Below are 51,984 nucleotides of genomic sequence, written 5' to 3'. Positions count from 1 at the left end.
GCGTTTCCAGGCGGCCACCGGCCAGCTTGAAAAGGCATCGCGCGTCAAGGAAGTGCGGCGCTCGATCGCCCGCATCAAGACGCAGCAGACCGAGCGCACGCGCTCGGCTGCGAAGTAAGGAGACTATCGATGCCGAAGCGCATTCTGACCGGCACCGTGGTGTCCGACAAGGGCGACAAGACCGTCGTGGTGAAAGTCGAGCGGAAGGTGAAGCACCCTCTGTACGGCAAGATCATCCGTCGTTCGAAGAAGTATCACGCCCATGATGAGGACAACAGCATCAAGGCTGGTGAAACCGTCCGCATCGAGGAAACGAAGCCGATTTCGAAGCTGAAGACGTGGAAGGTGCTCGACAAGGTCGACACCCACAGCAAGCCCAAAACGGCTGCCGACGCCTAAGCTGGTTTTCACGGAACCGCCGGGATTGCCCGGTAGGCCAAACAAGAAGGAAATGCATCGATGATCCAGATGCAGTCACAATTGGAAGTCGCCGACAACAGCGGCGCGAAGCGCGTCCAGTGCATCAAGGTGCTGGGCGGGTCGAAGCGCCGTGTCGCCGGCGTCGGCGATGTCATCGTCGTGTCGATCAAGGAAGCCCAGCCGCGCGGCAAGGTGAAGAAGGGCGACGTGCATCGCGCCGTCATCGTCCGCACCGCGAAGGATGTGCGCCGCGCCGACGGTTCGGTGATCCGCTTCGACAGCAACGCCGCCGTGCTCGTCAACAAGAACGAGGAGCCGATCGGCACCCGTATCTTCGGCCCCGTCGTCCGCGAACTGCGCGGCCGTGGCTATATGAAGATCATCAGCCTGGCGCCGGAGGTGCTCTGACCATGAGTATGGCGAAGATCAAGAAGGGCGACACGGTTGTCATCCTGTCCGGCAAGGACAAGGGCAAGACCGGTGAAGTGACGCAGAGCCTGCCGAAAGACGGCAAGCTGGTCGTCGCGGGCGTCAACATCATCACGCGGCACCGCAAGCCGAGCCAGACCAACCCGCAGGGTGGCCTGGAACGCAAGGAAGCGCCGCTGCACGCGAGCAAGGTCGCACTGGCCGACCCCAAGTCGGGCAAGCCGACCCGCGTGCGCTTTGAAACCAAGGACGGCAAGAAGGTCCGCGTGGCCGTGAAGTCCGGGGAGACGATCAGTGGCTGACAATTACACCCCGCGCATGCGCACCCGCTACGACGACGTGATCGTCAAGGCGATGACCGAGAAATTCGGTTACAAGAACGCGATGGAAGTGCCGAAGATCGAAAAGATCACGCTCAACATGGGTGTCGGCGAAGCCACGCAGGACAAGAAGAAGGTCGAATCGGCAGCTGCTGAAATGGAGCTGATCGCCGGCCAGAAGCCTGTCGTGACCAAGGCGAAGAAGTCGATCGCACAGTTTAAGCTGCGCGAAGGCATGCCGATCGGCTGCAAGGTGACCTTGCGCCGCGAACGCATGTACGAATTCCTCGACCGGCTGATCACCATCGCAATGCCGCGTATCCGCGATTTCCGCGGCGTGTCGGCGACCAGCTTCGACGGCCGTGGCAACTATGCCATGGGTCTGAAAGAGCAGATCATCTTCCCCGAGATCAACTATGACCGCATCGACCAGGTGCGCGGCATGGACGTGATCGTCACCACCACCGCCCGTACGGACGAAGAAGCCCGCGAACTGCTCAAGCTGTTCGGCTTCCCCTTCCCGATCGAAGCGCAGGAAAAGGAAGCCGCCTGATCCCTCTGGGACCAGGCAGGCTCTTTCAAGAAGGAAAGAGAACTTAAGTCATGGCGAAACTGAGTTCCGTGAACAAGAATGAGCGTCGCAAGCAGCTGGTGAAGAAGTACGCCGGCCGTTATGCGAAGCTGAAGGCGATTGCGGCGGACACGTCGCTTGACGATGGCGAGCGACTGATCGCGCGCCTCAAGATGGCGGAAGTTCCGCGCAACGGAAACCCGACCCGCATCCGCAACCGCTGCGAGATGACCGGTCGTCCGCGCGCATATTATCGCAAGTTCCGGCTTTGCCGTATCCAGCTCCGCGATCTGGCCAACAAGGGCCTGATCCCCGGCGTTGTGAAGTCGAGCTGGTAAGGAAGACGCAAGATGGCAATGACCGATCCTCTGGGTGATATGCTCACCCGCATCCGCAACGGCCAGCAGGCGAAGAAGGACAGCGTCCTGACGCCGGCCTCGACCCTGCGCGTCCGTGTTCTCGATGTTCTTCAGCGCGAAGGCTATATCCGCGGCTACAGCGAAGAAGCGCTGGGCGCCAAGGGCCAGCACAAGGGCATCCGCATCGAGCTGAAATATTTCGAAGGCCAGCCGGCGATCCGCCACGTGGCGCGCGTCTCGAAGCCGGGCCGCCGCATCTATTCGGGTTCGAAAGAACTGCCGATCGTGCGCAACGGCCTGGGCATCACCATCGTGTCGACCCCGCGCGGCGTCCTCTCGGATGCCGAGGCCCGCGAACATAATGTCGGCGGCGAAGTGCTGGCGGAGGTGTTCTGATGTCGCGTATTGGTAAAAAAGTGGTCGCCATCCCTTCGGGGGTCACGGCCAGCATCGACGGCGGCCAGCTGTCGGTCAAGGGCCCCAAGGGCACCCTGGCCCTCGCGCTCGCCGACGACATCGCCTATGAGGTCAAGGAAGGCGAGATTTCGGTCCAGCCCGCCAACGCCACCAAGCAGGCGCGCGCCTTCTGGGGCATGCAGCGCACGCTGGTCCAGAACCTCGTCACCGGCGTCACCGATGGCTTCACCAAGGTGCTCGAAATCACCGGTGTCGGCTATCGTGCCAACGCCCAGGGCAAGATGTTGAAGCTGCAGCTCGGTTACAGCCACGATGTCGATTTCACGATCCCCGAGGGGATCGAGATCAAGACGCCGGACAACACGACGATCGAGATCACCGGCATCGACAAGCAGCAGGTCGGTCAGGTCGCGGCGGAAATCCGCCGTTGGCGCAAGCCCGAACCCTATAAGGGCAAGGGCATCAAATATCGCGGCGAGTACATCTTCCGCAAAGAAGGCAAGAAGAAGTAAGCCATGGCACATCTTACCCAATTCGAAAAACGCCGCCAACGCGTTCGTACCGCCCTTCGCAAGCGCGCCGGTGGGCGCGCCCGCCTGTCGGTGCACCGTTCGGGCCGTCACATCTATGCGCAGCTCATCGACGACGCTGCCGGCGCAACGCTGGCTTCGGCTTCGACGCTCGACAAGGATGTCCGCGGCAAGACCGGCGCGACCACCGCGGCGGCTGCCGACGTCGGCAAGCGCCTCGCCGCTGCCGCGAAAAAGGCCGGCGTGACGCAGGTCGTGTTCGACCGCGGCGGTTTCCTGTTCCACGGGCGCATCAAGGCGCTGGCCGACGCGGCTCGCGAAGGCGGATTGGAGTTCTAATATGGCTGACGAAGTACAGAACGTCGAAGGCGCAGCGCCCGAAGCGGCGACCGAAACCACCACCCAGGCTCCGCGCCGCGGTCGTGGCGGCGGCGCCGGCGGACCGGGCGGCAATCGTGGCGGTCGTGATGGCGGCGGCCGTGGTCGCCGCGACGATCGTCGTCCGCGCGACGATGATGGCGGCGAAGAGCTGATCGAAAAGCTCGTCCACATCAACCGTGTCTCGAAGACCGTGAAGGGCGGCAAGCGCTTCGGTTTCGCCGCGCTCGTCGTCGTCGGCGACGGCAAGGGCCGCGCCGGTTTCGGTCATGGCAAGGCGCGCGAAGTGCCCGAAGCCATTTCGAAGGCGACCGCCGCTGCCAAGAAGGCGATGATTCGCGTTCCGCTGCGCGACGGCCGCACGCTGCACCATGATGGCCTCGGCCATTTCGGTGCCGGCATGGTCACGCTGCGCTCGGCGCCCGCGGGTACCGGCATCATCGCCGGTGGTCCGATGCGCGCCGTGTTCGAATCGCTCGGCGTCGCCGACGTGGTGACCAAGTCGAACGGCACCTCGAACCCCTACAACATGATCCGCGCCACCTTCGAAGCGCTCGGCGAGCAGACCAGCCCCAAGTCGGTCGCGCAGCGTCGCGGCAAGAAGGTGTCGGACCTCATCAAGCGCGGCGGTGCATCCGATCGCACTGCCGAGGCCGAAGCCGCGGCGGTGACGGAGTAAGACCATGGCTGACAAGAAGATCAAGATCCGCCAGATCGGCTCGCCGATCCGTCGCCCCAAGAGCCAGCGTGCGATCCTGACCGGCCTCGGCCTGGGCAAGATGCATCGCGAGGTCGAACTGATCGACACCCCGGAAGTGCGCGGCATGATCCGCAAACTTCCGCACATGGTGGAAGTGATCGAGGGCTAAAAGCCGGTGAAGCTGTACCGCCTGTTGACCGGTCCCGACGACAGCGCGTTCTGCGCTCGCGTCGAAGGTCTGCTCAACCGGGGGTGGCAGCTTCACGGCAGCCCGTCGATCACTAGTGTCGATGGCCGCGGCTATGTCGCCCAGGCCATCGTGATGGACAAGGCCGGGGCCTACCCCGGCTTTCAGCCATCGAGTGAAATCGAACCGGACTGATCCCGCCCCGGCGGCCAGTCCACAGCGCGAACAAAGCGAAAGCGAGTGCAATCATGACGATCAAGCTTAACGAACTCAGCGACAACGCCGGCGCCCGCAAGGGCCGGATGCGCGTCGGACGCGGCATTGGCTCGGGCAAGGGCAAGACCGCCGGCCGCGGCCAGAAGGGCCAGAAGGCGCGCAGCGGCGTCGCGATCAACGGGTTCGAAGGCGGCCAGATGCCGCTCCACATGCGCATCCCGAAGCGCGGCTTCAACAATATCTTCGGCAAGGACTTCGCGATCGTCAATCTGGGCATGATCCAGAAGCTGATCGACACGAAGAAGCTCGACGCCAAGGCCGTGGTGGATCACGCGGCGCTCAAGGCCGCCGGCGTTGCCCGCGGCGGCAAGGACGGCGTTCGCCTCCTCGCCAAGGGTGAACTGACGACCAAGCTGAACTTCGCGGTTGCCGGCGCGTCGAAGGGCGCGATCGAGGCGGTCGAAAAGGCCGGCGGCAAGGTCGACCTGCCCGAAGCCAAGCCCGAAGGCGACGGCAAGCGGGCCCAGCGCAAGGCTGCGGCGGCCGCCAAGAAGGCCTGATGATTTTCGGGGGCGGCGCGGCAACAGGCCACGCCGCCCCCGACGCATTTGAATCGGGCCTTTCCCCTTGCGCTTCACGACCACCGAACGCACATAGGCGCCGGGTCGCGGGGGGCGCGGTCCGGAAATCCGAGGAAAAATACCCATGGCCTCTCGCGCCGACCAGCTTGCTTCCAACCTGAACTTTTCGAAGTTCGGCCAGGCGACCGAACTCAAGAACCGCATCTGGTTCACGATCGGCGCGCTGATCGTCTTCCGCTTCCTGTCCTTCGTGCCGCTCCCCGGGGTCGACCCCGTCGCGCTGGCGCAGGCCTATAAGCAGGCGGCCTCGGGCGGCGTCCTCGACATCTTCAACACCTTCTCGGGCGGCAGCCTTGAGCGCCTCAGCATCATCGCGCTCGGCGTCATGCCCTATATCACGGCTTCGATCGTCGTTCAGCTCGCCTCGGCGCTGGCCCCCAGTCTCGCCGCGCTCAAGAAAGAGGGCGAAAGCGGGCGCAAGAAGCTCAACCAATATACCCGCTACGGCACCGTCGTGCTCACCGCGATTCAGGCCTATTTCCTCGCGCTGACCGCCGAGGCGTCGACCGGCGCGCAAGGCATCACCGTCGTCCTCGACCCCGGCATGCTGTTCCGCATCACCACGGTGATCAGCGTCGTCGGCGGAACCCTTTTCCTGATGTGGCTCGGTGAACAGATCACCAGCCGCGGCATCGGCAACGGCGTCTCGCTGATCATCATGGCGGGCATCCTTGCCCAGCTGCCGCGCAGCTTCGCCCAGATGTTCAGCCAGGTCCGCGAAGGCTCGATGGGCGGCGGCACCGTGCTCGCCGTGATCATCGGCGCGATCGCGATCATCGCCTTCATCAGCTTCATGGAACGGGCGCAGCGAAGGGTGCTCGTACAATATCCAAAGCGTGCGACCCAGCGCGGCGGGATGCAGGCCGACCGCAGCCATCTGCCGCTCAAGGTCAACACCGCCGGCGTGATCCCGCCGATCTTCGCCTCGTCGCTGCTGTTGATGCCGCTGACGATCACCCAGTTCATGGGCAATAATGTTCAGGGCGATACCGCGACCGGCGATTTCCTGATCACGATCAACCAGTATCTCGCGCACGGCCAGCCGCTGTACATGGCGCTCTATGCCGCGGGCATCGTCTTCTTCTGCTTCTTCTATGTCGCGGTTGTCTTCAATCCGGAAGAAACCGCCGACAATCTGAAGCGCCAGAACGGCTTCATCCCCGGCATCCGCCCGGGCAAGAACACCGCCGCCTATCTCGACCATGTGCTGACGCGCATCACCGTGATCGGGGCGGCGTATCTGGCGGCGATCTGCCTGATCCCCGAATATTTCATCGCGCGGTCGGGCCTGCCCTTCCAGCTCGGGGGCACCAGCCTGCTGATCATCGTCAACGTCACCATCGACACCATTACCCAGATCCAGAGCCACATGCTCGCGCATCAATATGGCGACCTGATCAAGAAGGCCAAATTGAAAGGCGGCGTTGCGCGGCGCTGATACGCCCGCTACGCGAGTTTCGAACAGGGCAGGGAAACAGGGGCCTTCATGACGCTCAATATCATTTTGCTGGGTCCGCCGGGAGCGGGCAAGGGAACGCAGGCCTCGCGGCTGGAGGACGAGCATGGCATGGTCCAGCTCTCGACCGGCGACATGCTGCGTGCGGCGGTCAAGGCGGGAACGCCGATCGGCGTCCAGGCCAAGGCGGTGATGGATGCGGGCGAGCTCGTCTCGGACGAAATCGTCTCGGGCCTGATCGGCGAACGCCTCGACCAGCTCGGCGGCGATGTGTCGGTGATATTCGATGGCTATCCGCGCACCGCGGCGCAGGCCGATGCGCTCGACGAAATCCTCGACGTGCGCGGGCGCAAGCTCGACCATGTCATCGAACTGCTGGTCGAAGAGGATGCGCTCGTCGATCGCATCACCGGCCGCTTCTCCTGCGCCACCTGCGGCGCCGGCTATCACGACCGCTACAAGCTGCCGAAGGTCGCGGACACCTGCGACCAGTGCGGCGGGCATGACTTCAAGCGTCGTCCCGACGATAACGAGGAAACGGTGCGCACGCGCATGGCCGAGTATCGCGCCAAGACCGCGCCGATCCTGCCGATCTACGAAGCGCGCGGCATCGTGGCCCACGTCGACGGCATGGCCGATATCGATGTCGTCAACGACGCGATCGAGTTGATTCTCAACTCCGCCACAGCGTCCTAGTCCGCGTCAACATCGTCATTGCGAGGGGCGCAGCCCCGTGGCAATCCAGAGCGGCAACAGGCCGCCCGGATTGCTTCGCTTCGCTCGCCATGACGAAGCCCGGTGGTGGCGGGGGATGGGCGATGAATCTGAAAATCATGCTGGCTGCGGCCTTTCTGCCGGTTGCCGTACTCGCCGGGGCTCCGGCACAGGCCAAGGTCATCGACCAGAGCGAGATCGGCTTCACCGTCGCGCACACCGCGCAGGTCGCCGCGACCCCCGAAGATGTTTGGAAAATGCTCCGCATGCCCCAGAAATGGTGGTCGAAGGACCATAGCTGGTCGGGCGATCCCGCTAATTTCTGGCTCGATTCGCAGGCCGGCGGCTGCTTCTGCGAAAAATTGCCCGACACCGGAAAGGGCCTCGGCAGCGTCCAGCACGCGCGCATCCTTTTCGCCAAGCCCGATGAAATGCTCCGCCTGTCGGGCGCCTTCGGCCCGCTGCAGGGCGAGGCGCTGACCGGCACGCTGACGATCCAGATCAAGGAAACCCCGACCGGCGCGGCGATCCGCTTCGACTATATTGTCGGCGGCTATATGCGCTTCAAGGTCCCCGAAATCGCCCCTGCGGTCGACAAGGTGATCGGCGAACAGCTGATCGGCCTCGCCAAGGCGCTCGGCGGCAGCCTGCCGCCGACCCGCGCCGAAAAGGCGGCGGCGGACGAAGCGGGCGAGGGTGACAAGCCCGCGCCGTCCGAAAAAACCGAATCGGGCCTCGACGACGCGATGGCGGACCTGCTCGCCGATCCGCCGAAGCCCGACGAGGCGGCGAAGGAAAACGAAGCCCCCGAGTGACGCCTCAGCTCTTGGGCTTGCCCTTGAGCGCCGCGAGCGCGGCGAACGGTCCGGCCTGCTCCTCGCTCAGCACGCCCTTTTCGGCGAGGATGCGGTCGGCGTCGGGATGGCGCGGAAACGGATCGAGCGCGAGCGACAGCGTCTGCACCGCGACTTCGCCCAGGTCGACGCGGTCATGTTCGAGCGGCAGCACGTCGATATCCTCGGCGCCCAGTTCGACCTCGACCTCTTCGTCGTCGTCCGGCCGCAGGTCGCGCAGAAATTTGAGGTCGAAGGGTTCCGCGATCGTCGCCGGTACCGGCAGATCGGTCGCGGCGCAGCTTTGCACCAGCGCCGCGCGCACTTCGCCGCGCAGCCCGATCCCGCCCGCGACCGCGCGCACCTCGACGGTCACCGCGAACCGGTCGAGTTCGACGAGGGCGAGCCGCTTGGCGATCGCCCCGCGCGCCGCGGTGTCGGCCTCGAACGTTACCGTCCTGCCGAGTCCGACCTCGGCGAGCGTTACGATATGCGAAAATTCGCTGCTCATGCCGCGTCCGGCAGGCGGTCGGCGACGATCAGTTCGGTGACCGGCATCGCGGCGAGCGCGGTCCGCAGCGCCGCGGTCCCAGCCATGACATGCGCGAGTTCGCTCGCGCCGGGCTCGTTGCCGCGCCACAGGTTGCGGACCAGCGCCGCGCGCAGGTCGTCCGACCCGTCGGGCGCACGATAGGCGCCGAGCCGGCCGCCGAGTGCGCCGACCATCCGCCCGATCTGCTTGCCGACGACCATGTCGCCGAAACCGATCTGGCGCATCTGGCCGTCCATGTCGGTCACGAACAATTCGGTAAGATGGACCCCCGCCAGCGCCTGAGCCGGATCTTCGTCGATGCGGTGGAGGACGAGCGCCATCACCAGCCCGATCATGTCGAACCGCCCGTCGAGCGTGTCGGGGACGCCGCCGGCCTGGTACCAGTGCGGCGCGCGCGCGGCCGCGACCACGGCGTTCCACAAGGGGCGGCGCGCCTCGCGCGGGTCGGGATCGGGCGTGAAGAGTTTGCGGAACGAGATCATGCGCTCCGCTTAGGCGCATTTGCGCCCGCCGAAAAGGCCCGCCGGTCAGGCTGCAGCAAGCTTTGCCGCGCCACAAGCGGCGCGCCATAGGCCTTGTATGCAGCACCCGCTTGCGCTTAAGAGGCGCGGGTAACAAGCGCGGTCGCGGGGGCGAGCGGCAGGCATGCGCAACGGAGATTTTTGATGCCGCACTTCACCACGATTTTTTCCGCGCCGCGGACGCGCCTGATCGTCGCCGGCCTCGCGCTGGCGCTGACGACCAGCGGTTGCGCGCAGCTCAAGGGCCGGCAGGGTTATGTCGTCGACCCCGTGCTGACCGATGCGATCACGCCCGGCGTCGACAACCGCGAATCGGTCGAAAAGACGCTCGGCCGCCCGACCTTCGTCGGCCAGTTCAGCAACAATGAATATTATTATGTGTCGCGTGAGACGCGCCAGCTCGCCTTCGCCAACCCGCGCCCGGTGGCGCAGCAGGTGCTGCGCGTGCGCTTCGACGCCACCGGCAACGTCGCCGCGGTCGATCGCACCGGAATCGAGCTGGTGAGCCGGATCAGCCCCGAAGGCGACAAGACCCCGACGCTGGGCCGCGAGCGCAGCTTCTTCCAGGATATCTTCGGCAATATCGGTGCGGTCGGCGCCCCGGGCATGGGCGGCAGCGGCGGCCCTTCGGGACCGTAACAGCGCGTTATCGCGAGGCGCGGAGCGAGGCGGCAATCCAGAGACGGCGCTAACCGCCCTGGATTGCTTCGTTTCGCGCGCAACGACGAACGTTCGATCGTTACTCGGCGATCCCGCCCGCCGCGAGCACCGCCAGCGTCACCAGGTCCGACGCGGTCGACGCCATCGTCGCGACCTGCACCGGCTTTTCCATGCCGACCAGCATCGGGCCGATCACCGCGCTGCCGCCAAGTTCGCGCAGCAGCTTGGCCGACAGATTGCCCGATTGCAGCCCCGGCATGACCAGCACGTTCGCGGGTCCCGACAGGCGGCAGAAGGGATAATTCGCCATCACCTTGGGGTTGAGCGCGACGTCGGGCGACATTTCGCCTTCATATTCGAATCCCGGCTTGCGTTCGTCGAGGATCGCCACCGCGTCGCGGATATTGTCGAGCCACGATCCCGGCGGGTTGCCGAAGGTCGAATAGGACAGGAAGGCGACGCGCGGCTCGTGCCCCATGCGCCGCGCGACCTGCGCGGTGCGTTCGGCGATGTCGGCGAGTTGCTGCGCGCTCGGGCGTTCGTTGACCGTGGTGTCGGCCATGAACACCGTATGGTGCTGGCCGACCAGGACGTGGATGCCGAAATTGGTCTGGCCTTCGGCGGGGTCGATCACGCGCCGCACTTCGCGCATCGACTGCGAATAGGTGCGGGTGGTACCGGTGATCATCGCATCGCCCAGCCCCAGCTGGAGCAGCAGCGAGCCGAAGATGTTGCGGTCGCGGTTGACCATGCGCTCGACGTCGCGGCGCAGGTAACCGCGCCGCTGCAGCCGTTCGTACAGCATGTCGACCATTTGCGGCACATGCGGCGAATTGACGCTGTTGTGGACCTCGAAGCTTTCGGGGTCTGCGACCCCCATGTCGCGCAGCTTGTCGTGCAACCCTTCGCGCCCGACGAGCACCGGGATGCCGTAACCGCCGTCGCGGAACTGGATCGCGGCGCGCAATACAACCTCTTCTTCACCCTCGGCGAACACGACCCGCTTCGGATTGGCGCGTGCGGCCTCATAGGCGAGCGTCAGCACCGACGTCGTCGGGTTGAGCCGCGCTTTCAGCGAGTTGCGATAGGCGGCCATATCCTCGATCGGCCGCTGCGCGACGCCGGTATCCATCGCCGCCTTGGCGACCGCGGCGGGCACGATTTCCATCAGCCGCGGGTCGAAGGGCGAGGGGATGATATATTCGGGGCCAAAGCTCGACGCGCGCCCGCCATAGGCCGCCGCCACTTCCTCGGGCACCTGCTGGCGCGCGAGGTCGGCGATGGCATAGGCGGCGGCGATCTTCATCTCCTCGTTGATCGCGGTCGCGCGCACGTCGAGCGCGCCGCGGAAGATGAAGGGGAAGCACAGGACATTGTTGACCTGGTTCGGATAGTCCGACCGCCCGGTGGCGATGATCGCGTCGGGGCGCGCGGCACGCGCGTCGGGCGGCGAGATTTCGGGATCGGGGTTCGCCATCGCGAAGATGATCGGGGCCGGCTTCATGTCCTTGACCATCTCGGGCTTCAGCGCGCCCGCCGCCGACAGGCCGAGAAAGACGTCGGCGCCGACCAGCGCCTCGGTCAGCGTGCGAGTCTCGGTCGGCACCGCATGCGCCGACTTCCACTGGTCCATGCCTTCGGCGCGGCCCTGATAGATGGTGCCCTTGCGGTCGCACATGATGACATTTTCATGCCGCACGCCCATCGCCTTGATCAGCGCGGTACAGGCGATCGCGGCGGCGCCGGCGCCATTGACGACGACCTTCACCGTGTCGAGGTCGCGCCCGGTCAGGTGGCAGGCGTTGATCAGCCCGGCGGCGGTGATGATCGCGGTGCCATGCTGGTCGTCATGGAACACCGGGATGTTCATCTTTTCCTTCAGCGCCTGCTCGATGATGAAGCAGTTCGGCGCCGCGATATCCTCGAGGTTGATGCCGCCAAAGCTCGGCTCGAGCAGCTCGACCGCCTCGATGAAGCGCTGGGGGTCTTCGGTGTCGACCTCGAGGTCGATCGAATCGACGTCGGCGAAGCGCTTGAACAGCACCGCCTTGCCTTCCATCACGGGCTTCGAGGCGAGCGCGCCAAGATTCCCGAGGCCGAGGATCGCGGTGCCGTTCGAGATCACCGCGACCAGATTGCCCTTGATCGTATAGTCATAGGCGGTGGCCGGATCCTCGGCGATCGCCTTCACCGGCACCGCGACACCGGGTGAATAGGCCAGGCTCAGGTCGCGCTGCGTCGCCATCGGTTTCGACGCGACGATCTCGATTTTTCCGGGCCGGCCGTAATTATGATAGAGCAGGGCCTCGCGATCCGAGAATTGTATCTTGCTGCCGCTGTCCATTAGTTTGTCCCCTCAGTTCGATTCCACAGACGCGCGCCCATTGCGCTGATCCCTAGCGTCACCCTGCGGCGATTGGTACCGCCAATATTGGGTCTCGGCGCAAAGCGTGTACCGGCTGGCGCGAGTGGGTCCGGTTTCGGGCGAAACCAGACGTCGCCCCCGCCTTCGCGGAGGCGACGGCTTAAAGAACGTCCGCTTCCCACCCCAAAGCAGACATAGCCGTTGGCAATCGAACGCTATTGATACTCCACCGTCACCGGAATCCGCCCGCGATAGTCGCCGTCGTCGAGGCCGGCGATCTGCAGCCGGCCGCCGAAGCGAAACTGCAGGCGGCCATCGGGGCCGAGGCGCGGAGCGGCCCTGAGGTCGGTGATAAGGCCCGACACGCGCGCGCTGCGGCCGCGATCGCTTTCGAGATCGACGCTGGTCGGCAGGATGACGCGGACCTCGGCGCCGGGTTCGCCGGTCACGGTGACCACCCCGGTGACCGCGAAACCGCCGAGATCGACGACGTCGCCGCGCAGGCGGCGCGCGCCCGAGAGCGGGTCGAGTTCGACCTCTCCGCCACCCGCGCCGACCGCGACGCGGCCCATGTCGAGCTGGGTTTCGACCTCGACCCGCAGCGGGGTTTCGGCCTTGCGACTCGCGCCGCCGCTCGCCGCGCCTTGCTCGCCGCACAGCATGCACTGCGCCGAAGCCGCGGAGGGCGCGGCGAACATCAGGCCGAGAAGGAAGAAAAGGCGCAATTTCACGCCTTTCCGATAGCCGATCCATGGTTAAGCCGCGGTAAAGCCGCGCCGGCGCTAATCCGCTGGCCTGCCCCCCGCTTTTGCTCCACATGAGCGCCATGACGATGAAGCCGCCGACCGCCTGGCTCAACGCGCTTTCCACCGCGACGCCTGACCATGACATCCATCAAGCCTTCATCGACTGGGCGACCCAGCGGCTGGCCGACGAGCGGGTGCGCGCCATCTTTTCGCGGATGGCGGGGCGGTCGGGGATCGATCATCGCTGGTCGGTGCTGCCGCCAACCGCCGACGGCGGATCGCCGGTGGCGCCGGGCGGATTTTACGATGTACCGGGATTGCCGCCGACCTCGGCACGGATGGCCGCTTATGCCAAGCATGCGCCCGAGCTGGCGCTGACCGCCATCGCGGGCTTGGGCGACGCCTTCGAACCGGCGCGGGTCACGCATCTGGTGGTCGCGAGCTGCACCGGTTTCGTCGCCCCGGGGATCGACCAGATCGTCGCGCGGCGGCTGGGGCTGGCGGCGACGGTCGAGCGGGTGCTGATCGGTTTCATGGGGTGCTACGCCGGAGTCACCGCGCTGCGGAGCGCTCGGCATATCGTGCGGTCGGAGCCGGATGCGGTGGTGCTGGTGGTGAGCGTCGAGCTTTCGACACTCCACCTCAGCCTCGCCGACCAGCCCGAGCCCCTGCTCGCGATGCTGCAGTTCAGCGACGGCGCCGCGGCGGGGATCGTGTCGAGCGAAGCCGAAGGATTGCAACTTGGCGAGGGCCGCAGCCTGGCGCTCGAGGACAGCGCCGAGTTGATCCGCTGGGACATCGGCGACAAGGGATTCGCGATGCAGCTGTCCGGCGAAGTCCCCGGGCGGCTGCGCGCCGCGCTCGGCGAACCCGGGGTGCAGGTGCAATTGTTCGGCGACGGCGCCCCGCCGCCGCTTCTCGCGGTCCATGCCGGCGGTCGCTCGGTGCTCGACGCGGTCGAGGCGGCGCTGCACGTCCCCGCCGATGCGCTAGCCGACAGCCGCGGGGTGCTCGGCGCGTGGGGCAATATGTCGTCGGCGACGATCTTGTTCGTGCTCGCGCGGATGATGGCGCGGCAGGCGAAGGGCGAGGGCATCGCGATCGCCTTCGGCCCCGGACTCGCCGCCGAAGCGATCCGCTTCACCGCATCATGAACCCCTTCGCCAGCCTCGCCGTGCCGATCGAGGCCGAGGAGGAGATGGACGCGGCCGAATTGCCGGCCGAGCGCTATGCGAAGGTGCTGCGCGACCTGTCGCGGATCAATGCGCTGACGCTGGCGGCGCGCCCGACGTTGGGGTTCCTCGATCGGGTACGGGCGCACGGCATTGGCGAAAAGCCATGGCGCATCCTCGACGTCGGCTTCGGCGCCGGCGACATGCTGGCGCGGATCGCGCGCTGGGGCGCGACGCGCGGGGTCGCGCTCGACCTCGTCGGGGTCGACCTCAATCCGAAGAGCATGGCCGTCGCCGAGGCGCGGCTCGGCGGCCGCGCGCGCTTCATCACCGGCGATTATCGCGATCTGGCGGGCCACGGGTGGGACATCATCCTGTCGAGCCTCGTCACCCATCATATGACGCCCGGGCAGCGCGCCGAATTTTTGCGCTTCATGGACGGCGGCGCGGCGCGCGGCTGGCTGGTCAATGACCTCCACCGCCAGCGGCTGCCCTTCGCCGGCTATCCGCTGCTCGCGGCGCTGGCGTGGGTCGATCCGATCGTGCGGCGCGACGGGCAGCTGTCGGTCGGGCGCAGTTTCCGCCGCGGTGAGTGGGCGGCGATGCTGGCCGAGGTGCTGCCCGATACCGCGGACCAATGCCGCATCTTCAGCAGCTTTCCCTATCGGCTGTGCGTCGAGCGGGTGCGGTGACCGCTCCCGACGCGCTGGTCATCGGCGCCGGGCCGGCGGGGGCGAGCGCGGCGATCGGGCTGGCGCGCGCGGGCGCGAAGACGGTTCTACTCGAACGAAGCCGCGAGACCGGCGATGCGCTGTGCGGCGGGTTTTTGAGCTGGCAGTCGCTGGCCCGGCTGGCGGCGCTGGGGATCGATGCCGCCATGCTCGGCGGACAGGTCGTGCGCCGGGTGCGGCTGTTCGCGGGCGCGCGGTCGAGCGAGACGATGTTGCCCGAGGCGGCGACGGGGGTATCGCGGTGGCGGCTCGATTCGGTCTTGCAGGCGGCGGCGGTGGCGGCGGGTGCCGGGCTGGAGCGCGGGGTGCATGCGACGGCGCTGGAGAGCGGCATGCTTCAGACGCGCGACGGCGCTGAACTGGCGGCACCGTCGATCTTCCTCGCGGCGGGCAAGCACGGGTTTCGCGGCTTGCCGCGCGAGCCGGCGGCGTGGCAGCGGGAGGACCCGGTGATCGGGCTGCGGCTGCGCATGCCGCAGGCCGCCGCGCTCGACCGGCTGGTCGGCGACGCGGTCGAACTGCACCTGTTCGACCGCGGCTATGCCGGGCTGGTGCGGCAGGAGGATGGCAGCGCCAACCTGTGCCTCGCGGTCCACAAGTCGCGGCTGGGCGGCGCCCCCGAAGCGCTGCTGCGCCGACTCGGCGACGAGCATCCGCGGCTCGGCGAAAGGCTCGCCTTTGCCGACTGGTCGCGCGGCATCGATGCGATCGGGCATGTGCCTTATGGCTGGCGCGACGGCGTCACCACGCCGGGACTGTTCCGCCTGGGCGATCAGGCGGGGGTGATCCCGAGCCTGGCGGGCGAGGGCATGGGGATCGCGCTGGCGAGCGCCGAGGCCGCGGTGACGGCATGGCGGCACGGCGCGGCCGGCGCGGCGCCGGGCTTCCAGCGCGCGCTCGCCGCCCGGATGACACGGCCCTTTGCGCTGGCGAACCTCATCTGGCGGCTCGGCGAAAATCCCCGGACGGCGAGCCCCCTTACGGCCTGTGCCGCGGCCGCCCCTTGGCTCGTTCGCCTCACGTCCCGGGCCACCCGGCTCGGCTGAGGGAAAAGATTCGCGCAGCCCACATTCGGCCCGAGGCCCTTGCAGCCGCCCGTATCCAGTCCGATATTGGCGGCAACGAAGGAGATCATCCGATGACCGATCCCAAGACGACCAAGCCGCTCGACCCGATGGCGCATCATGTGCTGCGCGAGGGCGGCACCGAGCGCGCCTTTACCGGCCGATATACCGACCATAAGGGCGACGGCGTCTATCGCTGCGCCGGGTGCGGCGAGCCCTTGTTCGACAGCAAGACCAAGTTCGACAGCGGATCGGGCTGGCCCAGCTATACCGCGCCCGCCGAGGGCGGTGCGGTGCAGGAACTGACCGATACCAGCCACGGCATGGTCCGCACCGAGGTGCGCTGCGCCAAATGCGAAGGCCATCTGGGTCATGTCTTCCCCGACGGCCCCGGACCGACGGGCCTGCGCTACTGCATCAACAGCGCGGCGCTTGACTTCGCCGACCGTGGGCAGGATGACGCCAAGACCGACGCGGGTTGACGGGCCAACCCTCGATGCGGACCATTATGGGCTGACGCGATCAGGGACGCGGCGAGGGAAGGAAATCGGCTTTGCGCCGCGAAAGACAGCAGGCTTCGTCAGGGAAATCGTCGGGTAGCGCCAAATCGGGCGGGTCGCCTTCGAAGGGCGAGCCGCCACGCTGGCGCGTCTGGCTGCGGCGCGCCTTCCGCTGGGGGCTCGGCCTCGCGCTCGTCGGCGCGGTCGCGCTCGCGGTAGCGGTCGGCATCGCGGTGCAGCGCATCCCGAGCTTTGAGGAGCTCAAGAAATCGCCCGCCGGCCAGACGATCCGTGTGCACGCCGCCGACGGCACCGTTTTCCTGTCGCTCGGTCCCAATTACGGCCGTTGGATGACGCTCAGCGAAACGCCGCGGGTGATGCAGGACGCGATGGTCGCGGTCGAGGACCGGCGCTTTCGCTATCATCCCGGGGTCGATCCGGTCGGCATGACCCGCGCCGCGGTCGTCGCGGTGCAGAACCGCGGCAGCGGCCGGCGCCTGCAGGGCGCGTCGACGATCACCCAGCAGCTCGCGCGTAATGTCTTTCTGTCGAACAGCTATACCTGGACGCGCAAGCTGCGCGAGATGGTCCTGTCGATGGCGCTCGAATGGAAATTCTCGAAGGACGAGATCCTCGAGCTTTACCTGAACAAGGTCTATTTCGGCGGCGGCAGTTACGGCATCGACGCTGCTTCGCGCCGCTTTTTCGGGCATAGCGCGACGCAGATGTCGCTGTCCGAGGCGGCGGTGGTCGCCGGGCTGGTCAAGGCACCGTCGCGCTATTCGCCGACCGCCGATGCCAGCGCCGCGCTCGGCCGCGCCGGGGTGGTGCTGGAGGTCATGGTCGACGCCGGGGTGATCACCCAGTCGCAGGCCGACAGCGCCAAACCCGCCGACGTCCAGATGGCGCAGGAGACCGGGCAGAACAGCGCGCGCTATTTCAGCGACTGGGCGCTGCCGCAGCTCGACATGCTGATCGACGAGGGCAGCGAGGCGATCGACGTCTATACCACCATCGACTTGGGCATGCAGCGCGCGGCGACCGCGGCGATCCAGGCCAATGTGCCAGGCGGGGCGCAGGGTGCGCTGGTGTCGATCGACCGCGACGGCGCGGTGCGCGCGATGGTCGGCGGCACCGATTATGTCGCGTCGAACTATAACCGCGCGACGCAGGCGGTGCGCCAGCCGGGGTCGGCGTGGAAAGTCTTCGTCTATATGGCCGCGCTCGAGGCGGGCTATAAGGTCAACGACGAGGTGGTCGACGAGCCGGTGACGATCCGCGGCTGGAGCCCACGCAACTCGTCGGGCCGCTTTTCGGGCGCGATGGACCTGCGCAGCGCCTTTGCCTATTCGGTCAACACCGTCGCCGCCAAGCTGGGCGACGAGGTCGGCACCTCGTCGGTCGCCAACATGGCGCGCCGGTTCGGCATTTCGACCCCGATCAACACCCAGCCGTCGATGGTGCTCGGCACCTCCGACGTGCGCGTGATCGACATGACCGCCGCCTTTGCCGCCATCTCGCGCAAGGGCGTGTCGGCGGCGCCCTATGGCATCACCAAGGTCACCACCGCCGACGGGCGATTGCTGTATCAGCGCGCCGCCGAGCGCGGCACGGTGCTGGTCGACAATTGGGTCGCGGCCGGAATCACCGACCTGATGCAGACCGCGGTCGCCACCGGCACCGGGCGCGCAGCGCAGATCGGCCGTCCGGTCGCGGGCAAGACCGGCACGACGTCGAGCAACAAGGACGGCTGGTTCCTCGGTTTCTCGAGCGGGCTGACCACCGGCGTGTGGATGGGACGCGACGATGCGAAAGCCGTCGGCGGGCTGCAGGGCGGGCGCGCGCCCGCCAAGGCCTTTGCCGATTTCATGCGCGTCGCGGTGGCCCGGCGTCCGGTCGAAGCCTTCGATACCGAGGTCAAATTGCCCGAATGGCAGCTTGAGGACGAGGAGGACGCCTATCTGGGCGAGCCAGGCGAAGGCGGACTGGTCGACGATAACGGCATGCCGATCGAACTGCCCTATGACAGCCGGCCTCCGGCGAATCCCGATAACAGCAACCCGCCGGCCCCGACGCCCGACGAGGCGCCGGTCCTCGACCAGCGCTGGCTCGACGAGCAGACGGGGCGCACCGACCCGGCACCCAGGACGCCGCCGCCACCCGCGAACAAGGCACTGCCGCCCGCGGTCAAAAGCTCGACGGTGCGCGTCCCGCCCCGCGAATCGCAGGGACAGAATGACTAGCCCTAATCCTCCCTGTCGCGAAGCGATGGGGAGGGGGACCGCTCGCGAAGCGAGGGGTGGAGGGGTCGCAACGGCGCGTCATCGTCCCTCCGTCAGCGCTGCGCCTTTGGCGCAGCTTATCCTGAGCGCCTGCAAGGCAGTCGAAGGGTGCTGCCACCTCCCCATGGCTTCGCCACAGGGAGGATATTCAACCGAAGCGGTAGCGGTGCAGCCCGCGGCCCTCGCGGCGTAGCCAGGCGCGCGCCGCGGCGACGTCGCCGTCGTGCAGTTCGTCGACGAGCGCGTGAAAGGCGCGGCCATGATCCATGTGGCGCAGATGCGCGACCTCATGCGCGACGGTCGCGCGGCGGACATGGTCGGGCGCCATCACCAGCCGCCAGCTGTAGCGCAGGTCGCCGGTCGCGGTGCAGCTGCCCCAGCGGCTGCGCGGGTCGCCGACCCCGATGCGCCCGATGTCGAGACCGGCGCGCGCTGCGATGGTGCGGCTTTCCGCCGCCATCAGGTCGAGCGCCTGCGCCTTCAGCCAGCGTTCGACGCGGCGGCCGACGCTGTCGGCGGGGCCGCCGAGCATCAGGACATCGCCGTCGAGCCGCACCGCGCGCGGCAGGGCGGCGTCCCACAGGATCCGCCGTTCGACACCGAAGAGCGGTACATGCGCGCCGGGGCCGATGTCGACCGGGATCACCGCCTTGCCGACCTGTTCGGCGAGCCAGTCCTGCTGCTCGCTCGCCCAGCGCAGCGCCTTGGCGGCGCTGCCGCGGCGCGGCAGGGTCAGCCGCAGTTCGGCGCGCGCGGCGTCGAAGACGAGGCGGTAGCGGCGCGAGCGGGCATGGTGGACGAGGCGCACCGGCCAGGCATCGTCGCCGACGACAATCTGCGGCGCCTCGGCCGCCGGCGGGGCCGCGCGCTTAAACAATGCGTTCGACAAGGTGATTTTCCAGCGGCCCGGCGACCTGTTCGCCGACCGTCCAGCCGACGATCGACTGGCCGGCGCGGTGCACCGCGTCGCGATCGCCGGAGACCAGATAGTGCCATTCGGGCAAGGGGCGGTCCTCCGCGCGCAGGCGATAGGCACAGCTTTGCGGCAGCCATTCAATGCTCTCGAGCTTAGCTTTGGTGAGTGTCAGGCAATCGGGCACATGGCGGCGGCGATGCTTGTAATCGCCGCAGCGCGCGGTTTGCAGGTCGAGCAGGCGGCACGCGACATTGGTCGGATAGATGCGGCCGGTGTCCTCATCCTCGACCTTGTGCAGGCAGCATTTGCCGCAGCCGTCGCACAGGGCTTCCCACTCGCCGGCGTCGAGGCTGGCGAGTGGGGCTTCCCAGAAATTCTCGCGCCCGGTCACTTCACCCATTTCGCAAGGTCGGCGGCGACCTTGTCGGGGGCGCCCTCGTCGCTGTCGGTCGAGGGGTCGTCAAGCGGCAGCAGCGCGAGCGGCTTGCCTGCGGGGTCCATCAGAAAGGCGAGCTGGGTGTGCGCCATCAGATAGCGGTCGGGGGCCGAGCCCTCGACCTTGTGATAGCTGACGACATAGGCCTTCGCGACGGCAGCAATCTGTTCGGGGGTACCGGTCAGCCCGATGAGGCGCGGGTGGTAGCGCGAGACGAACGGCTTCAGCGCCGCCGGCGTGTCGCGCGCCGGATCGATCGTGACGAACATCGGCACCACGCTGGCACCGCGCGCCGCGTCGGCCTTTTCGAACTGCGACAGGCCGAGCATCAGTTTCTGGACATCGACGGGGCAGATGTCGGGGCAGAAGCTGTAGCCGAAATAGACGAGGCGATATTTGCCGGCGAAATCGCTGTCGCTGACCGTCTTGCCATCCTGGTCGGTGAGGGTGAAAGGTCCGCCGATCCGGGCACCTTCGAGAGGGGGCCTGGCATCGGGCGCCGGCGCGGCGGGACCGTTGCACGCCGCGAGCGTCGCCGCCGTCAGCAGGAGCAGGCTTGCACGAAGCGCCTTTTGGCCCATATTCAATCTATTCATCATCGGGCCAGCCTTGCTGGGCTAGGCGCCGAAAATCAACCTTTGTCGTCGCCTGCCGGGAAACGGGCGCGACACCCGCTACCCGAGGTCATCAAATCATGGTTCGTCGCGCCGCTTTCCGTTTCGCCTCCCTGTCGCTGGCCGCCGCGCTCGTCGCGCTCGCCGTCGCCCCCACCGCGCAGGCGCAGTTCCGCGGCGGCTATGCCTTTCTGCAGGCGGTCGACAGCCGCGACGGGACCAAGGCGACCGACGCGCTGAAGGACGACGACACGCTGATCAACACGCGGCACCCCGACACCGGCGAGACGGCGCTGATCATCGTCACCAAGCGCCGCGACATCATCTGGGTGCGCTTCATGCTCGACAAAAAGGCGAATCCCGAGATCGGCGACAAGCAGGGCATGACCCCGCTGATGCACGCCGCGCTGATGAATTTCGTCGAAGCGGGCGAAGAGCTGCTCGACACCAAGGCGCCGGTCGACCAGACGAATCGGCGCGGCGAAACCGCGCTGATCCTGGCGGTTCAGGCCAAGAACGCCGCGATGATCCGCCTGCTCGTCAAGCGCGGCGCGAATCCCGACCGGGCCGATCATGTCGCGGGCATGTCGGCGCGCGACTATGCAAAGCGCGACGACCGCAGCGGCCAGCTGCTCGCGCTGCTCGACGCCAAGAGCGACAAGCCGTTGCGCGACACTGGCGCGGTGTTCGGCCCCAACTAGGTCCCGCCCGGCGCAATGTGATATTTGGATTTGCAATCACATCATGATGTGATATTTGCGCAGCATGTCTACGCAACTCATCGAGCGCATTCGCGCCATCGTCGATGACGGCGCCATGTCCCGTTCGGGCCTCGCACGCGCCGCCGGTCTCCATGCCAACAGCCTGCGCGACCTCGATTCTCCCGGCTGGAACCCCACCGCCGACACGCTGCGCAAGCTCGAGAACTGGCTCGCGCACGGCAGCGACCTGTCGCCGATGGCAACCCCCGAAGAGATTATCGCCGAGGCGCGCAACGGCCGGATGTTCATCCTGGTCGATGACGAGGACCGCGAAAATGAGGGCGACCTCGTCATTCCAGCGCAGATGGCGACCCCCGACGCGGTCAATTTCATGGCGACCCACGGCCGCGGCCTGATCTGCCTGACGCTGACGAAATCACGCGTCGACCAGCTCGGGCTCGAACTGATGAGCCGCCAGAACGGCACGCGACACGAAACCGCCTTCACCACCTCGATCGAGGCGCGCGAAGGCGTCACCACCGGCATTTCGGCCGCCGACCGCGCGCGCACCGTGTCGGTCGCGATCGACGCGGGCAAAAGTCGCGACGACATCGTCACCCCCGGCCATGTCTTTCCGCTGATCGCGCGCGACGGCGGGGTGCTCGTCCGTGCTGGCCACACCGAGGCGTCGGTCGATATCGCGCGGCTCGCGGGACTCAACCCGTCGGGGGTGATCTGCGAGATCATGAACGACGACGGGTCGATGGCGCGGCTCGACGACCTGGTGCCCTTCGCGCGGCGCCACGGGCTGAAGATCGGGACGATCGCCGACCTGATCGCGTACCGCCACCGCAACGACCGGCTGGTCGAATGCGTGTCCGACGACCCGTTCGAATCGGATTATGGCGGCGAGTGGCGCCTGAAATCCTATCGCAACAAGATCGACGGCAGCATCAACATGGTGCTGCAGAAGGGCGCGATCGACCCCGAGGGCGTGACCCTGGTTCGCATGCATCCGGTGTCGCTGCTCGACGACCTGATGGGCCGCCCCGGCGCGCGCAAGCGCCGCCTGCAGCGTTCGATGGATGCCATCGGCGAGGCCGGCGGCGGGGTGATCGTGATGTTGATGCGGCCGCTGCCCGGATCGGCCGAGGCCGATGCGACGCCGCCGCCGACGGGCGGAATGGACCTGCGCACTTACGGCATCGGCGCGCAGATCCTGGCGGACCTTGGCGTCCACGCGATGGAATTGCTGACGCCGTCGCACAATAATCTTGTCGGGCTGGAGGGCTATGGCCTGTCGGTCGTCGGCGAACGCTCGATCCCCGGGGAGGCCGCATAATGGCGCATGTCTTGATCGTCGAAGCCCGTTTCTACAGCCACCTCAACGACATGCTGCTCGACGGCGTGCGCAGCGCGCTCGCGGCCGAGGGGCATAGCCATGACACGGTGACCGTCCCGGGCGCGCTCGAGATTCCCGCGGCGATTTCGCTCGGCGCCGACAGCGGGCGCTATGACGCTTTTGTCGCGCTCGGCGTCGTGATCCGCGGCGAAACCTATCATTTCGAGGTGGTGTCGAACGAGAGCGCGCGCGGCGTGATGGCGCTGACCCTTGATGGCCTTGCAGTCGGCAATGGCATCCTCACCGTCGAAAATGAAGAACAGGCGCTTGCGCGCGCCGACAAGACGCGCAAGGATAAGGGCGGCGAGGCGGCGAAGGCCGCGATCGCTATGCTGGCCCTGAAGGAACAATTCGGCATTGGTTGATCGCCCACCCCCCAGCCGATATTCCGTCGTCGAACGCGGCGGGCGGCTGGTGGTGATCGACACGCAGACCGGCCAGACGCCGCCAACCGCCGCCGAGCGTATGGACAATCACGACCGCGCTTTGGGGGTCGAGCCGATTCGCCCCGCCCGCACCAGCACCGCCCCCGACCTGTCGGCCGCGGCGCGCGCCGAATCGGGGCTCAGCGCACGGCCCGCCCCGGTGCAGCAGACCCCGAAACCCGCGCCGGCGAAGCCCGCGGCCGATCCCGGCAAGGCGCGGATGGCGGCGAAGGCCGCCGAAAGGCAGAGCCGGCCGTGGACCCAAGGCTCCCACGACCGTCCGGCGCCAAAGACCGACGCCGCGCCCGCGCGCATTCCCCAACGCCCGGCACCACCCGCACGCGGGCGCAAGACGATCGTCACCGGCAAATGGTGGGACAGCAAGGGACCGCGCACGATCGAACTGGGACCCAAGGGTCAGCAGACGCTGAGCGGCGGTTTCGTGACGCTGTTTTTCGTCGTGCTGATCGCGGCGATGGTCGTGCTGTTCATCGAACCGATCATCCTGTTCGTCGCGGCGTTCCTGCTGTTCCGCTTCGGCGGCAGCGTGCTGGGGCCGATCGGCGCCGGGATCGTCGACAAGGCGCTGGCCGAGCGGAATTAGCCGCCCAAGGCAAATGTACATCGTCATTGCGAGGAGCCGCAGGCGGCGCGGCAATCCAGAGCTGTGCAAGACTGCTCTGGATTGCTTCGCTACGCTCGCAATGACGAGTCCGCCTACGCAGGCTGCAGCGCCGGATAGTCGATATAGCCCTCGGGCCCCGGCGCGTACCAGGTCTGCGGATTGTCGGCCGACCATTCGGCCCCGGCGCGGATGCGTTCGACGAGGTCGGGGTTGCCGATGAACGGACGCCCGAAGGCGATCGCGTCGGCGACTCCGCTGGCGAGCGCTGCTTCGGCGAGCGCGACATTGTAATCGCTGTTGAGGATCAGCGGCCCCTTGAACGCGGCGCGGATCGCGGGCGACTGCTTGGGCACATCGGTGTTGCCGAAGGTGCCGTCGGGGCCGGGTTCGCGCAGTTCGAGGAAGCCGATGCCGAGCGCGTCGAGCGCCGACGCGGCCGCGGTGAACAGCGGCGCGGGGTTGCTGTCGTCGACGCCCTGCGAATTGCCGTTCGGCGAGAGGCGGACCGACACGCGGTCGGCGCCCCAGACGCCGGCCAGCGCCTCGGTGACTTCGCGGAGCAGGCGGATGCGGTTTTCGACCGACCCGCCATAATCGTCGTCGCGCAAATTGCTGTTGTCGCGCAGGAACTGGTCGATCAGATAGCCGTTGGCGCCGTGGAGCTGGACCCCGTCGAAACCGGCCTTTTTGGCATTCTCCGCCGCCTTGGCATAATCGGCGATCAGGCGCGGAATCTCGCCGAGTTCGAGCGGCCGCGCGACCTCGAGGTCGCGGCGGCCGACCGGGGTATGCGCGCGGCCTTCGCCCTGCGTCGCCGAGGCCGAAACCGGCGGCTTGCCGTCGTTGAACACCGAATGGACGAGGCGGCCCATGTGCCAGAGCTGCGCGACGATGCGCCCGCCCGCGGCGTGGACGGCGTCGGTCACCGGCTTCCAGCCTTCGACCTGCGCGTCGGTCCACAGCCCGGGGGCGCTCGGCCAGCCGAGGCCTTCCTGCGAAATGCCCGTCGCTTCCGAAATGATCAGCCCCGCCGACGCACGCTGGCGATAATATTCGAGCGCGAGCTCGTTCGGCACAAAACCGGGGCCGGCGCGGCCGCGGGTGAGCGGCGCCATGATGATGCGGTTCGGCGCGTCGATGGCGCCCAGCTTGATCGGATCGAGCAGCGATGCGGACATGGAATTCTCCTGGATATCTTTGGGGACGTCTTTTTTCGAGCGACGCCCCCCGGGGCCGTCGCTATGGGCTGCGAAGCTATGGACGGATGCCCGCCCACGCAAGCATCGGTAGCAAAAGAAAATCTAAAGGCGGAACAAGCGGTGAGCGACGAGGGTGCAGCAACAGGGGCCGGACGCTGGGCCTTCGCCGCGCTTCTGGCGGGCAATATCGCGCTGTCGATCGGCGCGATGCTCGTCCGCCTCGCCGACACCGGACCCACCGCCTCGGCCTTCTGGCGGATGACGCTGGCCGCGCCGGTCCTGCTGTTTTTCGCCTGGCGCGAGACCGGCGGGCGGCTGCCGCCGCGCTCCGCGATCCTGATCGCCGCTGCCGCGGGCATCTTCTTCGCTTTCGACCTCGCCGCCTGGCACATCGGCATCCTGCAGACCAAGGTCGCCAACGCGACGCTGTTCGGCAATTGCGCCAGCCTGTTGCTGGTGATCTGGGGGATTTTCCTGACCCGCACCCTGCCGCGCGGGTGGCAGGCGCTGGCGATCGCCCTCGCCTTCGCGGGATCGGCGCTGCTGATGGGGCAAAGTTACGAACTGTCGCCCGACTATCTGGTCGGCGACCTGCTCAGCCTGCTCGCGGGCGTGCTCTACACGGGTTACGTCATCCTGATGCAGCGGGTGCGCGGCACCCTCGCGCCGTGGACCGCGCTGGCGATCGCGTCGGCGGTGTGCGTGCCGATCCTGCTGACGACCGCGTTCGCGCTCGGCGAGACGGTGATGCCGCAAAACTGGACCCCGCTGATCCTGCTCGCGCTGACCAGCCAGATCGTCGGTCAGGGGCTGATGATCTGGTCGCTGCCGCGCTTCACCCCGCTCGTCATCGGGCTGACCCTGCTGATCCAGCCGGCGATCGCCGCGCTTGCAGGCTGGCTGGCGTTCGGCGAGCTGCTGGGGCCCGTCGACCTGCTCGGCGGCGTGATGGTCGGGGCGGCGCTGGTGTTGATAAGGTTGCCGAGCCGCGGCGCGCGGCCTATCTGATGGCCATGGCCTCGATCCTGCCCGACGACCCCACCCTCGAAGAGATTCGCGCCGCGCTGGCGCCGCTGATTGCCGCCTCGGCCGCGTTCGACGGGTTTGGCGACGCGGCGCTCGTCGACGCCGCATCGCGCGTGCGCATCGATATCGATGTCGCGCGACTCGCCTTTCCGGGCGGCGGGCGCGACATGGTCGACGCCTGGTTCGCCGATATCGACGCGCGGATGGCGGCAAAATGGCCCGCCGAGACCCTTGCGGCGCTGAAGATTCGCGAGCGGATCACCACCCTGGTCGAGACGCGGATCGACCTGCTCGCGCCGAATCGCGAGGCGCTGCGCCGCGCGCTGGCGCTGCTCGCGCTGCCGACCAATGTGCCGTTCGCGACAAAGCTCGGCTGGCGCGCCGCCGACGGCATGTGGCGGCTCGCGGGCGACACCGCGACCGACTATAATCACTACAGCAAGCGCGCGATCCTCGGCAGCGTTTATGGCGCGACGATGGCCGTGTTCCTGAACGACGAGAGCGATGGCCACGCCGACACCCGCGCCTTCCTGTCGCGGCGGATCGACCAGGTGATGCGCTTCGAAGGCTGGAAACACCGCCGCGCCGCGAGCAAGATCGAACGCCCGAGCCTGGCGCGCTTTGTCGGGCGGTTGCGCTATCCGGGGCGATAAATAGCTGGCGCTTCGTTGTTGGTATTGATAATCGCTCGCAAATGAACGCTTTGCTCGATAGCGCGCCGCTGGGCGTCGCGGTGCGGATCGCCGGGATCGACTGGACCGCCATGTCCGAGGACGAAGGCCGCCGCCTGCGCGAATTCGGATTGATGGAAGGCGTCGAGGTCACCCCGCTCCACCGTGGCAGCCTCTTCTCGCGCGATCCGCTCGCGCTGTCGGTCGGACGCATGCGGGTGATCATCCGCGCGCGGCAGGCGGCGATGATCGTGGTCGAAGCGGTCGAGAGCGAGCCCAAAGTCGCATGACCGGCCCCATCCCCACCATCGCGCTGGTCGGCAATCCCAATGCCGGAAAATCGAGCCTGTTCAACGCGCTGACCGGCGCGCGGCAGAAGATCGCCAATTATCCAGGGGTTACCGTCGAGCGCAAGGCAGGCCATGCGAGCTTCGCCGACGGCCGGCCGCTGTCGCTGATCGACCTGCCCGGCAGTTACAGCCTGTCCCCCGCGAGCCCCGATGAAGCGGTGACGCGCGACGTGATCCTTGGGCGTCAGGATGGCGAGCGCCAGCCCGATGCGCTGATCGTCGTGCTCGACGCCGCGAACCTCGACAATCATCTCTGCTTCGCGCTCGAACTGATCGCGCTCGGCCTGCCGACGGTGGTCGCGCTCAACATGCTCGACCTTGCGACACGCGACGGCCTCACCCTCGACCCCGAACGATTGGCACGGGAACTGGGCGTGCCGGTGGTCCCGACGGTCGCGGTGCGCAAGCGCGGCATGGCCGAATTGCTGACCTCGGTGGACGAAACGATCCGGGCAGCGAGTCCGGTCGCGCCGATCTCTCGGGTCCCGACTCCAGGCGATGCCGCATTGCACAGTCGCGCGCGCGCGATTTCGCGCGCCGCGACCCTGTCCGAAACCCCGGTGCGCCGCTGGACCGCACGCGTCGATGCGGTGGTGCTGCATCCGGTCGCAGGCTTCGCCATCCTGCTCGCGCTGATGTTCATCATGTTCCAGGCAGTCTATGCCGCCGCCGAGGCACCCGCCGACTTCCTCGAAGGCGGGATCGGCGTGCTTCAGCAATGGGTGGTCGCGACCTTCCCCGAAAACTTCCTGCGCGACCTGGTCGTCGAGGGACTGCTTGCCGGCGTCGGCGCGGTCATCGTCTTCCTGCCGCAGATCCTGATCCTGTTCCTGTTCATCCTGCTGCTCGAAGCGTCGGGCTATATGACCCGCGCCGCCTTTCTGATGGACGGGTTGATGGCGAAGGTCGGATTGTCGGGGCGCGGCTTCATCCCGCTGTTGTCGAGCTTCGCCTGTGCGGTACCCGGCATCATGGCGACGCGCGCGATCCCCGACGAGAAGGACCGGCTGACGACGATATTGATCGCGCCGCTGATGACCTGTTCGGCGCGCCTTCCCGTCTATGCGTTGATCATCGCCGCCTTCATCCCCAACCGCACGATCGGCGGCTCGCCGGTGGGGCTTCAGGGGCTGGTGCTCTTCGGCCTCTATCTGTCGGGAATCCTCGGCGCCCTTGTCGTCGCCTATGTCTTGCGGCGTACTGTCGCAAAAGGTCGCCCGGCGGGTTTCATGATGGAAATGCCGCGGTACCAGATGCCGCAGTGGCGCGACGTCGCGCTCGGCCTGTGGCAGCGCGCGTGGATCTTCCTGCGCCGTGCCGGCACGATCATCGCGATGACCACCGTCATCCTGTGGCTGCTGCTGACCTTCCCCAAGGCGCCGGTCGGCGAGAGCCAGGTCGAATATAGCGTCGCCGGCCGCATCGCGAGCGGACTCGAGGTTGTCGTCGCACCGATCGGTTTCAACCACGACATCGCGCTGGCGCTGATCCCCGCGATGGCGGCGCGCGAGGTCGCGGTGTCGGCGATGGCGACCGCCAATGCGATCGACGCCAATGGCGACGAGGATGCAATGGCCGAGACGCTGGGCGAACGGTTGCAGGGCAAATGGAGCCTCGCCACCGCGCTCGCCTTCCTCGCCTGGTTCGTGTTCGCGCCGCAGTGTATTTCGACGATCGCGATCACCCGGCGCGAAACAAACGGGTGGAAATGGCCATTGTTCATGGTTGGCTATTTGTTCCTGCTGGCCTATGCCGCTGCCGGAATCACTTACTGGACAGCCGTCGCCTTTGGACTAGGCTGATCCTCCACATTTTCTAGCGGAGCGGAGCGGCAATGGCTGGCAGCGTCAACAAGGTTATTCTGATCGGCAATCTGGGTGCCGATCCCGAAATCAAGTCGTTCCAGAACGGCGGCAAGATCGCCAATATCCGCATCGCGACGTCGGAAAACTGGAAGGACCGGATGACCGGTGAGCGCAAGGAGCGCACCGAATGGCACAATGTCGTGATCAACGGCGAGGGGCTGGTCGGGGTGGTCGAGCGCTACCTGAAAAAGGGTTCGAAGGTTTATATCGAAGGGTCCTTGCGCACCCGCAAATGGCAGGACCGCGACGGTAACGACAAATATACGACCGAAGTCGTGATCGCCGGCATCGGCGGCGCGCTGACGATGCTCGACGGCGCGCCCGGTGGCGGCGGTGGCGGTGGCGGAGCCTCGCGCGGCGGCGGCGACTGGGGCGGCGATTCGGGTGGAAGCTCGGGTGGCGGCTGGAACCAGGGCGGCGGCGGTTCGTCGGGCGGTAGTTCCGGCGGCGGCGGCTTTGGCGGCGGTTCGGGCGGCGGTGGCGGCGGACGCCCGCCGTTCGACGACGACCTGGACGACGACGTCCCCTTCTGAGCGCCTGACCCATGGCGAGTGACCTGCTGATCGCCGCCGATGTCGCGCGCGGCGTATGCCGGTTGTTCGCGCAGCAAGGACTCGTCGCGATCCCCGAAGTGCCGCTGCCCAACGGGCGGCGCACCGACCTGACCGCGATCGACGCCAGGGGCCGGATCACCATCGTCGAGATCAAGGTCAGCCGCGCCGACCTGCATGGCGACGGCAAATGGCCCGATTATTGCGACTGGTGCGACCGCTTTTACTGGGCGCTCGCGGCGGGGCTCGACCCCGCGATCCTCGACACCCCCGATTATCGCCCCGAGACGTCGGGGCTGATCGTCGCCGACCGCTATGGCGCGGCGGTGGTGCGCGAGGCGGCCAGCTGCGACCTCGCCCCCGCGCGGCGCAAGGCCGAACTGCTGCGCATCGGACGGCTGGCGATGCGGCGGTCGATGATCGCCAGTGACCCCGAACTCGCGGCGGGGTGGAGCGAGCGCTAGAGCGGCTCGCTGCGTTCGTAATAGACGGCCCAGACGAGGCCGGCGGCCGAAAAGCCGCCCCACAGCATCAGACCGACGACGAGCCCCGATCCGATCGACAATGGCATGGCGACGAGGACGAGGGCGAGCGCCGCCGACACCAGCGCAGCGCGCAGATAGTTTCGGCGCGGGCGCACCGTGCGTGTTTCGACATATTGGACCGCAAAGCCGAAGGCGACGAGGGTCGCGATGAGCGCGAGGGAAAAGACGTCGAAGCCCTGATTGAGCAGATGAAGAAGGGCAGCCAATGCGACGCCGCCCCAAATCCCCTGGCGAACGCGTGTCAGCGGCCGGGACGACTCGCCGCCGCTCATCCGCGCGCCTGCATCCGCGCCAGATAGCGCGCGAGGATATCGATCTCGAGGTTCACCGGGCGCCCGGCCGCGGCCTCGTCGAGCGTCGTCATCGCGCGGGTGTGCGGGATGATGTTGAGGGTGAAATGGGCGCTGCCGTCGGGCTGGTCGGTGACGTCGTTGACGGTCAGCGACACGCCCTCGACGGTGATCGAACCCTTGGCGGCGATATGCGGCGCGAGGCTGGCGGGGGCCGAGATGACGAGGCCCCAGCTGTCGCCGACCGGGGTGACCGAGACGATCTGCCCGACGGCGTCGACATGGCCGGTTACGATATGGCCGCCGAGTTCGTCGCCGACCTTCAACGCGCGTTCGAGGTTGAGGCGGCGGCCCGGCTCCCACATGCCCGGCGCGGTGCAGGCGATGGTTTCGGCGCTCGCGTCGATCGCGAACCAGCCGCCGGGGCCGTTGCTGTCGCCGTCGACGCCTTTATCGACGACGGTCAGGCACGCCCCCGAACAGGCGATCGAGGCGCCGAGGGCGATGCTGTCGATGTCATAGACGGTGCCGATGATCAGCCGCGCGTCGCCGCGATCCTCGCGCGCGCGGACGGTGCCGATGTCGGTGATGATGCCGGTGAACATAAGGTCTAGGGTCCTTCTCTGACCCGCTCGTAGACGTCGAGCCGGTCGCTGCCAAGCAGGCGGCTGTCCACGAGGCGCCAGCGGCTATGCGCATCGGCGAGATCGGTGAGGCCGATGTCGCCAAGCGCCGCTTTGCCGCCGCCGATCAGGATCGGGGCGCGATAGAGCAGCAGCCGGTCGACGCGGTCGGCGGCGAGGAAGGCCGAAGCGGCGCCCGCGCCGCCCTCGACGAGCAGCGAATCGACCCCCGCGACCGATTCGGGCGAAGCGACCGCGATCCAGCCGGCGGGCGCGGCACCATGCGTGAGCAGAAAACGCTGCGGACTGCGATCTTCGAGACCCGGCAACCGGACGTCGAGTTTGGGCGAATCGGCATCGAAGGTGCCGCGCCCGACGAGAATGCCCGCGTGCCGCGCGCGTTCGAGATGGCCGTGGGCGCGGGCGCGCGCACCGGTGATCCAGCGGCTCGATCCGTCGGCGCGCGCGATGCAGCCGTCGAGCGAGGTCGCGAGCTTGAGGGTGACGAACGGCCGGTCCTGCGCCTGCCACGTCCACCACGGCGCCATGGCAAGGCGCGCCTCGGTCGCCATCACATCGAAGACGACCGCGATCCCGGCCGCCTGCAACCGCGCGATACCCTTGCCATTGGTGCGCGAATCGGGGTCCTGCGCCGCGATCACAACCCGCGCCACCCCGGCGGCGATCAGCGCATCGGCGCAGCAGGGCCCGCGCGGGCTGGCATGGGCGCAGGGTTCAAGGCTGACATAGGCGGTGGCGCCGCGCGCCGCGGCGCCCGCAGCGGCCAGCGCGATCGCCTCGGCATGCGGGCGGCCACCCGCCTGGGTCCAGCCGCGCCCGACGACGCGGCCGTCGTTGATCAGGATACAGCCGACGTTGGGATTGGGCGCCGAGGCGGGGCGCCCGCGCAGCGACAGCGCGATCGCCGCCGCCATCCAGTCGGCATCGGCGGGCGGGCGGCGCATGCCTAGCGGGCGGTCGGAGCGGAGGTTGCGGGGGGGACCGGTGCAGCCGGCACCGCCTTCGGCCCGCGCGCTGCGCGTTCGGCGAGGGTCGAATGTTTGGGCGGTTCGGGCGCCTTCACGACGGTGTCGGCTTCGGCGCCCAGCGTTTCGCGCGTTTCCTTGTCGGCCTCGCTCGAATCATAATCGACCCCCATCCGGTCGGCGAGCTTCTGATATTCGGCGCGGCGTATGGCGTTGGCGCGGTTCACTTCCTTGGCGCGTTCGATCCAGCCGGCATTGACTTCGTCCGTGCTGCGTCCCGCGGTCCAGTTTTCGAAATAGATGATCTGCGCCTTGGGTTCTTCGGTGCGGACGATATTGGTGGCGATGCCGTAAAAGACAGCCAGCGTCACCGCGATCGTCGCGGTCCAGAAGGCCCAGCGGTGCGGACGCGGGGCGCGGATATAGTGCCAGAAGTCGGAGACGCCGCCGCGCACGTCCCAATTGTTCATCATCACTCTCATCGCGCCAATTTAGGATAGGTGCGCGCATTTTGCGAGAGGATAGCGATTGCGGCGGTTTTTCAGCCCGTCCGGCGCCCACCGGTGTCACGATTGCAAAAAATGCAATAGCGGATGTGCATTTCGCAGTTGCAACATTTTTTGTGCGCTGCAATATGAGCATGCCTTTTAGGCATCCTCTCCCAAAACTTTTACGGGCCACCTTCGGGTGGCCCTTTTTTTTGGTTTGCGCCCGCAGCCGTCACGGCCACGCATTTGCGTCGTTGATAACGCTAACGAACCAATCAGGCCTGTACCGGTGTCCGTTTCTCGAACCGGCGGACTTCGGCGATAAAGCTGCCCGGCAGCGCGGTGGCGCCGCCGCTGTCGAGATCGATATGCGCATAGCTGATCTCGATATCGGTCAGCCGCTCCTCTCCGCGAAAGACACCGCAGTGCAGCGTGAAATTATCGCGCCCGAATCGGCTGATTCGCGCCGCGATGGTGATCAGCTCGTCGAGTCGCGCCGGCGCGTGATAATCGATCTCGCAATGCACCTCGCGGATGTCGGTGCCATATTGGTGGAAATAGGGGCCCGGCTGTCCTTCGCCGATGGCGCGGAAATATTCGGTCACCCCGATGTCGGCGTAGACGAGATAATGGGCGTTGAAGACGATATTCTGCCCGTCGATTTCATTGAAGCGCACGCGAACCGTTTCGTGGACGCGGAAATCGACGAGCGGAACCTGTTCGATGGCCATGGTCAGGCGGCAAGCGCGGCGGGCGCGCGGTCGAGCGGCGCGCACGCCGCTTCGAGCCAGGCCCGGTCGCCATCGTCCATCCCCGGCGCGAGCTTTTCGAACACCTCGGCATGATAGGCGTCGAGCCAGTCGGCCTCGGCGGGCGACAGCAGCGCGGTCTCGACGAGGCTCTGCGCGATCGGTGCAAAGGTGATCGTCTCGAACCCGAGCATATCCTCTTCGGCGCCGTCGATGCGCTGCGGCGTCACGATGACCAGATTTTCGATGCGGATGCCGAAATGCCCGGCCTTGTAATAGCCGGGTTCGTTCGAGAGGATCATGCCGGCGTGCAAGGGCTCCTCGGTGCCCGCCTGCCCGCCTGCGGGCTTGGCAATGCGCTGCGGCCCTTCGTGGACCGCGAGATAGGTGCCGACGCCGTGCCCGGTGCCATGCGCATAATCGACCCCGTCGGCCCACAGATATTGGCGCGCGAGGATGTCGAGCTGGCTGCCGCGCGTGCCCGTCGGGAAACGCGCCATGGCGAGCGCGATATGCCCCTTGAGCACCTGGGTGAAGCGACGGCGCATTTCGGCGGTCGGCGGGCCGATCGCGATCGTGCGCGTGATGTCGGTGGTGCCGTCGGCATATTGGCCGCCCGAATCGACGAGATAGAGCGTGCCGGTCTCGATTCGGCGATTGGTGGTTTCGTCGACCTTGTAGTGCGGCAGCGCGCCATTGGGTCCTGCGGCCGAGATGGTGTCGAAGCTCAGGTCGACCAGCCCCCCGCCGGCCTCGCGGAAGTCGCGCAGCTTCGCCGCAGCGCCGAGTTCGTCGAGGCCGCCCTGCGGCGCGACATCCTCCATCCATTGCAGGAAACGCGCGACCGCGACGCCGTCGCGGACATGCGCGGCGCGGGTGCCGTTCAATTCGACATCATTCTTGATCGCCTTGGGCAGCACCGCGGGGTCGCGGTGGCGCGCGATCTTTGCCCCCGCCTTTTCGAGCGCGGTGAAGATCGCCGCGACCGCGCTGCCGGGGTCGACCGCGACCTTCCTGTCCTTGAGCGCCGCAAGCGCCGCCTCGAACGCGTCGCGGTCGTGGATGCGCACGCTGTTGCCGAGATGCGCGCGCACCGCGTCGGTGATCTTTTCGGGCGCGATGAACAGGTCGGCGGTCGCGTCGGCATGAAGCAGCGCGAAGGCGAGGCCGACCGGGGTGTGGCTGACGTCCGACCCACGGATATTGAAGGTCCAGGCGATCGAATCGAGCGCGGTCATCACGCTGGTGTCGAGGCCCTTGTCCTTCAGCCAGTCGGCGATGCCGGCGCGCTTGTCGATCGCGCTCTGCCCCGCGAGCTTGACGTCGTGCACCGCGACGACGGCATCGCTCGGCGCCGGCTGGTCGTCCCACACCGCATCGATCGGGTTCGACGCGACCGCGACCAGTTCGGCGCCCTTGGCGGCCAGCGCCTTCGCCGTCGCATTGGCCCAGTCGATGCCGTGGAGCCACGGATCATAAGCGATCTTCTGCCCCGCGCTGACATGGGCGCCGAGCCATTCGGCGACGCTCGACGCCGGCACGCCGACATAGTCGAACAAGGCGCCGTCGACCTGATCGCGCACCTGCACGGTGTAGCGGCCGTCGATGAACACCGCGGCCCTGGCGGGCAGCACCGCCGCGGTCCCGGCCGAGCCGCCGAAGCCGGTGAGCCAGGCCATGCGCTGCGCATAGGCGCCGACATATTCGCTCATATGCTCGTCGCTGATCGGCACGACAAAGCCGTCGAGACCCCGCGCGGCAAGTTCGGCGCGGACGCGGGCGAGTCGCTCTGCATGGACGGGGCTGGACATGGCGGCTTCCTTGTTCCTACATCGCGGTCGATCCGGCCCATCGGGGGCGGCACCGCGGAGTTTCCTGATGCGCGCTATTTGGATGTTTATGGCGGCAATTGCCACCCCGCTTGTCGCGGCCCCGGGCGCTTTCGCCGAAGAGAAAGAGACAGCATTGACCGACCACACCCCTGCCCTGTCCGCCGCCCCCGTCGCGGACAAGCGGCCGCACGAGATGACGCTGCACGGCAAGACGCTGTCCGATCCGTACCACTGGCTGAAGGATGACAGCTATCCGGTCGTCGATGACAAGGATGTGCTCGATTATGTCAAAGCCGAAAATGCGTATTTCGACGCGGCGATGAAGCCGCATGCGGCGCTGGTCGAGACTTTGTTCCAGGAGATGAAGGGCCGGATCAAGGAGGCCGATTCCTCGGTGCCGCAAAAGGACGGCGACTGGACCTATTGGGTCGAATATGAGGAGGGCGCCGAGTATAAGAAATGGTACCGCAAGCCCGCGTCAGGCGCCGGCGAGGCCGCGCTGATCCTCGACGAGGTCGCGATGGCGAAGGACAAGGATTATTTCCGCCTCGCCGAACTGTCGATCAGCCCCAACGGCAAGCTGATGGCCTATTCATTCGACGACAATGGCTCCGAACGCTTCGAGGTGCGCATCCGCAACCTCGAAACCGGTGAGATGTTGCCCGACGTCATCCCCGGCACCCTGTCGTCGCTGGTCTGGACCTCGGGCAATGACGCGATCCTCTATGGCCTCGCCAACGAGAATTGGCGCACCGACAATGTCCGACTGCACAAGCTCGGCACGCCGATCGCGGACGATAAATTGCTCTACAAGGAGGCCGACATCGGTTTCGGGGTCGGCATCGGCAAGACCGCCGCCGACAATTATATCGTCATCGCGACGGGTGATAACGAAACCAGCGAGGTCTATCTGCTCCCGGCCGACAATCCCGAGGCGCCGATGCAGCTGGTGTCGGCGCGGAAAAAGGGCCGCGAGTACAGCGTCGATGAACGCGACGGCACCCTCTACATCCACACCAATGACGAGCATCCCAACTTCCGCGTCGCCACCGCCAGCGTGAAAACGCCCGGCGAGTGGAAGACTTTGATCCCCGGGTCGGATCACAGCTACATCACCGGTTTCTCGGTGTTCCGCGATTATTTCGTGCTCGAGGCGCGCGAGGACGGGCTCGACCAGGTCGATGTCCGCCAATATGACGCGCCGCTGACCCCGGGCCGGATCCAGTTCCCCGCCGCTACTTATGTGGCGGGGCTTGGCGACAATCCCGAATATCATCAGGACAAGCTCCGGCTCGACTATGAATCGATGGTCACCCCCGACACCGTCTATGATTACGACCTCGCGAGCGGAAAGCTCGAAACGCTGAAGGTCCAGGAAATTCCCTCAGGTTACGACGCGACGCAATATGTAACCGAACGGGTTAACCTGCCGAGCCGCGACGGCAAGACGATGATCCCCGCCTCGCTCGTCTACAAAAAGGGGACGAAGCTCGACGGCAGCGCGCCGATGCATCTCTACGCCTATGGCAGCTACGGCTATCGCGTCCCGCCGGGCTTTTCGACGACGCGCCTCAGCCTCGTCGATCGCGGCATAGTCTATGCGATCGCGCATGTCCGCGGCGGCGACGATCTGGGGCGTGAATGGTATCTGGAGGGCAAGACCGACCGCCGCAAAAACACCTTCAACGATTTCATCGACGTCGCGAAGGGGCTGATCGCCAAGAAATACACCAGCGCCGGCAAGATTTCCGTCGAGGGCCGTTCGGCGGGCGGGCAGGTGATGGGCGTGATTTACAATGAGTCCCCTGAGCTTTGGGGCGCGGTGCTCGCGGGGGTGCCCTTTGTCGACGTCATCAACACGATGGTCGACGAAACGCTGCCGCTGACCCCCGGCGAATGGCCCGAATGGGGCAATCCGATCACCGACAAGGCGGCGTTCGACTATATGCTGAGCTACAGCCCCTATGACAATGTCACCGCCAAATCCTATCCGCCGATGCTGGTGTCGGCGGGGCTCAACGACCCGCGCGTGACCTATTGGGAGCCCGCCAAATGGGTCGCCAAGCTGCGCGCGACGCGTACCAACGACGCGACTTTGCTGCTGCGCACCAACATAGGCGCGGGCCACGCCGGCAAGTCGGGCCGCTGGGGCGCCCTGCGCGAGGATGCCGAGGAATTCGCCTTCGTGCTGACCCAGCTGGGGGTGGAGAAGTAGGCGGCGGTCAGGGAAGCGCGATACCGCGCCGCAATAGCCGTTCTCGCGTTCCGGGACAAAGCCGCATTCCGGGTCGCATCTCATCGAACATCCGGCGGCGCTCGTTCGGCGTGTAACGCCATTTCAACCCGTACCAAAGCCGGATGAGCTTCCAGTTTCGCTGCAGCGCGCGTTGCTGGAACATCGCGGGCTGCCGGAGTTCGGCGACCAGGGTTTCGTCGATGATATGCTGAGGCAGCGCGCCCCTGTGTTCGAATATTGCGATACGCCCATCGTCACAGAGCGAGGCATCCGCCAGATCACCGCGCTCGATGGCTGCGCCGATTGTTAGAAAGCACGTCGCGACAAAGAAAAAGGCCACCAGCACCAGGGGCAATATGATCCATGCAATCAGGCGGCGCACGGTCAATCCAGATAAGCCCGTGCCACCAACTCGCGCTCCAGCGTCTCCGCGTCCACGAACTGGTGCCCCGCGATGCCCACCGATTCGGCCGCCTCAACATTGGCGGCAACATCGTCGATGAACAGCCCCCCCACCGGATCGATGCCGAATCGCCCGATCGCGAGGCGGTAGATCGCAGGGTCGGGCTTCATCAGCTTCTCGGTGCCCGAGACGATGATATCGCGAAAGCGGTCGAACACCGGCTGGGTCGGGCGGAAACCCTCCCAGAAATCATGCCCGAAATTGGTGATCGCGAACAGCGGCACCCCCGCCGCGTCGAGCCGCTCGACCAGCTCGAGGCTGCCGGTGACCGGGCCGGGGATCGTCTCGTTGAAGCGCGTGCCATAGGCATCGATCAACGCGGCGTGATCGGGATATTCAAGCTTTCGCTCGGCGACCATCTCGGCGGCAGGGCGGCCGGCGTCGTGCTGGAAATGCCACCCCGGCGTGATGATGTTGCCGACGAAATATTCGAGTTCCTGCTCGTCGGCAATCAACTTGCCGAACAGATGCCGCAAATCCCAGTCGAACAGGACCTTGCCGACGTCGAAGATAACGCAGCGATCGATCATGCGAACGCCAGACACGCGAAAGCGCCGCCGGAAGGGTCCGACGGCGTTACGCGGTTCAGCAAAAGCAAACGGGGCGGTTCAGCCCCGCGCAGGGGCATCAGCCCTGGCGCGCCTTGAAGCGGCGGTTGGTCTTGTTGATCACATAGGTCCGGCCGCGACGGCGGATCACGCGGTTGTCCCGGTGGCGGTCCTTCAGCGACTTCAGGCTATTGCGAATCTTCATGGCTCTATTCCGATGGTCTGGCGTTGTACGCGAAGCGGCGCAACTATGGGGATGGGCGATAAAAGTCAACCGCCCTTGGCGCGGAAATCAGGCCGCGAAGCGCCGTTCTTCCAGCGCGCGTTCCCACGCGAGCGCGTGGGCGACGATCGTGTCGAGCTCGGCGTGCTGCGGTTCCCATCCGAGGAGGCCACGAATCGCACCATTGTCGGCGATCAACGCATCGGGATCGCCGGCGCGGCGATCGCCCATGCGGCGGTCGATCTTGCGATTCGTCGCCTTGTCGACCGCATCGAGCACTTCGAGCACCGAGAAGCCGCGGCCATAGCCGCAGTTCAATTGGTGGCTGGCCTTGGGATCGGCGATCAGCGCATCGAGCGCGAGCAGATGCGCGGCGGCGAGGTCGCTGACATGGATATAGTCGCGTACCCCGGTGCCGTCGGGGGTGTCGAAGTCGGTGCCGAAAACGTCCACGTGAGGGCGGCGGCCGAGTGCGGCCTCGACCGCGACCTTGATCAGGTGCGTCGCGCCGGCGGTCGACTGGCCGCTGCGCGCCTTGGGATCGGCACCCGCGACGTTGAAGTAGCGCAGCGCAGCATAGTTGAAGTCGTGCGCGAAGGCGACATCGGCGAGCATCGCCTCGGTCATCAGTTTCGACATGCCATAGGGGTTGATCGGCCGCTGCGGCGCGTCTTCGCGCACCGGGATCATATCGGGGATCCCGTAAGTCGCGGCGGTCGAGGAGAAGATGAAATGGCGCACCCCGGCGTGGACCGCGGTGTCGATCAGCGACCGGCTGCGCGCGCTGTTGTTGTCATAATATTTGAGCGGGTTGGTCACCGATTCGGGAACCACGACCGACCCCGCGAAATGCATGATCGCGCCGACATCCTGTTCGGCGACGATCCGCGTAACGAGCGCCGCGTCGGCGATATCGCCTTCGTAAAAGGCCGCGCCCTTCGGCACCGCCCAGCGGAAGCCGGTGACCAGATTGTCGAGCACCGCAACGGACCAGCCGGCGTCGAGCAGCGCGAGCACCGCGTGGCTGCCGATATAGCCGGCGCCGCCGGTCACGAGGACGGTGAAGGGATGCGGCTGCGAGGTCACAGGATTTCGGCTCCTTTGGCCGGAAAGCTAGCCGCGGCGTGGTTAGGAATTGGTTAGCGACGCCCTGAAAGCAGCCCGTTTTCCGTTCGTATCGAGCGAAGTCAGGATACACGAAGGCTTGCGCTGCCGATAGGTGTCTCGACTTCGCCCGACACGAATGGAGTTTTCGCCCGACACGAATGGAGTTTAAGCCGGGTTCGCGGACGACTGGGCCTACCCCGCCAAAGCCTTTTGCCGCCGCCTCTGCACCGACGAGCCATAACCCATCGCCTCGCGATATTTCACCACGGTGCGCCGCGCGATGTCGTGGCCCTCGGCCGACAGCTTCTGCGCGATCGTCTCGTCGGACAGAATCGCCTTGCCGTCCTCGCCCTCGATCATCGCCTTGATCCGGCTCTTGATCGATTCGGACGACACCGCGCCATCGCCCTCGGTCGCCGAAATGCCGCTCGAAAAGAAATATTTGAGTTCGAACAGCCCGCGCGCGCAGCTCAGATATTTGTTGCTGGTCACTCGGCTGACGGTCGATTCGTGCATGCCGATTTCCTCGGCGACCTGGCGCAGGGTCAGCGGGCGCATATGCGCGACGCCGTGGAGGAAAAAGCCTTCCTGCTGCTTGACGATCGCGCTCGCGACCTTGACGATCGTGCGCTGGCGCTGGTCGAGCGCGCGGACGAGCCAGTTGGCGCCCGCGAGCTGCTCGGACAGCCACGCCTTGCTCTTCGCCGCAGCGCCGGTGGCGAGTTCGGTGTAATAGCGGCGGTTGACGAGCAGGCGCGGCAAGGTGCCGCCGTTGATCTCGACCGCCCAGCCCTTGCCGGTGTGACGGACGTAGATGTCGGGCACGACGGTCTGCGACACGCTGGCGCCGAAGCGCAGTCCGGGCTTGGGATCATAACCGCGCAGCTCGCGGATCATGTCGGCGAGATCTTCGTCGTCGACGCCGCAGATCCGCTTGAGCTGCGGGAAGGAGCCCTTGGCGACCAGATCGAGATGCGCGATCATCGTCGCCATCGCGGGGTCGTAACGATCGGCCTCACGCGCCTGGATCGCGATGCATTCGGCCAGGTCGCGGCCGCCGACGCCCGAAGGATCGAAGCACTGCACCCCCGCGAGCACGGTTTCGACGAGCGCGAGCGGGACGCCGAGCCGCTGCGCGAGGTCGGCGAGGTCGGCGCGAAGGTAACCCGCCTCGTCGATCATCGCGACAAGCTGTTCGGCGATCAGCGCCTCCAGCCCCGAGAAGCGCTCGCCGACCTGCGCGAGCAGATGCTCGTAAAGGCTGTCGGCCTCCCCGGCGAAACTGTCGAAATCGATGCCTTCGCTGTCGCCCGACAGGCCGACGCTGTCGCTCGCGCTGTCGTGGTGGAAACTTTCCGCGCCCAGATCGACGTCGAGATCGTCGGTCGCGCCGCTGTCGGACGCGAGCGCCTGATCGGCGTCGAGCGTCGCGGCCTCGGCAGGCGTCGCGTCGCCCTCGGGCGCTTCGTCCCCTGCGCCATCGCTGTCGGGCGAGGCGGTGTCGAGCAAAGGATTGCCCTCAAGCGCTTCAGCCAGATAGGCGTCGAGTTCGAGGTTCGACAACGCCAGCAGCTTGATCGCCTGCTGCAGCTGCGGCGTCATCACCAGCGATTGCGACTGGCGGAGATCGAGGCGCGGACCGAGCGCCACTGGGAATTAGCGGCCTTCTATCCCGTTTGTGTCGAGCGAAGTCGAGACACGTGAGGCCATGCACGAACTCGGCGTGTCTCGACTTCGCTCGACACAAACGGAAACCAGAACAGGCTTATTCGACACCGACACGGCCCCATTCCCTCACAGGGAGAAACCCTCGCCGAGGTAGAGGCGGCGCACCTCGGGGTCGGCGACGAGTTCGGCGGGCGACCCGGCGAGCAGCACCTTGCCGTCGTAGATGATGCAGGCGCGATCGACGAGGTCGAGCGTTTCGCGGACGTTGTGGTCCGTGATCAGCACCCCGATGCCGCGCGTCTTGAGGTCGGCGACAAGGTCGCGAATGTCCGAAATCGACAGCGGATCGATGCCCGCGAACGGTTCGTCGAGCAGCATGATCGACGGGTTCGCGGCCAGCGCCCGCGCGATTTCGGCGCGGCGGCGTTCGCCGCCCGACAGCGCCATCGCGGCGGCGCTGCGCAGCCGGGTCAGGCCGAATTCGTCGAGCAATTCCTCGAGCCGGCGTTCGCGCGACACGCGGTCGGGCTCGCTGAGCTCAAGCACCGCACTGATATTCTGTTCGACCGTCATGCCGCGAAAGATCGAGGTTTCCTGCGGAAGATAGCCGAGACCGAGGATCGCGCGGCGGTACATCGGCAGCGCGGTGATGTCGGCGCCGTCGAGCATGATGCGCCCCGCGTCGGGCTTCACCAGCCCCATGATCGAATAGAAGCAGGTCGTCTTGCCGGCGCCGTTCGGCCCGAGCAGACCGACGACCTCGCCCTTGCCGACCGAGAGCGAGACGTCGGAGAGCACGACGCGCTTGTCATAGCTTTTGGCGATCGAGACGACCGCGAGTCCGTTGCCCGCCGCTGCCTCTTCCTGGACATGCGCGGTGTGTTCGGAAACGCCGTGATCGCCGCTGGCCGGCGGGGTCGCGAGGGTGGAGTCGTCGGTCATATCGTCGTCGCTGTCCGTCCAAAGATTGGCACCGCACTACCCGAGGAGCGCCGTAAAGGTCAATCTGGCAAGATTTTTGCAGGGACTATTTGCAGGGGCTATCAGTGCGCGGCCTGCGGTCCGCGCACGACGCCCGACAACGCGAGTTGTTCGTCGATCGCGGCCATCAGCCGGTCGAGCGCCGCCTCGTCCTTCGCCTCGGCGCGCGCGACGAGCACGTCCTGCGTGTTCGACGCCCGGAGCAGCCACCAACCGTCGTCGGTGAGCACGCGCGCGCCGTCGGTGCGGTCTACCTCGGCCCCCGACGCCGCGAGGCGGGCGAGAACCTCATCCACAATGGCGAACTTGCGCACCTCATCGACCTGGAAGCGCAACTCCGGCGTGTTGACCATCGGCGCCATGAGCCCACGCAATTCGGTGACGCTCTGCCCGAGCTTGGTCGCGGCCTCGATCAGGCGGATCGCCGCGTAAGGCGCGTCGTCATAGCCATAATAGCGGTCGGCGAAGAAGATATGGCCGCTCATCTCACCCGCGAGCGGACTGCCGGTTTCCTTCATCTTCGCCTTGATCAGGCTGTGGCCGGTTTTCCACATCATCGGCTGACCGCCCAATTCGGCGACGCGGTCGAACAAGGCCTGGCTGGCCTTCACATCGGCGATCACCGTGGCGCCCGGAATATCCCGGAGCACCGCCGCGGCATAGATTTGCAGCAGCTGGTCGCCCCAGATCACCCGGCCCTGCCCGTCGATCGCGCCGATCCGATCGCCATCTCCATCGAAAGCGACGCCGAAATCGAGATTCCTCTCGGCGACGAGCTTGCGCAAGTCCGCCAGATTCTTTTCCTCAGTGGGATCGGGATGGTGGTTCGGGAAATGGCCGTCGATGTCGGTAAACAGCAGGAAATGCTCGCCGGGAAGCCGCGCCGTCAATTTCTCGATGACCGTGCCGGCGGCGCCGTTACCGGCGTCCCAGCCGATGCGGTAGGCGGCGCCGGCGAAGCCCTCGACCAGCCGATCGACATAGGCGTCGACGATATCGATGCTCTGCGACGATCCCTCGCCGCTGTCCCAGTCGCCCGTGGCCGCCATCGTCCCGATGCCCGCGATGTCGGCGCCGTAGAAGGGGCGACCCTGAAACACCATCTTGAAGCCGTTATAGTCGGGGGGGTTGTGGCTGCCGGTTATCTGTATGCCGCCGTCCACCTCTTCGGTTGACGCGGCATAATAGAGCATCGGCGTCGGGCCGAGCCCGACATTCAGCGCATCGATCCCGGCGGCGTTGATCCCTTCGATCAGCGCCTCGGCGAGCATTGGCGACGACAGGCGGCCGTCATAACCGACCGCGACCGACCTGCCGCCCGCGCGCCGGATCAACGTCGCGAAGCTGCGCCCGATAGCATAGGCGTCGGCGGCCGACAGCGTGTCGCCGACGACCCCGCGGATGTCATATTCGCGCAGCATCGTCGGGTGAAAAACATGCGTCTGGGTCATGGGTCGCTCGCTTTCGGGGGAGAAGGAGGTCAGGCGGCGGCGAACAGGTCGCCGTCGGGATGCAGCCGCTCGCGCGCCGGCAGGTTAAGCCCTGCCATCGCTTCGCGCAGCTCCTGCCGCGCGACGACATGGCCGATCCCCATGCCGCCTAGATGCGCCTTGTCGAGCAGGGTGAGGCCGGCGGGGAAAAGTTCGCGGTAGATGACGCGCTCGCCAAGGCCCGGGATGACGCGAAAGCCGACGCGGCGCGACAATTGGGTCAGCGCCTCGCCGACGCGGCGCATATTATGCGCGTCGACATGCTGGAGGCGGTTGCGCAAGATGATCCAGTCGATGGTCCGCCCGTCGCTCTTGGCGCGCGCCTTGCGGGTGTCCCAGATCAGCTCCGAATAGAAGCTCGGCCGGGTGACCTGAAAGCTTTCGGGATCGACCTGCCCGATCAGGTCGAAATCGATGAAGCTGTCGTTGATCGGGGTGACAAGGGTGTCGGCGCTGGTCGCGAGGTGGCGCGCGAAGATATCGTCACGGCCGGGCGTGTCGGCGACAAAATAATCGGCGCCTTCGCTGAGCCGCGCGACTTGCGCGTCGAGTTCCCCGATCGTCGATCCTTCGAACACTTCGAAATTGGGGGTCGGCAGCGCGATGTCGCGGCGCTTTTCGGTCGCGCGGCGATTCTCCAGATAGCGATGGAAGGTGCGCTGGCGCGGGTCGAGGTCGAGCCCCGCGACGCGCCAGCCCTGGCTCGCCAGCGCCACCGCGAAATGCACGGCGCAGGTCGATTTGCCCGTCCCGCCCTTTTCATTGGCAAAGATGATGCGGTGCGGCGCGGGGGTCGTCATGGGCGTTGCGAATTTCCTGTCGGCGGCGCATGGGGGCCGCATGGGGTGGCGTCTCAGCCGCCATTATCGGAGGCGAGGCAGCCGTGCAAATCATCCGTGACATCGCCACCTTGCACCGCGCGGTCGACGCCCTGAAACGGGACGGAAAAAGCGTCGCGCTGGTCCCTACCATGGGCGCGCTGCATGACGGCCATCTGTCGCTGGTGCGGATGGGAAAACGCGTCGCCGACCATGTCGTAGTGTCGATCTTCGTCAACCCGACCCAGTTCGGCCCGAACGAGGATTTCGCCGCTTACCCGCGCGACGAGGCCCGCGACGCCGCGCTGCTCGCCGACGAAGGCGTCGCGCTGCTGTGGGCGCCCGACGTCGCGGTCATGTATCCCGCCGGGCACAGCACCCATATCGAGGTCGCCGCACTGGGCGGCGACTATTGCGGCGCGGCGCGGCCCGGGCATTTCGACGGGGTTGCGACCGTCGTCGCCAAATTGTTCAACCAAGTGCGCGCCGACGTCGCGATCTTCGGCGAAAAGGACTGGCAGCAGCTCGCGATCATCCGCCGCATGGCGCGCGATCTCGATTTCAAGCTCGACATATTGGGCGCGCCGATCGCGCGCGATCGCGACGGGCTCGCGCTGTCGTCGCGCAACGCCTATCTCTCGCCCGAACAGCGCACGGCGGCGACGGCGTTTCCCGACGCGCTGAAAGCCGCGGCGGCGGCGATCGCCGGCGGCGGCGATGTCGGCGCGGCGCTCGCCGCGGCCGAAGCGGCGATCGTCGCGGGCGGGTTCGACAGCGTCGACTATGTCGCGCTCGCCGACGCCGACAGCCTTGAAAGATTGCCGGTTTTCCGCACCCCCGCGCGACTTCTGGCGGCGGCGCGAATCGGCAAGACGCGGCTGATCGACAATTATCCCGTCGGCTGATTAACGCCGGAAATGGCCGATTCCGGTTGGTTTCGGACCTTATCCCCGAAAAAGTCCGATCGTCGTTAACGCTTTGTTGACCATGATCCGCAAGGTTGGGACCCGAAGCTTCCTGTGGGGGGAAGCGACAGGGGGTTATCATGGCCAACAGTCTGAAGTCTGCGCAATATCTGATCGAAAGCCGCTTGCTCGATGCCGCCCGCGGCGACGCCAATGCCTATTTCGATCTCGGGATCGCCTTTTCGACCGGCAGCGGCGGGGTCGATGTCGACCTGATCCAGGCGCATAAATGGTTCAACCTCGCGGCGCTCGGCGGCAACAAGGAAGGCCAGCAATGCCGCGCCGACCTGTCCGACGAAATGAGCCGCGACGAAATCGCCGAAGCCCAGCGCCAGGCACGCGCCTGGCTCGACGAAACCGCACGCCGCCCGGCCGCGCGGCGGTTTGCGGCCTAGTCCTTTCGCCGCCTAGTTCTTCCGCCGAAAGGGCATATGCCCCTCGAGCCAGTCCATTTCGGCTTCCTCGGCGCGGCGTTCCGTTTCCAGATAGTCGGCGACCGCGCGCCGGAACCCCGGATCGGCGATATAATGCGCCGACCAGGTCGCGACCGGGCCATAGCCCCGCGCGAGCTTGTGCCCGCCCTGCGCACCCGCCTCGACCCGCCCCAGGCCGCGTTCGATCGCGATATCGATCGCGCGGTAATAGCATAGTTCGAAATGCAGATAGGGGATGTCGACGAGGCAGCCCCAGTAACGCCCGTAGAGCGTGTCGGCGCCGATGAAATGCATCGCGCCGGCCAGCGGCCGGTCGTTCGCGTCATAGGCAAGGACGAGAATGATATCGTCCGCCATCTGCGCCCCCATCAGGTCGAACGCTTCGCGCGTCAGATAGGGCTGGCCCCATTTGCGCGCGCCGGTATCCTGATAGAAAAGCCACATCGCGTCCCAATGCTCATGGCGGATCGCGGCGCCGGTGAACTCCTCGATCCGCAGACCCTCGACCGCCCGCGCGCGCTCCTTGCGCAGTTGCTTGCGTTTCGCCGAGGTCAGCGTGCCAAGGAAATCGTCGAAGCCGGCATAACCCGCATTGGCGAAATGGAACTGGATGTCGCGGCGGACGAGCCAGCCGGCCTCCTCGAACAACCGCATCTGGTCGGGCGCGACGAAGGTGGCGTGCGCCGACGACAGGCCGTTCTGGCGCACCACCGCCTCGGCGGCGCGAATCAGCAGCAGCGCGTCGTCGCGATTCTGCGACAACAGGCGCGGCCCCGGCACCGGGGTGAAGGGCGCCGCGATCTGCAACTTGGGATAATAATCGCCGCCGGCGCGTGCCCAGGCATCGGCCCACGCATGGTCGAAGACATATTCGCCCTGGCTGTGGGTCTTGAGATAGGCGGGCGCCGCGGCGAGCAGCGTCCCCGCCTCATCCTCGACGAGCAACGGCGCCACCTGCCAGCCGGTGCCCGGCCCGACGCTGCCCGATCGTTCGAGCAGCGACAGAAAGGCATGGCCGACGAAGGGGTTGCCGCCGTCGTGGAGCGCATCCCACGCCGCGGCCTCGATCGCCGCGACGCCGGTGCCGAGCGAGATGGTGTGCGCGGGCGGGTCGGCTTCGGCCATGCCAGCCCTTAGGCCGGCCGCACCGCGACGATCGCGTCGGCCTCGACCGCGGCACCCAGCGGCAGCACCGCGACGCCGACCGCCGCGCGGGCGTGACGCCCGGCATCGCCGAACAGCGTCTCGAACAGTTCGGACGCGCCGTTCGCGACCTTGGCCTGGTCGGTGAAATCGGGGGTGGAGTTGACGAACACGCCGAGCTTCACGACTTTCTCGATGCGCGACCAGTCGCCGCCCAAGGCATTGCCGATCTGCGCGAGCAGCATCAGCGCGCAGCGCCGCGCGGCGTCATAGCCGCCCGCCACATCGACATCGGCGCCGAGGCGGCCGGTGACGACCTTGCCGTCGTTGAACGGAAGCTGGCCGCTGACATAGAGCATGCCGCCTTGTTCGACGACGGGCACATAGGCAGCGACCGGCGCGGCGGCCTTGGGCAGTTCGAGGCCGAGATCGGCGAGCTTGGCGGCGATATCCATGACGTTGTCCTTATACGGCGAGCGGGGCGGGGGCGGGAGTGTTTTCGGCGAGGCGCGCCAATATCCAGTCTTGCGCCTCGGTCCAGTTGTCGATGCGGGCATGGGCGTGCCGCGCGGGCGCGATCTTGTCGGCGATCGCGGGTTCGCCGACAAGGTGGAGGCGCCAGACCTCGGGCGCTTCCTGCGCCACCGACGTGTGATGCCCGCCAAGGTCGTCGATGAACACCGCGACCGAGGGTTGATATTCCTCGATCAGCCGGCGCACCGGTTCGCCCTTGCCGCCGCGGCTGCCGATGACGGGGGCATGGAAATCATGGAGCGCGAGCTGGTCGATACGGCGCTGCTGATGTTCGGGGCCGACATTGGTGAGCACCACGATATCGGCGTGCCTGGCGATCTCCGCCATCGCGGCGAGCGCGCCGGGAATCGGATATTGGCGCGTCATTTCGGTGGTGAAGAAACCGTCGAGCAAGGGCCACACCTCGGCGGCCTCGAGCGGCGTGCCGCATTCCTTGCGCTTGAGCGCCCCCGCGAAGCTCGCGTCCTCGATGCGGAACAGCACGCCATGTTCCTGGTCGACCCACTGCGCGAAGGGGACGACCATGTGCATCAGCACCTCGTCGCAATCGGTGATGACGAGCGGGCGGTTCATATCTCGATCCTTTCGTCGCCGGACAGGCGATGGGCGGCGGCGGCGATGTCTTCGGGTTTCCGGTCGAGCCCCACCGCGCAGGCGACAAGGTCGGCCTCATGCGCGGTCAGGAACGACAGGATCGCCGCGAGCGTCGATCGTTCGCCGAGCGATTCGCGCAAGTCGTCGGGCGCCAGGCCGGTGAGCGCGAGCAGCCGTTCGGCGCGCGGTTCGTCGGTCAGGATCCAGCCCAGCGCGCTCAGCGCCAGCGCTTCGTCGGCATCGTGCAAGTCGGTTTTCCCTTTCGCGGGAGGCAATTGTATCGCCGCGCCGATTCGCCTAAACCGGCGCCGAACGCAAGGTGGGGACGTGAAATATCATGGGCAAGACCATATTGGTCGTCGAGGATAATGAACTCAACCTGCGCCTGTTCTGCGACCTGCTCAACGCCCATGGCTATAGCGCCCATCCGGTGCGCGACGGCCGCGACGCGCTGGCGAAGGCGCGCGAAGTGTCGCCCGACCTGATCATCATGGACATCCAGTTGCCGCATGTCAGCGGGCTGGAGCTGATCGGCCAGATGAAGGCCGACCTGACGCTGCGCGCGGTGCCGATCATGGCGGTGACCGCCTATGCGGGCAAAGGCGACGAGGACCAGATCCGCGCTGCGGGGGCCGAAGCCTATGTATCGAAGCCGATTTCGGTGATCAAGTTCATCGAGAGCGTCGGGGTTTTTGCCTGACGCGACGGGGTTTGGGGCGTGAGCAAATTTTCTGATCTGAAAGATGCTTACGCGGCGCTGGGGCCACTACGCTTCTGGACGATTATGGGAGCGACACTTGCGTTCATCCTCGCCTTTGTAGCGCTCGAGACCTGGCTCTCCGCCAAGCTCGGCTGGCCCGAGGCCTTCGGCTTCGAGTGTCGCCGACGCGGCTGCCTGCTCACAAAAATGGGACATAGCGAACGGTTGCTGGAAGCCGGCGGCGCCTATGCGTGGGGGCTATTCGCGCTTTACTGGGCGATGCCGATGATCGCCGCAGGCTATGTGGCAGTGGTCCGATTCAAGCGACGCCGTCGCAATCCGATCCTGCCGATGGAGTAGCGAGCCCGGCCACGGCCAGGCTCGCCATGAACGGACGACTAGTTGCGATCGGCGGGCTTGCCCTGCGGCCGATTCCACGGCGCGGCATAATGAACCGCCACGGCGGTCGCCGAGGTGTCGATCACGGCGGCGAAAAACCGGTTGATCCAGTTCGATTCGGTGGTGTGGTTAGCCATGGGATATCTCCTGTGCCCGGGCCTGCAAGGGAGGGGGAGAGCGGCCCGGACGCGATTCTTCTAATCCCGGGGCGGTGCCAATTGGCGCCGAAATTGATCATATGAACGACCAATTTTCGCATTATAATGGGAATCATGCGAAAAATACCCGATCTCGACCGTTTCGACCGCCGCCTGCTCGCGCTGGTGCGCGAGGATAATCTCCAGCCCGCCCGGATTCTCGCCGACAAGGTCGGGCTGTCGCTGTCGGCGGTGTTGCGCCGCCTGCGGCGACTGCGCGAGGAAAAGGTGATCGTCGCCGATATCGCGGTGGTCGATCCGGCGCTGACCGGTTCGGCGCTGACGATGCATGTGCTGGTGCAGATGCAGCAGGCGGGGCCGCAAACGATGGACAATTTCGCGCGCGAGATCGTCCACCACCCCGAAATCACCGGCGCGTGGGACGTGACCGGCGGCGACGACTTCCTGCTCAAGGTTCAGGTCGGCACGATGGAGGATTATGACCGCTTCACCCGCCGCGCGCTCGGCGAGGACAAGGGGGTGCATTCGTTCACGACGATGATCGCGATCCGCAACATCATCGAAAACGACATCGCACGGCGCCCTTTGCGCGAGGGGTGAGGCGTAGGTCGCTTTCGGGCAGGAGCGGACAAGCCGCCCTTCACCCGCGCACGAAAAAGGGCGGCGCAAAGGCCGCCCTCCGGATCCCGGCTTTCACCGGGAGACACATCATTCCGTTCAGCGTTGCCGAACGGGTCGATGCATCACTTGATCTTGGCTTCCTTGAACTCGACATGCTTGCGCACGACGGGATCATATTTGCGCTGCGCCATCTTGTCGGTCATCGTGCGCGGGTTCTTCTTGGTGACATAGAAGAAGCCGGTGTCGGCGGTGCTCACGAGCTTGATCTTGACGGTCGTCGGCTTGGCCATGGCCCTGTTCCTCGAATAGTGACGCAGAAACCGGCGGGCGGTCGCGGCGCGCGGGGCGAAGACCCCGACTGATGTGTGAAAAACGACAGGGCAGCGCGCAAGCACGCCGCCCCCGATAAGCGCGCGCCTCTGACGGGATTCGGCGCTTGTGTCAAGCGAAACGAACGAGCGACGGCCAGTGTCAGGAGGCCGGCCGCCGCCCGCCCGGGAGAGACGTCAGGCGTTGCGGATCTCGAAACGCACCGTCATCTCCTTCCAGCTTTCCTCGGCCACGCCGCCGCGCGTCGCGGGCTTGAAGCGCCATTTGGCGAGCGCACGGCGCTTCGTCGCATCGAAAAAGCCGGGGCTGTCGGTGCTGACCAGCTCGACCTGCTTCACCTTGCCGTCGCTGCCGATCAGCACCCGCACTTTGGCAACACCCTCGATCCCTTCGCGCTGTTCGCGCGCCGGATAATCGGGCTGGAAATTGGCGAGGTGGCGCTGGTCGAGCTGCGCGAGGACCAGCTTGGGCATGGGCGGCACGGGCGGATCATAGGGGATCGAAGGTCCCGTTCCCGTTCCCGCCGGCGGCACGTAAATCTGTTCCGGCACAAAGATCGGAGTCTGCGCGATCGGCGGCAGCGTCGTGGGCGCCGTGGTGATCGGCGTTTGCTGCTGCCTCTGCTGCGGCGCCGGATCGGGTGCCGGCGGCGGCGGGAGCGGCTTTTCGATCGGGATCGAGATGACGGTGGTGGGCCCGGGTTTTTCGGTGATCACCGAAATCATCGGGGTCAGCGCGACGGCGACGAGCAGCGCGATCGGCAGCCCGACCGCGAAGACCGCGGCGAATGGACGATGGCGGGCGCCGGGATTATAACTGCCGCGCTGCAGCAGCGAGCCACCGGCGGATGCGGCCGTCGCCGAGCGCGGCGACAGGGTGGCGGATATCAACGGTATCAGGGTCATGGCCTCTCTCCTTGCCGAACCGACCCGGGGCCGCCGCGCTTGTGCTTCTATCCGGCCTGGTCGCAATAATGTGATATTATAACATACCTGTGATTGTCAAGCGAAGAGGTCGGCAAGCGAGTTATCGCGGGATACCGGGGGGTTCAGGCGGCGGAGAGCCGCGCGATCGCTTCGTCCTTCGCGATCAGCGGCAGCAGTTCGCCCATGTCGGGGCCATGGTCGCGGCCGGTGAGCGCGCGGCGCAGCGGCAGGAACAGCGCGCGGCCCTTCGCCCCGGTCGCCGCCTTCACCGCATTGGTGAGCGCATGCCAGGGATCGGCGCCCCAGTCGATGTCGGGCGCTGCGGCGGCGGCGGCGGCGAGCACCGCGCGGTCGGCGTCGTCGGCGGACGGCGGGGCCAGCGGTCCGTCGAACACCGCCACCCAGTCGGCCGCCTCGGCGACGGTCATCAAATTCGGGCGAATCGCGTGCCAGCGCGCGGCGTCGATCGCCGCGGGCAGGCGGTCGGCAACCGCCTCATGGTCCAGCTGGTGGACGATCTTCTGGTTGACCAGCGCCAGCTCGGCCTCGTCGAAACGCGCCGGGGCGCGGCCGAAATGGGCGAAGTC

At 66.6% G+C, this 51,984-nt stretch carries 68 protein-coding genes (2 of these 68 running past the window's edge); 38 read left to right on the top strand and 30 right to left on the bottom strand.

The features are described from left to right. From rpmC to AC07U1_RS05560, 16 genes are all read left to right on the top strand, one after another. Window positions 1-118, top strand: the 3' portion of a protein-coding gene (rpmC, locus tag AC07U1_RS05635) for a 50S ribosomal protein L29 (protein ID WP_037515654.1). It extends 86 nt beyond the left edge of the window; the window shows 118 of its 204 coding nt (coding positions 87-204); its start codon lies beyond the left edge, outside the window; it ends in the stop codon at window positions 116-118. A gap of 11 nt (window positions 119-129) precedes the next feature. After that, window positions 130-399, top strand: coding sequence for a 30S ribosomal protein S17 (gene rpsQ, locus AC07U1_RS05630; RefSeq protein ID WP_056341832.1), 270 nt, complete (start codon window positions 130-132; stop codon window positions 397-399). A 60-nt stretch (window positions 400-459) separates the two neighbouring features. After that, window positions 460-828, top strand: coding sequence for a 50S ribosomal protein L14 (gene rplN, locus AC07U1_RS05625; protein ID WP_056341829.1), 369 nt, complete (start codon window positions 460-462; stop codon window positions 826-828). A 2-nt stretch (window positions 829-830) separates the two neighbouring features. Beyond that, entirely contained in the window at window positions 831-1,151 is a 321-nt protein-coding gene (rplX, locus tag AC07U1_RS05620; RefSeq protein WP_187139294.1) for a 50S ribosomal protein L24, read from the top strand. Next, a complete protein-coding gene (gene rplE / locus AC07U1_RS05615; RefSeq protein WP_431594108.1) occupies window positions 1,144-1,722 on the top strand; it encodes a 50S ribosomal protein L5 in 579 nt (192 codons plus the stop codon). Before rplX ends, rplE begins: the two co-directional genes overlap by 8 nt. Window positions 1,723-1,772: 50 nt before the next feature. Next, window positions 1,773-2,078, top strand: a complete 306-nt coding sequence (gene rpsN, locus AC07U1_RS05610) for a 30S ribosomal protein S14 (protein ID WP_056341822.1) — start codon at window positions 1,773-1,775, stop codon at window positions 2,076-2,078. A gap of 12 nt (window positions 2,079-2,090) precedes the next feature. Continuing rightward, complete coding sequence (gene rpsH / locus AC07U1_RS05605; protein ID WP_037556380.1) at window positions 2,091-2,495, top strand: 30S ribosomal protein S8; 405 nt, start codon at window positions 2,091-2,093, stop codon at window positions 2,493-2,495. After that, window positions 2,495-3,028 carry a 50S ribosomal protein L6 gene (rplF, locus tag AC07U1_RS05600; protein WP_056341818.1) on the top strand — a complete coding sequence of 178 codons (534 nt, stop codon included), beginning with the start codon at window positions 2,495-2,497 and terminating at the stop codon, window positions 3,026-3,028. Before rpsH ends, rplF begins: the two co-directional genes overlap by 1 nt. Window positions 3,029-3,031: 3 nt before the next feature. Next, complete coding sequence (gene rplR, locus AC07U1_RS05595) at window positions 3,032-3,385, top strand: 50S ribosomal protein L18 (protein WP_056341815.1); 354 nt, start codon at window positions 3,032-3,034, stop codon at window positions 3,383-3,385. A gap of 1 nt (window position 3,386) precedes the next feature. Continuing rightward, the gene (gene rpsE / locus AC07U1_RS05590; RefSeq protein ID WP_056341813.1) at window positions 3,387-4,103 is read left to right on the top strand and encodes a 30S ribosomal protein S5; all 717 of its coding nucleotides are present in this window, start codon (window positions 3,387-3,389) and stop codon (window positions 4,101-4,103) included. A gap of 4 nt (window positions 4,104-4,107) precedes the next feature. Next, on the top strand, window positions 4,108-4,293 hold the full coding sequence (gene rpmD / locus AC07U1_RS05585; RefSeq protein ID WP_056341809.1) for a 50S ribosomal protein L30: 186 nt from the start codon (window positions 4,108-4,110) through the stop codon (window positions 4,291-4,293). Between the two features lie 6 nt (window positions 4,294-4,299). Next, complete coding sequence (locus tag AC07U1_RS05580) at window positions 4,300-4,506, top strand: DUF1737 domain-containing protein (RefSeq protein ID WP_056341806.1); 207 nt, start codon at window positions 4,300-4,302, stop codon at window positions 4,504-4,506. A gap of 53 nt (window positions 4,507-4,559) precedes the next feature. Then, window positions 4,560-5,087: a 50S ribosomal protein L15 gene (gene rplO / locus AC07U1_RS05575; protein WP_082544747.1), complete on the top strand. Its 528-nt coding sequence runs from the start codon at window positions 4,560-4,562 to the stop codon at window positions 5,085-5,087. A gap of 145 nt (window positions 5,088-5,232) precedes the next feature. Further along, a complete protein-coding gene (secY, locus tag AC07U1_RS05570; RefSeq protein WP_187139296.1) occupies window positions 5,233-6,606 on the top strand; it encodes a preprotein translocase subunit SecY in 1,374 nt (457 codons plus the stop codon). Window positions 6,607-6,654: 48 nt separating this feature from the next. Next, window positions 6,655-7,320 carry an adenylate kinase gene (locus AC07U1_RS05565; protein WP_187139297.1) on the top strand — a complete coding sequence of 222 codons (666 nt, stop codon included), beginning with the start codon at window positions 6,655-6,657 and terminating at the stop codon, window positions 7,318-7,320. Between the two features lie 122 nt (window positions 7,321-7,442). Then, complete coding sequence (locus AC07U1_RS05560) at window positions 7,443-8,153, top strand: SRPBCC family protein (RefSeq protein WP_262408202.1); 711 nt, start codon at window positions 7,443-7,445, stop codon at window positions 8,151-8,153. Between the two features lie 4 nt (window positions 8,154-8,157). On the opposite strand, the gene AC07U1_RS05555 is transcribed toward AC07U1_RS05560, so the two are convergent. After that, window positions 8,158-8,682, bottom strand: coding sequence for a YceD family protein (locus AC07U1_RS05555; RefSeq protein ID WP_495177200.1), 525 nt, complete (start codon window positions 8,680-8,682; stop codon window positions 8,158-8,160). Continuing rightward, the gene (locus AC07U1_RS05550) at window positions 8,679-9,206 is read right to left on the bottom strand and encodes a ubiquinol-cytochrome C chaperone family protein (RefSeq protein WP_495177201.1); all 528 of its coding nucleotides are present in this window, start codon (window positions 9,204-9,206) and stop codon (window positions 8,679-8,681) included. Before AC07U1_RS05550 ends, AC07U1_RS05555 begins: the two co-directional genes overlap by 4 nt. Before the next feature lie 183 nt (window positions 9,207-9,389). Here AC07U1_RS05550 and AC07U1_RS05545 point away from each other — a divergent pair, with 183 nt between their 5' ends. Then, window positions 9,390-9,884 (top strand): outer membrane protein assembly factor BamE, encoded by a 495-nt coding sequence (locus tag AC07U1_RS05545; RefSeq protein WP_056341789.1) that lies wholly within the window; start codon window positions 9,390-9,392, stop codon window positions 9,882-9,884. Window positions 9,885-9,984: 100 nt separating this feature from the next. Here the strand turns inward: AC07U1_RS05545 and AC07U1_RS05540 are convergent, their stop codons facing one another. After that, window positions 9,985-12,249, bottom strand: coding sequence for an NADP-dependent malic enzyme (locus AC07U1_RS05540; RefSeq protein ID WP_056341786.1), 2,265 nt, complete (start codon window positions 12,247-12,249; stop codon window positions 9,985-9,987). Between the two features lie 236 nt (window positions 12,250-12,485). Then, on the bottom strand, window positions 12,486-13,001 hold the full coding sequence (locus AC07U1_RS05535; RefSeq protein ID WP_495177202.1) for a DUF4402 domain-containing protein: 516 nt from the start codon (window positions 12,999-13,001) through the stop codon (window positions 12,486-12,488). Between the two features lie 101 nt (window positions 13,002-13,102). On the opposite strand from AC07U1_RS05535, the gene AC07U1_RS05530 reads away from it, so the two are divergent. The 5 genes from AC07U1_RS05530 (at window position 13,103) to AC07U1_RS05510 (ending at window position 18,726) form a co-directional block, all read left to right on the top strand. Continuing rightward, the gene (locus tag AC07U1_RS05530; RefSeq protein ID WP_495177481.1) at window positions 13,103-14,170 is read left to right on the top strand and encodes a type III polyketide synthase; all 1,068 of its coding nucleotides are present in this window, start codon (window positions 13,103-13,105) and stop codon (window positions 14,168-14,170) included. Then, window positions 14,167-14,880 carry a methyltransferase domain-containing protein gene (locus AC07U1_RS05525; protein ID WP_495177203.1) on the top strand — a complete coding sequence of 238 codons (714 nt, stop codon included), beginning with the start codon at window positions 14,167-14,169 and terminating at the stop codon, window positions 14,878-14,880. The genes AC07U1_RS05530 and AC07U1_RS05525 overlap by 4 nt, the downstream gene beginning before the upstream one ends. Next, window positions 14,877-15,965 carry an NAD(P)/FAD-dependent oxidoreductase gene (locus tag AC07U1_RS05520; RefSeq protein WP_495177204.1) on the top strand — a complete coding sequence of 363 codons (1,089 nt, stop codon included), beginning with the start codon at window positions 14,877-14,879 and terminating at the stop codon, window positions 15,963-15,965. The genes AC07U1_RS05525 and AC07U1_RS05520 overlap by 4 nt, the downstream gene beginning before the upstream one ends. A 92-nt stretch (window positions 15,966-16,057) precedes the next feature. Then, entirely contained in the window at window positions 16,058-16,465 is a 408-nt protein-coding gene (msrB, locus tag AC07U1_RS05515; RefSeq protein WP_495177205.1) for a peptide-methionine (R)-S-oxide reductase MsrB, read from the top strand. A 71-nt stretch (window positions 16,466-16,536) separates the two neighbouring features. Then, window positions 16,537-18,726 carry a transglycosylase domain-containing protein gene (locus AC07U1_RS05510; RefSeq protein ID WP_495177206.1) on the top strand — a complete coding sequence of 730 codons (2,190 nt, stop codon included), beginning with the start codon at window positions 16,537-16,539 and terminating at the stop codon, window positions 18,724-18,726. 187 nt (window positions 18,727-18,913) lie between these two features. Here the strand turns inward: AC07U1_RS05510 and AC07U1_RS05505 are convergent, their stop codons facing one another. The 3 genes from AC07U1_RS05505 to AC07U1_RS05495 are packed head-to-tail and all read right to left on the bottom strand — an operon-like array spanning window position 18,914 to window position 20,716. Beyond that, window positions 18,914-19,642: a M48 family metallopeptidase gene (locus tag AC07U1_RS05505; protein ID WP_492742704.1), complete on the bottom strand. Its 729-nt coding sequence runs from the start codon at window positions 19,640-19,642 to the stop codon at window positions 18,914-18,916. Next, a complete protein-coding gene (locus tag AC07U1_RS05500; protein ID WP_492735103.1) occupies window positions 19,635-20,081 on the bottom strand; it encodes a YcgN family cysteine cluster protein in 447 nt (148 codons plus the stop codon). The genes AC07U1_RS05505 and AC07U1_RS05500 overlap by 8 nt, the downstream gene beginning before the upstream one ends. Then, entirely contained in the window at window positions 20,069-20,716 is a 648-nt protein-coding gene (locus AC07U1_RS05495) for an SCO family protein (RefSeq protein WP_492735105.1), read from the bottom strand. Before AC07U1_RS05495 ends, AC07U1_RS05500 begins: the two co-directional genes overlap by 13 nt. 95 nt (window positions 20,717-20,811) lie before the next feature. Here AC07U1_RS05495 and AC07U1_RS05490 point away from each other — a divergent pair, with 95 nt between their 5' ends. The 4 genes from AC07U1_RS05490 (at window position 20,812) to AC07U1_RS05475 (ending at window position 23,863) form a co-directional block, all read left to right on the top strand. Then, window positions 20,812-21,432 (top strand): ankyrin repeat domain-containing protein, encoded by a 621-nt coding sequence (locus AC07U1_RS05490; RefSeq protein WP_492735107.1) that lies wholly within the window; start codon window positions 20,812-20,814, stop codon window positions 21,430-21,432. Window positions 21,433-21,496: 64 nt separating this feature from the next. Beyond that, the gene (gene ribB, locus AC07U1_RS05485; RefSeq protein WP_492735109.1) at window positions 21,497-22,774 is read left to right on the top strand and encodes a 3,4-dihydroxy-2-butanone-4-phosphate synthase; all 1,278 of its coding nucleotides are present in this window, start codon (window positions 21,497-21,499) and stop codon (window positions 22,772-22,774) included. Then, window positions 22,774-23,199 (top strand): 6,7-dimethyl-8-ribityllumazine synthase, encoded by a 426-nt coding sequence (gene ribH, locus AC07U1_RS05480; RefSeq protein ID WP_492735111.1) that lies wholly within the window; start codon window positions 22,774-22,776, stop codon window positions 23,197-23,199. The genes ribB and ribH overlap by 1 nt, the downstream gene beginning before the upstream one ends. Continuing rightward, window positions 23,192-23,863, top strand: a complete 672-nt coding sequence (locus tag AC07U1_RS05475) for a hypothetical protein (RefSeq protein ID WP_492735113.1) — start codon at window positions 23,192-23,194, stop codon at window positions 23,861-23,863. Before ribH ends, AC07U1_RS05475 begins: the two co-directional genes overlap by 8 nt. A gap of 113 nt (window positions 23,864-23,976) precedes the next feature. On the opposite strand, the gene AC07U1_RS05470 is transcribed toward AC07U1_RS05475, so the two are convergent. Next, on the bottom strand, window positions 23,977-25,062 hold the full coding sequence (locus AC07U1_RS05470; protein ID WP_495177207.1) for an alkene reductase: 1,086 nt from the start codon (window positions 25,060-25,062) through the stop codon (window positions 23,977-23,979). A gap of 141 nt (window positions 25,063-25,203) precedes the next feature. Between AC07U1_RS05470 and AC07U1_RS05465 the strand changes: the two genes are divergently transcribed. Genes AC07U1_RS05465 through AC07U1_RS05440 form a run of 6 tightly spaced genes read left to right on the top strand, consistent with a single transcriptional unit; the run spans window position 25,204 to window position 30,010 of the window. Beyond that, window positions 25,204-26,091, top strand: a complete 888-nt coding sequence (locus AC07U1_RS05465) for a DMT family transporter (protein WP_492735117.1) — start codon at window positions 25,204-25,206, stop codon at window positions 26,089-26,091. Further along, complete coding sequence (locus tag AC07U1_RS05460; RefSeq protein WP_495177208.1) at window positions 26,091-26,762, top strand: COQ9 family protein; 672 nt, start codon at window positions 26,091-26,093, stop codon at window positions 26,760-26,762. Before AC07U1_RS05465 ends, AC07U1_RS05460 begins: the two co-directional genes overlap by 1 nt. Before the next feature lie 41 nt (window positions 26,763-26,803). After that, window positions 26,804-27,070, top strand: coding sequence for a FeoA family protein (locus AC07U1_RS05455; RefSeq protein WP_056341746.1), 267 nt, complete (start codon window positions 26,804-26,806; stop codon window positions 27,068-27,070). Continuing rightward, complete coding sequence (feoB, locus tag AC07U1_RS05450; protein ID WP_495177209.1) at window positions 27,067-28,932, top strand: ferrous iron transporter B; 1,866 nt, start codon at window positions 27,067-27,069, stop codon at window positions 28,930-28,932. The genes AC07U1_RS05455 and feoB overlap by 4 nt, the downstream gene beginning before the upstream one ends. A 32-nt stretch (window positions 28,933-28,964) precedes the next feature. Next, the gene (gene ssb / locus AC07U1_RS05445; RefSeq protein ID WP_056341740.1) at window positions 28,965-29,528 is read left to right on the top strand and encodes a single-stranded DNA-binding protein; all 564 of its coding nucleotides are present in this window, start codon (window positions 28,965-28,967) and stop codon (window positions 29,526-29,528) included. 11 nt (window positions 29,529-29,539) lie between these two features. After that, window positions 29,540-30,010 (top strand): MmcB family DNA repair protein, encoded by a 471-nt coding sequence (locus AC07U1_RS05440; protein WP_495177210.1) that lies wholly within the window; start codon window positions 29,540-29,542, stop codon window positions 30,008-30,010. Here AC07U1_RS05440 and AC07U1_RS05435 read toward each other — a convergent pair. From AC07U1_RS05435 to AC07U1_RS05410, 6 genes are all read right to left on the bottom strand, one after another. After that, complete coding sequence (locus AC07U1_RS05435) at window positions 30,007-30,297, bottom strand: hypothetical protein (protein WP_495177211.1); 291 nt, start codon at window positions 30,295-30,297, stop codon at window positions 30,007-30,009. The genes AC07U1_RS05440 and AC07U1_RS05435 overlap by 4 nt on opposite strands. A gap of 62 nt (window positions 30,298-30,359) precedes the next feature. After that, window positions 30,360-30,986: a riboflavin synthase gene (locus AC07U1_RS05430; protein ID WP_495177212.1), complete on the bottom strand. Its 627-nt coding sequence runs from the start codon at window positions 30,984-30,986 to the stop codon at window positions 30,360-30,362. 5 nt (window positions 30,987-30,991) lie between these two features. Then, the gene (ribD, locus tag AC07U1_RS05425; RefSeq protein ID WP_495177482.1) at window positions 30,992-31,939 is read right to left on the bottom strand and encodes a bifunctional diaminohydroxyphosphoribosylaminopyrimidine deaminase/5-amino-6-(5-phosphoribosylamino)uracil reductase RibD; all 948 of its coding nucleotides are present in this window, start codon (window positions 31,937-31,939) and stop codon (window positions 30,992-30,994) included. A gap of 32 nt (window positions 31,940-31,971) precedes the next feature. Further along, the gene (locus AC07U1_RS05420) at window positions 31,972-32,472 is read right to left on the bottom strand and encodes a hypothetical protein (RefSeq protein WP_495197662.1); all 501 of its coding nucleotides are present in this window, start codon (window positions 32,470-32,472) and stop codon (window positions 31,972-31,974) included. 281 nt (window positions 32,473-32,753) lie between these two features. After that, window positions 32,754-33,209, bottom strand: coding sequence for an acyl-CoA thioesterase (locus AC07U1_RS05415; RefSeq protein ID WP_495177214.1), 456 nt, complete (start codon window positions 33,207-33,209; stop codon window positions 32,754-32,756). A gap of 2 nt (window positions 33,210-33,211) precedes the next feature. Then, window positions 33,212-35,038, bottom strand: a complete 1,827-nt coding sequence (locus tag AC07U1_RS05410) for an aminopeptidase P family protein (protein ID WP_495177215.1) — start codon at window positions 35,036-35,038, stop codon at window positions 33,212-33,214. An 82-nt stretch (window positions 35,039-35,120) separates the two neighbouring features. Here AC07U1_RS05410 and AC07U1_RS05405 point away from each other — a divergent pair, with 82 nt between their 5' ends. Next, on the top strand, window positions 35,121-37,274 hold the full coding sequence (locus AC07U1_RS05405; protein ID WP_495177483.1) for a S9 family peptidase: 2,154 nt from the start codon (window positions 35,121-35,123) through the stop codon (window positions 37,272-37,274). A 7-nt stretch (window positions 37,275-37,281) separates the two neighbouring features. Here AC07U1_RS05405 and AC07U1_RS05400 read toward each other — a convergent pair whose 3' ends face one another. From AC07U1_RS05400 to AC07U1_RS05365, 8 genes are all read right to left on the bottom strand, one after another. After that, on the bottom strand, window positions 37,282-37,683 hold the full coding sequence (locus tag AC07U1_RS05400; RefSeq protein ID WP_495197661.1) for a hypothetical protein: 402 nt from the start codon (window positions 37,681-37,683) through the stop codon (window positions 37,282-37,284). Next, the gene (locus AC07U1_RS05395; protein WP_495177217.1) at window positions 37,680-38,288 is read right to left on the bottom strand and encodes an HAD family hydrolase; all 609 of its coding nucleotides are present in this window, start codon (window positions 38,286-38,288) and stop codon (window positions 37,680-37,682) included. Before AC07U1_RS05395 ends, AC07U1_RS05400 begins: the two co-directional genes overlap by 4 nt. A 97-nt stretch (window positions 38,289-38,385) precedes the next feature. Next, a complete protein-coding gene (gene ykgO / locus AC07U1_RS05390; protein ID WP_003046794.1) occupies window positions 38,386-38,511 on the bottom strand; it encodes a type B 50S ribosomal protein L36 in 126 nt (41 codons plus the stop codon). An 87-nt stretch (window positions 38,512-38,598) separates the two neighbouring features. Continuing rightward, complete coding sequence (galE, locus tag AC07U1_RS05385; protein WP_495177218.1) at window positions 38,599-39,615, bottom strand: UDP-glucose 4-epimerase GalE; 1,017 nt, start codon at window positions 39,613-39,615, stop codon at window positions 38,599-38,601. 213 nt (window positions 39,616-39,828) lie between these two features. Then, entirely contained in the window at window positions 39,829-41,286 is a 1,458-nt protein-coding gene (gene rpoN / locus AC07U1_RS05380; RefSeq protein WP_495177219.1) for an RNA polymerase factor sigma-54, read from the bottom strand. 144 nt (window positions 41,287-41,430) lie between these two features. Next, on the bottom strand, window positions 41,431-42,246 hold the full coding sequence (gene lptB / locus AC07U1_RS05375) for an LPS export ABC transporter ATP-binding protein (RefSeq protein WP_056341710.1): 816 nt from the start codon (window positions 42,244-42,246) through the stop codon (window positions 41,431-41,433). Window positions 42,247-42,347: 101 nt separating this feature from the next. Then, window positions 42,348-43,736: a phosphoglucomutase/phosphomannomutase PgmG gene (gene pgmG, locus AC07U1_RS05370; RefSeq protein WP_495177220.1), complete on the bottom strand. Its 1,389-nt coding sequence runs from the start codon at window positions 43,734-43,736 to the stop codon at window positions 42,348-42,350. Between the two features lie 29 nt (window positions 43,737-43,765). Beyond that, window positions 43,766-44,575 carry a division plane positioning ATPase MipZ gene (locus tag AC07U1_RS05365; protein WP_495177221.1) on the bottom strand — a complete coding sequence of 270 codons (810 nt, stop codon included), beginning with the start codon at window positions 44,573-44,575 and terminating at the stop codon, window positions 43,766-43,768. Between the two features lie 83 nt (window positions 44,576-44,658). Between AC07U1_RS05365 and panC the strand changes: the two genes are divergently transcribed. Together panC and AC07U1_RS05355 are read left to right on the top strand one after the other, a co-directional pair. Next, window positions 44,659-45,498 carry a pantoate--beta-alanine ligase gene (gene panC / locus AC07U1_RS05360; RefSeq protein ID WP_495177222.1) on the top strand — a complete coding sequence of 280 codons (840 nt, stop codon included), beginning with the start codon at window positions 44,659-44,661 and terminating at the stop codon, window positions 45,496-45,498. 140 nt (window positions 45,499-45,638) lie between these two features. Then, on the top strand, window positions 45,639-45,953 hold the full coding sequence (locus AC07U1_RS05355) for an SEL1-like repeat protein (RefSeq protein WP_056341699.1): 315 nt from the start codon (window positions 45,639-45,641) through the stop codon (window positions 45,951-45,953). A 12-nt stretch (window positions 45,954-45,965) separates the two neighbouring features. Here AC07U1_RS05355 and AC07U1_RS05350 read toward each other — a convergent pair whose 3' ends face one another. Genes AC07U1_RS05350 through AC07U1_RS05335 form a run of 4 tightly spaced genes read right to left on the bottom strand, consistent with a single transcriptional unit; the run spans window position 45,966 to window position 48,511 of the window. Further along, window positions 45,966-47,117: a GNAT family N-acetyltransferase gene (locus tag AC07U1_RS05350; protein WP_495177223.1), complete on the bottom strand. Its 1,152-nt coding sequence runs from the start codon at window positions 47,115-47,117 to the stop codon at window positions 45,966-45,968. Window positions 47,118-47,125: 8 nt separating this feature from the next. After that, window positions 47,126-47,590, bottom strand: a complete 465-nt coding sequence (locus AC07U1_RS05345; RefSeq protein WP_495177224.1) for a RidA family protein — start codon at window positions 47,588-47,590, stop codon at window positions 47,126-47,128. Window positions 47,591-47,600: 10 nt separating this feature from the next. Further along, window positions 47,601-48,242, bottom strand: coding sequence for an HAD family hydrolase (locus AC07U1_RS05340; RefSeq protein WP_495177225.1), 642 nt, complete (start codon window positions 48,240-48,242; stop codon window positions 47,601-47,603). Continuing rightward, window positions 48,239-48,511, bottom strand: a complete 273-nt coding sequence (locus tag AC07U1_RS05335; RefSeq protein WP_056341688.1) for a DUF3572 domain-containing protein — start codon at window positions 48,509-48,511, stop codon at window positions 48,239-48,241. Before AC07U1_RS05335 ends, AC07U1_RS05340 begins: the two co-directional genes overlap by 4 nt. Before the next feature lie 89 nt (window positions 48,512-48,600). Here AC07U1_RS05335 and AC07U1_RS05330 point away from each other — a divergent pair, with 89 nt between their 5' ends. Then, window positions 48,601-48,963: a response regulator gene (locus AC07U1_RS05330; RefSeq protein ID WP_495177226.1), complete on the top strand. Its 363-nt coding sequence runs from the start codon at window positions 48,601-48,603 to the stop codon at window positions 48,961-48,963. A gap of 18 nt (window positions 48,964-48,981) precedes the next feature. After that, on the top strand, window positions 48,982-49,323 hold the full coding sequence (locus tag AC07U1_RS05325; protein WP_495177227.1) for a hypothetical protein: 342 nt from the start codon (window positions 48,982-48,984) through the stop codon (window positions 49,321-49,323). A gap of 38 nt (window positions 49,324-49,361) precedes the next feature. Here AC07U1_RS05325 and AC07U1_RS05320 read toward each other — a convergent pair whose 3' ends face one another. Next, window positions 49,362-49,499 carry a hypothetical protein gene (locus AC07U1_RS05320; protein WP_495177228.1) on the bottom strand — a complete coding sequence of 46 codons (138 nt, stop codon included), beginning with the start codon at window positions 49,497-49,499 and terminating at the stop codon, window positions 49,362-49,364. Between the two features lie 135 nt (window positions 49,500-49,634). On the opposite strand from AC07U1_RS05320, the gene AC07U1_RS05315 reads away from it, so the two are divergent. Continuing rightward, the gene (locus tag AC07U1_RS05315; RefSeq protein ID WP_495177229.1) at window positions 49,635-50,120 is read left to right on the top strand and encodes an Lrp/AsnC family transcriptional regulator; all 486 of its coding nucleotides are present in this window, start codon (window positions 49,635-49,637) and stop codon (window positions 50,118-50,120) included. Window positions 50,121-50,263: 143 nt separating this feature from the next. On the opposite strand, the gene rpmG is transcribed toward AC07U1_RS05315, so the two are convergent. From rpmG to AC07U1_RS05300, 3 genes are all read right to left on the bottom strand, one after another. Next, window positions 50,264-50,431 carry a 50S ribosomal protein L33 gene (gene rpmG, locus AC07U1_RS05310; protein WP_056341677.1) on the bottom strand — a complete coding sequence of 56 codons (168 nt, stop codon included), beginning with the start codon at window positions 50,429-50,431 and terminating at the stop codon, window positions 50,264-50,266. 216 nt (window positions 50,432-50,647) lie between these two features. Beyond that, window positions 50,648-51,376, bottom strand: coding sequence for an energy transducer TonB (locus AC07U1_RS05305; RefSeq protein WP_495177230.1), 729 nt, complete (start codon window positions 51,374-51,376; stop codon window positions 50,648-50,650). A gap of 143 nt (window positions 51,377-51,519) precedes the next feature. After that, window positions 51,520-51,984 carry the final stretch of a glutamate--tRNA ligase gene (locus AC07U1_RS05300; protein ID WP_495177231.1) on the bottom strand. Its footprint extends 846 nt past the window's final position, so only the last 465 of its 1,311 coding nucleotides appear in the window; its start codon lies off the right edge, out of view; its stop codon occupies window positions 51,520-51,522.

This window comes from Sphingopyxis sp. GW821-FHT02C12 (assembly GCF_059421785.1).
Note: the sequence above shows the minus strand (reverse complement) of the source record. Positions and strands in the feature narration are given on the sequence as shown.

Excerpts from the sequence above, each read along its gene's own strand:
- rpsQ (WP_056341832.1), top strand. The coding sequence starts at position 130 with ATGCCGAAGCGCATTCTGACCGGCACCGTGGTGTCCGACAAGGGCGAC.
- rplN (WP_056341829.1), top strand. The coding sequence starts at position 460 with ATGATCCAGATGCAGTCACAATTGGAAGTCGCCGACAACAGCGGCGCG.
- rplX (WP_187139294.1), top strand. The coding sequence starts at position 831 with ATGAGTATGGCGAAGATCAAGAAGGGCGACACGGTTGTCATCCTGTCC.
- rpsN (WP_056341822.1), top strand. The coding sequence starts at position 1,773 with ATGGCGAAACTGAGTTCCGTGAACAAGAATGAGCGTCGCAAGCAGCTG.
- rpsH (WP_037556380.1), top strand. The coding sequence starts at position 2,091 with ATGGCAATGACCGATCCTCTGGGTGATATGCTCACCCGCATCCGCAAC.
- rplF (WP_056341818.1), top strand. The coding sequence starts at position 2,495 with ATGTCGCGTATTGGTAAAAAAGTGGTCGCCATCCCTTCGGGGGTCACG.
- rplR (WP_056341815.1), top strand. The coding sequence starts at position 3,032 with ATGGCACATCTTACCCAATTCGAAAAACGCCGCCAACGCGTTCGTACC.
- rpsE (WP_056341813.1), top strand. The coding sequence starts at position 3,387 with ATGGCTGACGAAGTACAGAACGTCGAAGGCGCAGCGCCCGAAGCGGCG.
- rpmD (WP_056341809.1), top strand. The coding sequence starts at position 4,108 with ATGGCTGACAAGAAGATCAAGATCCGCCAGATCGGCTCGCCGATCCGT.
- rplO (WP_082544747.1), top strand. The coding sequence starts at position 4,560 with ATGACGATCAAGCTTAACGAACTCAGCGACAACGCCGGCGCCCGCAAG.
- secY (WP_187139296.1), top strand. The coding sequence starts at position 5,233 with ATGGCCTCTCGCGCCGACCAGCTTGCTTCCAACCTGAACTTTTCGAAG.
- AC07U1_RS05565 (WP_187139297.1), top strand. The coding sequence starts at position 6,655 with ATGACGCTCAATATCATTTTGCTGGGTCCGCCGGGAGCGGGCAAGGGA.
- AC07U1_RS05560 (WP_262408202.1), top strand. The coding sequence starts at position 7,443 with ATGAATCTGAAAATCATGCTGGCTGCGGCCTTTCTGCCGGTTGCCGTA.
- AC07U1_RS05555 (WP_495177200.1), bottom strand. The coding sequence starts at position 8,682 with ATGAGCAGCGAATTTTCGCATATCGTAACGCTCGCCGAGGTCGGACTC.
- AC07U1_RS05550 (WP_495177201.1), bottom strand. The coding sequence starts at position 9,206 with ATGATCTCGTTCCGCAAACTCTTCACGCCCGATCCCGACCCGCGCGAG.
- AC07U1_RS05545 (WP_056341789.1), top strand. The coding sequence starts at position 9,390 with ATGCCGCACTTCACCACGATTTTTTCCGCGCCGCGGACGCGCCTGATC.
- AC07U1_RS05540 (WP_056341786.1), bottom strand. The coding sequence starts at position 12,249 with ATGGACAGCGGCAGCAAGATACAATTCTCGGATCGCGAGGCCCTGCTC.
- AC07U1_RS05530 (WP_495177481.1), top strand. The coding sequence starts at position 13,103 with ATGAAGCCGCCGACCGCCTGGCTCAACGCGCTTTCCACCGCGACGCCT.
- AC07U1_RS05525 (WP_495177203.1), top strand. The coding sequence starts at position 14,167 with ATGAACCCCTTCGCCAGCCTCGCCGTGCCGATCGAGGCCGAGGAGGAG.
- msrB (WP_495177205.1), top strand. The coding sequence starts at position 16,058 with ATGACCGATCCCAAGACGACCAAGCCGCTCGACCCGATGGCGCATCAT.
- AC07U1_RS05500 (WP_492735103.1), bottom strand. The coding sequence starts at position 20,081 with ATGGGTGAAGTGACCGGGCGCGAGAATTTCTGGGAAGCCCCACTCGCC.
- AC07U1_RS05495 (WP_492735105.1), bottom strand. The coding sequence starts at position 20,716 with ATGATGAATAGATTGAATATGGGCCAAAAGGCGCTTCGTGCAAGCCTG.
- AC07U1_RS05490 (WP_492735107.1), top strand. The coding sequence starts at position 20,812 with ATGGTTCGTCGCGCCGCTTTCCGTTTCGCCTCCCTGTCGCTGGCCGCC.
- ribB (WP_492735109.1), top strand. The coding sequence starts at position 21,497 with ATGTCTACGCAACTCATCGAGCGCATTCGCGCCATCGTCGATGACGGC.
- ribH (WP_492735111.1), top strand. The coding sequence starts at position 22,774 with ATGGCGCATGTCTTGATCGTCGAAGCCCGTTTCTACAGCCACCTCAAC.
- AC07U1_RS05470 (WP_495177207.1), bottom strand. The coding sequence starts at position 25,062 with ATGTCCGCATCGCTGCTCGATCCGATCAAGCTGGGCGCCATCGACGCG.
- AC07U1_RS05460 (WP_495177208.1), top strand. The coding sequence starts at position 26,091 with ATGGCCATGGCCTCGATCCTGCCCGACGACCCCACCCTCGAAGAGATT.
- AC07U1_RS05455 (WP_056341746.1), top strand. The coding sequence starts at position 26,804 with ATGAACGCTTTGCTCGATAGCGCGCCGCTGGGCGTCGCGGTGCGGATC.
- feoB (WP_495177209.1), top strand. The coding sequence starts at position 27,067 with ATGACCGGCCCCATCCCCACCATCGCGCTGGTCGGCAATCCCAATGCC.
- ssb (WP_056341740.1), top strand. The coding sequence starts at position 28,965 with ATGGCTGGCAGCGTCAACAAGGTTATTCTGATCGGCAATCTGGGTGCC.
- AC07U1_RS05440 (WP_495177210.1), top strand. The coding sequence starts at position 29,540 with ATGGCGAGTGACCTGCTGATCGCCGCCGATGTCGCGCGCGGCGTATGC.
- AC07U1_RS05430 (WP_495177212.1), bottom strand. The coding sequence starts at position 30,986 with ATGTTCACCGGCATCATCACCGACATCGGCACCGTCCGCGCGCGCGAG.
- ribD (WP_495177482.1), bottom strand. The coding sequence starts at position 31,939 with ATGGCGGCGGCGATCGCGCTGTCGCTGCGCGGGCGCCCCGCCTCGGCG.
- AC07U1_RS05420 (WP_495197662.1), bottom strand. The coding sequence starts at position 32,472 with ATGAGAGTGATGATGAACAATTGGGACGTGCGCGGCGGCGTCTCCGAC.
- AC07U1_RS05415 (WP_495177214.1), bottom strand. The coding sequence starts at position 33,209 with ATGGCCATCGAACAGGTTCCGCTCGTCGATTTCCGCGTCCACGAAACG.
- AC07U1_RS05410 (WP_495177215.1), bottom strand. The coding sequence starts at position 35,038 with ATGTCCAGCCCCGTCCATGCAGAGCGACTCGCCCGCGTCCGCGCCGAA.
- AC07U1_RS05405 (WP_495177483.1), top strand. The coding sequence starts at position 35,121 with ATGTTTATGGCGGCAATTGCCACCCCGCTTGTCGCGGCCCCGGGCGCT.
- AC07U1_RS05395 (WP_495177217.1), bottom strand. The coding sequence starts at position 38,288 with ATGATCGATCGCTGCGTTATCTTCGACGTCGGCAAGGTCCTGTTCGAC.
- ykgO (WP_003046794.1), bottom strand. The coding sequence starts at position 38,511 with ATGAAGATTCGCAATAGCCTGAAGTCGCTGAAGGACCGCCACCGGGAC.
- lptB (WP_056341710.1), bottom strand. The coding sequence starts at position 42,246 with ATGACCGACGACTCCACCCTCGCGACCCCGCCGGCCAGCGGCGATCAC.
- pgmG (WP_495177220.1), bottom strand. The coding sequence starts at position 43,736 with ATGACCCAGACGCATGTTTTTCACCCGACGATGCTGCGCGAATATGAC.
- AC07U1_RS05365 (WP_495177221.1), bottom strand. The coding sequence starts at position 44,575 with ATGACGACCCCCGCGCCGCACCGCATCATCTTTGCCAATGAAAAGGGC.
- AC07U1_RS05355 (WP_056341699.1), top strand. The coding sequence starts at position 45,639 with ATGGCCAACAGTCTGAAGTCTGCGCAATATCTGATCGAAAGCCGCTTG.
- AC07U1_RS05350 (WP_495177223.1), bottom strand. The coding sequence starts at position 47,117 with ATGGCCGAAGCCGACCCGCCCGCGCACACCATCTCGCTCGGCACCGGC.
- AC07U1_RS05345 (WP_495177224.1), bottom strand. The coding sequence starts at position 47,590 with ATGGATATCGCCGCCAAGCTCGCCGATCTCGGCCTCGAACTGCCCAAG.
- AC07U1_RS05340 (WP_495177225.1), bottom strand. The coding sequence starts at position 48,242 with ATGAACCGCCCGCTCGTCATCACCGATTGCGACGAGGTGCTGATGCAC.
- AC07U1_RS05330 (WP_495177226.1), top strand. The coding sequence starts at position 48,601 with ATGGGCAAGACCATATTGGTCGTCGAGGATAATGAACTCAACCTGCGC.
- AC07U1_RS05320 (WP_495177228.1), bottom strand. The coding sequence starts at position 49,499 with ATGGCTAACCACACCACCGAATCGAACTGGATCAACCGGTTTTTCGCC.
- AC07U1_RS05315 (WP_495177229.1), top strand. The coding sequence starts at position 49,635 with ATGCGAAAAATACCCGATCTCGACCGTTTCGACCGCCGCCTGCTCGCG.
- rpmG (WP_056341677.1), bottom strand. The coding sequence starts at position 50,431 with ATGGCCAAGCCGACGACCGTCAAGATCAAGCTCGTGAGCACCGCCGAC.
- AC07U1_RS05305 (WP_495177230.1), bottom strand. The coding sequence starts at position 51,376 with ATGACCCTGATACCGTTGATATCCGCCACCCTGTCGCCGCGCTCGGCG.